The following is a 57,671-nucleotide window of genomic DNA, read 5'->3' on the forward strand; positions in this document are numbered from 1 at the left end:
GATCTGGCCTTCAAGGAAAACCAGGTCGTCGAGGGCGCAGCGGCTCTTGCCTTGGCGGGGTTTCTCAAAGTTGCGGACCGGTGCAGAGGCCAGAGAAATGTTGTCGTGCTCTGCGGAGCGAACTTTGATCGTGACAAGATCTTCTCTGTCCTGAACGGGCAGGAGTAAGAACCATGGCTGATGCTCCGATCACCTTTCTCGATCTGCCGCAGATTGAGCAGCGGCTGAAAGGGCTCGATCTCGTGCGCCTGGTGGAAGAGGCTTTTGCAGCCTTCTCCCGCGGGGAGGCCGTGGTTCCGCCGCCGGGCGAACTCCTGTTCGACGATCCGCCAGGCGAAGTCCACATTAAGTACGGCTACCTCAAGGCGGGCGACAACTATGTGGTCAAGATCGCATCCGGGTTCTGGAACAATCCCGCACGGGGCTTGAGCAGCAGCGATGGCCTTCTGCTCGTCTTCAAGAAAGACACAGGGGAGCTGGCCGCCGTGCTCAATGATCGTGGACGGCTGACGGATCTGCGCACGGCCGCGGCTGGAGCCGTCGCAGCCAAGTACCTTGCGCCCGAGAAGGTTGAGGCAATCGGTGTGCTCGGAACCGGGATCCAGGCAGAGTTGCAGGTTCAACTGCTCCAAGCGGTGCGGCCCTGTCGGAACATTGTGTTCTGGGGGCGCAATCAGGACAGGGCAAATGCCTATGCCCAAAGGATGCACGACAAGGGCTTCCTCGTAACGTCCGCACATTCGCCCGCCGAGATCGCAGCCCGTTGCCGCCTGATCGTCACTGCCACAGCAAGCCCGGAACCGCTTCTACAGTGGAGCGACATTCAGCCCGGCACTCACATAACAGCGATTGGCGCTGACAGCGCCGACAAGCAGGAGCTGGATCCCGCCATCATCCGGCGGGCTGACCTTGTTGTCACAGACAGTAGGCTCCAGGGTCGCTCAAGAGGAGAGCTCTGGCACGCCTATCAGTCCGATGACGCAGCCATGAGCCGCGTTGTCGAGATTGGTGAAATCGTTTCCGGCGCAGCCAAAGGCCGAACGGCAGCCGAACGGGTGACCGTCTCAACGTTCTCGGGGCTTGCCGTTCAGGACATTGCGGTCGCGTCAGCCATTCTCGGCCGTTCGTGATTCCGATGCTCGTTAAGGGACATGCTTTATCCGCTCGATCAGCGTATCAATCTCCACAATCTTTCCGAGGCGGCGCTTGCATTGCCTATCGAGATACCAGGCCCTGCCGATGCTCAACGTCAGGAGAGGCAGCGCCCAAAAGATGCTGACGACGTTCAAAAGCACCAGGGTCAGGAACGCAATCGACAGAACCCATGCCTCGATGCGCCCGAAACCTTCGGTAAACTCGTTCTTCAGGAAAAGCTGCTGCCGTTCAATGAGGAGTTGGCTCTTGGCATAATCGAGTAGGTATTTTTGCCCGTTCACCTGCTGTGAGCTGCGCTGCCGCTCCAGGCTTTCTCTGAGTTCCGCCAGCTCTGAAACCCGGTCGGGAGTATTGTAAGCTTTTCCGACTGGTGTGAAGGCAGCGATAATACGGCGGTGAAGAGCAACGAGCGCAGGAGGCTGGTTGTCCTGTCCTGTTTGCAGCTCAGCCGGTTCGAAGTTGTCCGTGATCCGCTGGCGGATCTGACCGACGGTGGTTCCCTGTCTGTCGTGGTCGAAGATGCTGGCGACATGCCGTGCGATTGCTGTCTCGATCGTCGCTCCTGCCCTGTTCGTCGACATCACCAACTTCCTTCGCTCTTGGCTTGCCGACAGTCAAAAACATCAGGACGATAGCCCCAGTGTTCTGACAATCATGCCCGGCAGCGCCATTGCGGCAGTCTGGGAAGTCTGAAACAACAGGGTTAACAGATGCTTAAATTCAACCTCTCTTCTCGGAAGTTTAGGCCACAATTCGGGACAGAAAGAGAAGCGCACGGAATCAGCGCTGATCTTCTGGGAGCATATCGGCCAAATCCCGGAGGAACTTGATCGACGCGGCCGGACGTCCTTCCTGCTCGGCGACCTTGATGATGTGGTTCAGGATAGTGGCGATCTCACTCAACTTCGCAATGCGCCCTGCGGAGAGAACGTGAAAGAAGGTCGAGAACGCCACCGCAATCGCCTGATCGTGCTCTTCCAGCACGCGACACTGCTCCTTGAGCGCCTTGATGTCCCTCTCCTGAGCCGAGACGATCTCGACGAGGGTCAGCATCTGCTCGGCCAGAGTATCGAGGGAGGTGTTCATGTCGCTGAAGCGTTCCAATTGAGCATGAATGGGCGGTCGAAGGCTGTTCTCGCCGTCGGTTTGCGAAGGTTCGAGAAGCTCGTGCATGGCTGGAGATGAGGATGAGTGCGGATTGTCCTGGGGTGGCTTAGGCTCTGGTCTTAAGGGCAAAGGCTCTCCGAGCACAGGTTCCGCTTGATCTGCAACGATATGAGGAAACCCGGCCATACGGGCGAGCTTTGTCACCGTCTGCTGCATGAAATGACGTAACTTCACCTGGACACCGGCAATCACGGTCCTGCTTTCGCTCGGAACAGCACACCATCGTCACCTTAAGAGAGATGGTGCAATCAACGGTATCACGCCTTTGACATGCTTTCTCCATGAAGGTCATCTGAGAAATCAGGCATCCCACGTTTCAGTACGCCGCCTACCCACGGGCGTAGAGCAGCCGGGCGCGAATGGTGCCCTCGAGAGCGCGGATCTCCTCCAAAGTTTCCCGGCTCTGCTCGGGCTGACCTTCCACTTCGATCACCACATAGCCGAGTTCACCATCGGTCTGCAGATGCTGGGCCGTGATGTTGAGACCGCGCTGAGAGAAGGCATTGTTCAGGCGCCCGAGCATGCCGGGGACATTTCTATGTACGTGGATGTAACGGGTGCCGGTAGTTCCGGAGGGCAGCTGGACCTGGGGAAAATTCACGGCTCCGACTGTCGTGCCCACGTCGGAGTAATCGGTCAGCTTCTTGGCGACCTCGGCGCCGATGCGCTCCTGTGCCTCCTCCGTGGATCCGCCGATGTGCGGTGTCAGAATAACGTTGTCGAGGCCCTGCAGCGGTGAGACGAAGAGTTCCTTGTTCGATGCAGGCTCCACGGGAAACACATCGACGGCAGCGCCCCTCAGATGGCCGCTCCGCAAGCCCTCGGCCAGTGCGTCGAGGTCCACCACCGTGCCGCGGCTGTTGTTGATGAGATAGCCGCCCTTCTTCATCGCGGCGATCTCAGCCTTGCCGATCATTCCGTGCGTCGCCGGCGTCTCCGGCACGTGCAGGCTCACCACGTCACTCTGGCCCAGGAGAGCATGCAGGCTGTCGGCGGGCTCCGTGTTGCCATGGCGGAGCTTGTCGGTCTGATCGAAGAAGATGACGCGCATGCCCATAGCTTCCGCCAGATAGGAGAGCTGCGAGCCGATATTGCCGTAGCCGACAATGCCAAGGGTCTTGCCGCGCACCTCGTGGCTGTCCGTCGCGGACTTGTCCCATTGGCCGCGATGGGCGGCGGTGGATTTGGGGAAGGTGCGCCGCAGGAGCATGACGATCTCACCGATCACCAGCTCGGCCACGCTCCTGGTATTGGAGAACGGGGCGTTGAAGACCGGTATGCCGGCCTGCCGGGCGGCCTCCAGGTCGACCTGGTTCGTCCCGACGCTGAAGCAGCCGACGGCGATCAGCCGGTTGGCGGCTTCCAGAACCCTGCGCGTCAACTGGGTGCGGGAGCGGATGCCCAGGAGGTGGATCCCTTGCAGGGCTTCGATGAGCTCGTCCTCGTCGAGCGCGGTCTTGAGGTGCGTCAGGTTGGTGTATCCTGCCGCCTTGATCAGATCGACTGCACTCTGGTTCACTCCCTCGAGCAAGAGAACGCGGATCTTGTCTTTCTGAAGAGAGAACATCTCGGACATGTCAGCTCCAATGCCATCTTTGGGGCATGCCATAGCGCGCCAGGGCAGGGGCGGGAATCCCTTTTTCTTGCATTCCGGCTCTTCCACGGGCGGCTCTTGCGGCACCCTTTCGGAGACTCCGCCCCCGACAGGGTGAGGCCCCCTACCTCCTATGCTCTGATCCGGCCTCCCACGCTTGGTCTATGATGGCTGAATCCGGTTGCATCTGCGGCCGGTCGAGGAGGCGGGGACCGGTGCCGGATGTACGCACGGTCCCCATCCATTTCCGGACCCCATTCATCAAAAGCCGAGCTTGAATGGATCCAGCCCCCTTCGATGGGAGTTCTGGTTCCAACCGCATAGGAATCAGCCGGTGGGGCAGGACGCTCCCTGGAGGTCTGCCAGAGGGGGCAAAGTGCCACGAATCCTGACCTACAACGTGCACCGATGCCTCGGCACGGACGGACGGCTCTCTCCTGCGCGCATCGCCGATGTGATTGCAGCCTATGAGCCTGATGTCGTCGCACTGCAGGAACTCGACGTGGGGCGGGTCAGAACGGGCGGCATCGATCAGGCTCACGCAATTGCGCAGGCGCTCGGGATGCACGTGCACTTCCATGCCAGCATGCGGGTGCTTGAGGAGGAGTACGGCAACGCCATCCTGACCCACAGACCCTCGAGGCTCGTCAAGGCGGAGGCTCTTCCGGGCTCGCCCGGAAAGCCGCGCCTCGAGCCAAGGGGGGCTCTCTGGGCCTCGGTCAACCTTGGCGGCGCCGAGCTTCAGATCATCAACACTCATCTGGGCTTGCGCCGTCACGAGAGGCTTGCCCAGGTCAATGCCCTGCTTGGTCCGCATTGGCTCGGCCATCATACCTGCCGGGAGCCGGCGATCCTGCTGGGGGACTTCAACGCCACGCCACGTTCGCGCGCCTATCAGCGCCTCACCGTCCATCTCTGGGATGCGCAGGCGCTGGCGAGACTTCCCAAGCCCAGGGCGACTTTCCCGTCGCGCCTACCGATGCTGCGCATCGACCACGTCTTCGTGAGCCGTGGGATTGCTGTCCAGCGGGTGGAAGCCGTCAGGACGCCCTTGGCCCGCGTCGCCTCGGATCATCTCCCGCTTCTGGTCGAATTCCAGGTGATTCGTGGCAAGGCGCACCAGTCGAGCATGGCCCATGCGCACGGATAGGGGCTTCCGAAGGGAGCTGACGGATCGCAGGCCGGGTCTCTGCGTTGAGATTTAGTCAGCTGTGCCGTTTGCCGCTGCAGCCCCGATGAGGAGAGAGGATGCGGAACTGGAAGTATGTGATCGCGGCGGCCGCCATCGGTCTGGCGGCTTTTCTCCTCTACCGCACGCTCAGCCGCTACAGCCTCGACGAACTGATCGCCGCCGTCACAGCCGTTCCCACCGCGAGGCTCCTGGGGGCCGCAGGTTTTGCCGCAGCGAGCTACCTGTGCCTGACCCTCTTCGACTACTTGGCCCTGCGCTATGTCAAACGGCCGCTTCCGTATCCGAAAGCGGCCCTGGCCTCCTTCACGGCCCTGTCTCTCGGCCATAATATCGGATTAGCCGCCTTGAGCAGCGGTGCGGTGCGCTATCGCTTCTACAGCCGATGGGGGCTTAATGCAGGCGAGGTGGCGAAGGTCATCGTCTTCTGCGGGATCACCGTCGGGCTTGGTCTTCTGACGCTGGGCGGAGCGGCCTTGCTCCTGCGTTCCGGCCTGGCCGTGGAGATCACAGGGTTGACCCATCCTGTCGTCATTGCCTTAGGCATGGGCTGTCTTGCAGTGCCGGTGATGTATCTGATCCTGTCCATCGTGGTGCGCAGGCCGTTGCGGATCCGGCGCTGGTCCCTAGAGATCCCGGCTTTCCGCCTCGCCATCGGACAGGTTCTGATCGGATCCATCAACTTCGCGTTCGTGGCCGCATGCCTCCACCAGGCCCTCGCGGCCGTGGCAGACGTGGCGTATCTGGGCGTGGCATCCGTCTATGTGATCGCCAACGCGACGGCGCTGGTCAGCCATGTGCCCGGAGGGCTCGGGGTGATCGAGAGCGTGGTAATGTATCTCATGCCCCAGGACAATCTGATCGGGCCGCTGCTGGTGTTCCGGTTCGTCTACTTTCTCATGCCGCTCGGCTTAGGGAGCATTCTGTTTGCTGTGACCGAACTGGTCCTGCGGCATCGAGGTTCAGGCGCTCAAGGAGATGCTTCGGTCCCCGCAAAGGCTTAAACGTCAGTCCTTGCGGCGGCGGAACAGGGAGAGCGGCTCGAACGGTTCCAGAGGGTCCAGGAGCCCTGTTCCCGGTGCCGGTGCATCCGGCCCCTCGTCGGCCATGGCTCCGAAGGCGCGCAGGCCGCGCTCTCGGGCATTGAGCCGGCCAACGGCCTGGATGACGGACCCGCCTGCTCCCTCCAGAGCCTCGGCAAAGGTCTCCGGCTCGGTCTCGAGATGCTCGGCGAGGAGCCGGTCTCTCAAGCCGGCGATCGTCCGACGCTCGTCCTGGGTCGCTGCCTCGATGGCAAGGTCGCACTCGCTGTCGAGGCCCATGGAGCGATTGTTGAGGTTCGATGAGCCGATGCGCAGGAACACGTCGTCGACGATGATGAGCTTTGAGTGGATGAGCACCTGGCATTCCCCACCCGATCCGTTGGGAATGACCGGGTAGTAGACCCGAAGACGATTGTAGTGGTCGCATTTGCGCAGACGCCGAATCAACCTGTCCCGGTTCGTGCCCATGACGAGTTCTTCGGCCCAACCGTGGGACTCGTGCGTCTGGATCACGACGATCTCCGGCCCATTGGGATCGGCCAATCGCTGTTCGAGAACGTCGCCGATGGCGGGGGCGGTCATGTATTGCGCTTCGATGTAGATGCTCTTCCTGGCGGCGGAGAGCGCATCGAGGGTCAGAGCCGCTGCTTCCTGAGCGGCAGGCTGTTCTCCCCAGGATGGATAGGTGCGGGCGATGGCGACCGGCACGTTGACGAAATCCGCAATTATTTCCTCCGGCCACGGATAGGTGCCATTGGACGAGGTCGGGTTCAGCTCTTCGCCTGTCGCGAGTTTCCAGCGGCCATAGCCGACCTCGGCGATGGATCGTGCGGCCTCGCCATCGACGAGCATCTGAAGATCATGGACCGGCTCGTAGATGCTTCCATCATCCCTCAGCCGGATCGGATCGTCGCAGGCATGGCGATGGGTGTCCCAGCGCTCGACCGTCAGGTCCATGCCACCGACGAAGGCCAAGGCATCGTCGATGCAGACGATCTTCTGGTGGTGGGCCGCATAAAGCGGGTGATGGGTATCGAGCTTGAGCTGGAGGCGCGGATGGTTCTGCCAGTCGGCGCCGAAGATGAGTGGGCCGGGAGCGCCGGGGGCATGCACGACGGCAACGCTCCACACCAGGATCCTGACCTCAAGGTCCGGCTTAGCCTCCACAAGGGAGCGGAGCAGCGGACCGAGTGGCGGTGATTCCTCTGCGCTCACGTCCGGGCGCAGGCGGATACTGCCATCGAAATCCCAGCCGATGATGAGAATAGAGCGCTGGGCACGACGCAAGGCCGCCTCCAGACAGGCGAAGTAAGCGGCGCCGTCGATCAGGACCGAGGCACGTTCAGCCTGGGCGATGCGCCAGCAATTCTGCCCTGGACGCAAGATCGGTCCCTCGGGCAGCCGTTCGGCTGCCTGCGGGAACCCAAGTTCTTGCCGGCTCGTCGTTTCTTCCAGAAGCTGCACGCGACTAAGATCCTAAACGGAGTCCTGTGCCAACTCGTGAACCGAGGCCAAGGTTCCGGGTTGAGACAGAGCGCATCTTAATCATTATTCCGGGGCGGACCGAGTCCGTGTCCCGATTTCCCCTATTTCTCCAGAAGCGGTGAAACAGCGTGTTCGATTGGATAGTCAGCCTCATCGAGAAGACCGGCTATGTCGGAATTGCCCTGCTCATGTTGCTTGAGAATGTCTTTCCGCCCATCCCCTCGGAGGTCATCATGCCTCTGGCCGGCTTCTCCGCCGCCAAGGGGACGCTCAGCTTCATGGGGGTCGTCCTTGCTGGAACGATCGGCTCGCTTGCCGGCGCTTACTTCTGGTTTCTCATCGGCCGCTGGATCGGCCCAAAACGTTTGAAGCGGTTCGCTGCCAGGCATGGGCGATGGCTGACGATGCATCCCGATGAGGTGGATCAGGCCAGGGCCTTTTTCTCCCGACATCAGGCGATTGCCCTTTTCTTCGGACGCCTGATTCCGGCGATCCGCTCCCTGATCTCCGTTCCGGCCGGGGTGAACTGCATCCCTGTCTCCACATTCCTGCTGTGGAGTTCCCTGGGTACGGCTTTATGGACCATTCTCCTCGCCGGAGCCGGTTACCTGCTCGAGAGCCAGTACGAAAAGGTTTCGGAATGGCTGAACCCTGTTTCAAATGTTGTCTTCGCGGGTCTGGCGGTCTGGTACGTGTACAGGGTTGTCCGCTTCAGGGCGCCTGAGGCCTCTGAAGGCGCCTGAAATTTCATCGCTGGTGGTTCGATTTCTAAGCAGGCATTAGCTGCAGATTCACGATCCTGCCGTTGCCAATCCAAAGAAGCGCCTAATAATTTACACAGTTCGCACCCTGAGCGCGTTGACCACGGTATGAAGGCTCGACTGGCCTTCTTCTGCGCTTTATCGGGTTGTGGCATGACATCAGGACTGAAGGGCAATTATGAACAAGGAACTTGAAAACAAAATCCGTGAACGGGCTTACGAGCTCTGGATGCGGCACGGTGCTCTCCCTGATCGGGCGGACGAATATTGGTACCAGGCGGAGCGCGAGATTCTCGGCGAAAGCAGTGAAGGATCAGGAAGCCAACCCCCGTCGCTGATTGATCCGGCTCCCTTAGGAATGACCAGCATGACGGCCGATGAGGCTCCTCCAGTCGCTCCGAAGACACGCAAGAAGCGCAGCCCTGCTCCAGCTCCAGTGGAAGAGAGCAGCGATGCTCCGGCCGCGCCGAAGCGCAGGCGGACAACGCGGGTGACCTGAGCTCGATCAGCACACAAGCCTTCGGCTCTGGTCGAAGGCTCGCGGGTGGTACTCCGTTGAAGTCGCGCGCGCGACAAGTACCAGCATCCATGTCAGCTTCTATATAATCAGGTGATTGCCCTTGATGTGAGGACCCGGCCTTGCCGAATTCCAGCGTTCCCTACGGACCTCTCGCACGTCATGCCATGGCTTATATTCTCGCGGGCGGGCGCGGCAGCCGATTGATGGAACTGACTGACATTCGTGCCAAGCCCGCCGTCTATTTTGGCGGCAATACACGAATTATCGATTTCGCGCTGTCGAACGCTCTGAACTCAGGCATCAGGCGTATCGGAGTGGCAACGCAGTACAAGGCTCACAGCCTGATCCGTCATCTACAGCGGGGCTGGAACTACTTTCGGGCCGAGCGCAACGAAAGCTTTGACATCCTGCCGGCCAGCCAGCGTGTCTCGGAAACCATGTGGTACGAAGGCACGGCCGATGCGGTGTATCAGAACATCGACATCATCGCGAGCATCGATCCCGAGTACATCATCATCCTGGCTGGCGACCACGTGTACAAGATGGACTACGAACTCATGCTGCGGCAGCACGTCGACATGGAGGCCGACGTGACCGTCGGCTGCCTCGAGGTGCCGCGCATGGAAGCGACCGGCTTCGGGGTGATGGCGGTTGACGAGACGGATCGGATCGTCTCCTTCCTTGAGAAGCCTGCAGATCCGCCCGGCATGCCGGACAATCCGGACAAGGCCCTGGCGAGCATGGGCATCTACGTCTTCAACACCCGGTTCCTCTTCGATCAACTGAGGCGCGACGCGGAGACACCTGGCTCGAACCGGGATTTTGGGAAGGACATTATCCCTTATCTGGTTCAGCACGGCAAAGCCGTGGCGCATCGGTTCACGCGCTCATGCGTCCGCTCCGGGGCAGAAGCCGGCGGGAGCGATGCCGAGGCCTATTGGCGGGACGTCGGAACCGTAGATGCCTATTGGGAGGCAAATATCGATCTGACGGCCATCGTTCCCTCTCTCGATCTCTATGATCACGACTGGCCGATCTCCACCTTTACGGAAACATGGCCGCCGGCGAAGTTCGTTCACGATGAGGATGGGCGCCGGGGTCACGCCATCAACTCGCTCGTCTCCAGCGGCTGCATCGTATCGGGAGCGTCCCTGCGTCAGTCGCTCGTCTTCACGGGCGTGCACCTCCATTCTCACGCCTCCGTCGAAGGAGCCGTCATTCTTCCCTATGTGGATGTCGGAAAGGGTGCGCGGCTCAAGAACGTCGTCGTCGATCGAGGCGTGCGCATCCCTGACGGACTCGTGGTGGGCGAGGATCCCGAACTCGACGCCCAACGCTTCCGCCGCACCGAGAAGGGCATCAGCCTGATCACGAAGCCGATGATCGAGAGGCTGGCCTGATGAGGCCCCTGAACGTTCTCTCCGTCACGTCAGAGATCTTTCCCATCATCAAGACCGGCGGATTGGCCGATGTCGCCGGAGCCCTTCCATTCGCCCTTGCTGCAGAGGGTGTGGCAGTGATCACGCTTGTTCCCGGATACCCGGCCGTGCTGAAGGCGCTCGGGGTCTCGGAGGTTGTCCATCGCTATCCTGCCTTTTTTGGCGGAACGGCAAGCCTGCTGTCGGGAAGGGCAGGGAACCTGGATCTCTTCGTCATTGATGCCCCGCATCTGTTCGACCGGCCCGGCTCTCCCTACCTTGCGCCGGATGGCAGGGACTGGGCGGACAACGCACAGCGCTTCGCAGCTCTCTCCCGAGCGGCAGCAGATATCGCGCAGGGAGTCGCAACAGGCTTCGTGCCCGACGTCATTCATGCTCATGATTGGCAGGCAGGCCTCTTGCCGATTTACATCAGGCTCGCGGGAGGCCGAAGCCCGGCAACAGTCGTGACGATCCACAATATCGCCTTCCAGGGCGTTTTTCCGGCATATCTGCTGTCGGAGCTGGACTTGCCAGCCAGCACATTCACCATCGACGGCGTCGAATATTACGGGCAGATCGGCTTTCTGAAGGCCGCCCTGCAGCACGCAGATCGGATCACAACCGTTTCACCGACTTATGCCAAAGAAATTCAGACGCCTGAAGGCGGCATAGGCCTTGATGGATTGCTGCGGGTACGCTCGAACGTCGTGTCCGGGATTCTCAACGGGATCGATGATACGGTCTGGGATCCCGCTACGGACATGCACCTCGCGCAGACCTACAATCGTGACGATATCGATGGTCGTCGAATCAACAAGGCGGCTCTTCAGAAGCGCCTGGGCCTGAGCCAAGACCCTGACGCGATGCTCTTCGGCGTCGTCAGCCGATTATTCGATCAGAAAGGCCTCGACCTCGTGCTCGCTGGTCTCTCAAGGCTCCTTTCGGATCGAGCACAACTGGCGCTGCTGGGTTCAGGAGACAAGATCCTTGAGAGCGGCTTTCAGAGCGCCAGTACCGTCTATCCTGGTCAGGTTGGATGTTTCTTCGGCTACGACGAGGAACTCGCTCACCTGATCCAAGGCGGCAGCGATGCCCTGCTCGTGCCGTCGCGGTTCGAGCCCTGTGGCCTGACGCAGCTCTGTGCCATGCGCTACGGGAGCGTTCCCATCGTGTCTCGGGTGGGCGGACTAGCTGATACGGTGATTGACGCCAATGAGATGGCCATTGCAGCCGGTGTCGCCACGGGTTTCCAGTTCGGGCCGGTCGCACTCTCACCGTTCACGGATGCTCTCGAGCGTGCGAGAGCTCTCTGGCGCGACCGGGAGGCATGGCGGCGTCTCCAGCATAACGGCATGAGCGCGGATGTCAGTTGGCAGCGCCCTGCAAGGCAATATGCCGACCTGTACCGGTCCTGCATCTCGGCATGAGCTCGTCGGAAGAGCGCCGTGTCAGGTGCTCTTTCGTTTCCCTGGCTTCGGCTGTTTTGCAGGCTTCAGCTGGAACAGCAGAAGGGAATGGGCTGTGACCGTATAGATCTTGCCGAAGCCGAATTCCGCCGGTGCGTCCAGGTCCGGTTGGTTGGTATCGATGTGACACATCCATGTCTCGCCGCCGACCACCTCCGGCAAGGTGCACTTCACCACGTCGTTATGGGCATTCAGGATGAGAAGGAGGGTCACGTCCGTGCCGCGCCTGCGGATGCCCGTCGGCTGAGCTCGGCCATCCAGCAGGATGCTGATGCAGCGTGCATTCGGATCCTCCCAGTTTTCGGGCGTCATCTCGTCGCCTGCGGGCGTGAGCCACGTCACGTCCTTGACATCGAGCTCCTCGTTATAGACGCCGGAGAGGAAGCGCCCGCGTCGGAGGATCGGCAGGTTCTGGCGCAACTGGATCAGCTTGCGGGTGAATTCGAGCAGTTCGACGCCATCCTCGTCGATTGACTCCCAATCGATCCAGGATACCTCGTTGTCCTGACAATAGGCATTGTTGTTGCCCTGCTGTGTACGCGCGAATTCATCGCCTGCCAGCAGCATGGGTGTCCCCTGCGAGAAGAGCAGGGTAGCCAGCATGTTGCGGATCTGGCGCGACCGCAGTGAGCGGATCTCGGGATCGTCGGTCGGCCCCTCCACACCGTAGTTGGAGGAGAGGTTGTGGTCGTGACCGTCCTTGTTGTCCTCGCCGTTCGCCTCGTTGTGCTTCTCGTTGTAGGAGACAAGATCGTTCAGCGTAAAGCCGTCATGGGCCGTGACGAAGTTGACTGAGGCCCAGGGCCGGCGTCCGCGCTTGTTGAAGATATCCGCCGATGCGGTGATGCGGGCTGCAAGCTCCGGCAGCTTTCCTTCATCGCCCTTCCAATAGGCGCGCACCGTATCGCGGTAGCGATCGTTCCACTCTGCCCAGCCGGGCGAGAAGCGGCCGACCTGATAGCCACCCGGTCCGCAATCCCACGGCTCGGCGATCAGCTTAACCTGACTAAGCGCGGGATCCTGGCGGCAGGCATCAAGGAAGCGGCCATCTTCCTCGAAACCATGCGGCTCGCGGCCCAGAATCGTCGCGAGGTCGAAACGGAAGCCGTCGATCTGGACCTCCTGCGCCCAGTAGCGCAGGGAGTCCGTAACCATCTGGAGGATACGGGAGTGGCTGAGATTCACCGTATTGCCGGTTCCCGTATCGTTGATGTAGTAGCGCGGATCAGGCGCAAGCCGGTAGTAGGAGGCGTTGTCGATGCCCCTGAAGGACAAGGTCGGCCCTAACTCATTGCCTTCGGCGGTATGATTGTAGACCACGTCGAGGATCACCTCGATCCCGGCATCATGCAGATGGCTGACCATCTCCTTCACCTCGTTGATGAAGGGCGTTGCAAGGTAGCGCGGCTGCGGTGCGAAGAAACCGATTGAGTTGTAGCCCCAGTAATTCTTCAGTCCCTTCTCGACCAAGTAGCTGTCGTCCACGAAAGCGTGGATCGGCAGCAGTTCGACCGCAGTGACACCAAGATTCTTGATGTACTCAATCACCTCGTGCTGCATGAGCCCCGAAAATGTGCCGCGAAACTCCTTCGGCACGGCCGGATGCTGCATGGTGAAGCCACGCAGATGGGTCTCGTAGATGATCGTCCGCTCCCACGGGATCTGTGGCCGGCGCGCCCGCGCCCATGTGAACGCCGACTCGACGACCCGACATTTCGGCATGAATCGTGCGCTGTCGCGCTCATCGAAAGACAAGTCGGCGTCCGGAGAGCCGAGCGTGTATCCGAACAGGGCCGGGTTCCACTTCAGGTCCCCGATGAGCTGCTTGGCATAGGGATCGAGCAGGAGTTTGTTGGGGTTGAAGCGATGGCCGGCCGTTGGCTCGTAAGGGCCATGAACGCGGTAGCCATAGGTCGTGCCCGGTCGCGCATCCGGCAGGTAACCATGCCAGACCTCGTCGGTATATTCCGGAAGCTCGACCCTTTCGATCTCTCGATGGCCATCCTCATCGAACAGGCAAAGCTCAACCTTCGTGGCATTCGCGGAGAAGATGGCAAAATTGACGCCCAGCCCGTCCCATGTGGCTCCAAGGGGATAGGGAAGTCCTTCCCGGACGCGGGAGGTGCGGCGCACGTTCGGGGCCACGATCTGAGCCGGCGACTGCTCACGGATATCGACTTTGTCGTTCATTGGAAATCTCGGAAGCCAAGCGAGGCGAAATGTCTGTGTTCATCAACGCGCAAGCCTGCAGGAAGTCCCCGACAAGCTGAACTATAAGTTAGGCTTATCGTCACGCTCAATTTGCACTCGCCATTGATGGTTTCAGTTTGAGAATGGCGAACGGGACCTCCTTCATCAAGCCGGATACTCTTGTCCGATCCTGATCAATGAGGATCTCGTCTCCTGTTATCACGTTCTTCCAGCGACCTCGAGCCAGTTCGATGCTTGTGTCACCCCAACTTGCGGCGTCGAAGGATAGATCATCCCTCTTCATCAAGCCCGCCCACAGGCGCGGAACGACGACGGCAAGAGCATCGGTGCCAAGCCGCCTGGAATAGGAAAGAAGATGGTCTGCATGCTCACCTTGGACTTTCAGAATCTGATACTCGCCTTCGGCGTAAAGCGCCGGTGATTGCATCCGGTCTCGCAGCACGGCAGAGATGATCCGCTGCTTGACGCGCCCATCCGTCCAGCTGCTCATTAGAGAGGTGAGCGGTTCCCCCTTCTCCAGAGCCCTTGCCCGGGCCGTGTAATCAACCGGACGTCGGTTATCGGGATCAACCAGGGAGAAATCCCAGAACTCCGTGCCCTGGTAGATGTCCGGCACTCCCGGCAGCGTCAGCTTGAGAATCGTGCGGGTCAAGCCATTCAGCATGCCCAATGTGGACAGGCGCCGGAGCAGGCCGCCGAAGCGCTCCAGGAAAGGACTATTGGGGGCGAGGACGGCCCTCAGGAGTCCAATAGCAGCATTCTCATAGGCTTCATTCGGGGCAACCCAGCTCGTGTGTCGCTTGGCTTCACGAAGCGCCTTGGTGAGATATCCCTCCATCCGCTCCTGGAATGAAGCCAGCTTCTTGCGGTCGGCTTTCCCCAGAAGTTCTAAAGGCCACGCGCCGAAAAGAGACTGGAGCAGGATCGCCTGATCGTTGGCATCCGGTGCAGGAACGCCGTCGATCTCCGACAGGTGAGGGGATGCGAGCTCTTTCCAGACGGCAACGGCCTTCGCCCATTCTTCCGGCATCTCTGAGAGAGCAAGGAGCCGGGCGCGTGCATCCTCGCCACGCTTGGTGTCGTGCGTGGCGGTGCCGATCATGGCATGGGGCCAGTTCCGGGCACGATCCACGTTCATCTGATGGAACGTGTCCGGTGCCACGCCAAAATGGCCGGGATCACCGCCCACCTCGTTCAAGGCAATCAGGCGTCCGTAGCGGTAGAAGAGCGTGTCTTCCAGGCTCTTGGCCATGACAGGACCCGTAAGCTGCTGGAAACGGCGGCGGAAGCGGCGCACATCGCCAGGGGCGCCGGACGGAAGCCGCCCTAGAAGGATGGCGGCGATCAAGTCATGCACGGTTCGATCCGGGAGGGTGCTGGATCCTTTGGCCGCGTCGGTCGTCGCCTCGATCAGGCGTATGTCCTCGGTAGCAGGTTCGCCATTCGTCAGATAGCTGCGGTAGACCGGAAATGCCGCAACGATTTCCACCAGCGCTTGGCGCAGGGCGAAGGTCGTGTAATCGCGGGTGCGGCGGCTGGCATCGGCAACAGCCTTGATATCCGATACCAGAACCCCAAGCTCGCTGGCGAAGTTCTTCTCGGTGATCTCGACCTTGGCCTGCCGGAGGAGATCTTCATAAGAGCCCTGTAGGCCCGATGCCTCGCGGTAGATCCGCTCGAATGCACCGCCCGATCGTCCGTCCACCAGTACGCCATCGATCAGGTTGAGCGTATCGTATCCCGACGTCCCGGCGACGGGCCAGGGACGCAGCTCCTCGCCGGGTTCCAGAATCTTCTCGACCACCACATAGAAGCCTGGGCCGACCTTCTCCTGAAGGGTGCGGGCATAGCCCTCCGGATCGGCGAGGCCATCGATGTGGTCGATCCTGAGGCCGTGAACATGACCCTCATTCACGAGGCGGAAGATCAGCTCATGGGTCTTCTCGAAGATCTGCGGGATCTCGACGCGAATGCCGGCCAGGGTGTTGATGTCGAAGAACCGGCGATAGTTGATGTCACTCGATGCCGCCCGCCAGAACGACAGGCGGTAGGCCTGCGCCTCCAGGAGGCGATGCAGGGCATCGAAGCTACCCGGATCATCCGGGCTGCCGTTGATGGCCGCCACGGCCTTGTCGATGGCCTTGCGCAGATCCGAAGAAGCGGCAACGGCCTCAGCCAGCTCTTGCTTCAACGCTTCTGCTTCTTCGACGCGAGAGGCGGCGTCTTCACTCTCCCCCTGCTCCCCCATGGCTCGCAAATGCTCGGTCATTCTTCGCAGCTTCCCGGCCTTGGCGGGATTGCTCAACGATGCCAGAGCGCGATCGAGGATCTCGGGATAAGTGGTGGGACAAACAGGGAAGCGATGCTCCCAATGCCAGACACTGAAGGATCCTTCCGCAGAGTCGAATTTCAGCTGCAGCTCGCCTCTTTCGAGAACCTCGCCGTAAAGCCCACCCAGGGAGGGCACGATCAGCTTGCCGTTAGCTCCGGGTCGCTCCCAATCGATGTCGAAAGCCTCGGCGACAGGTGAGAGACGTCCCCATTCCAGCACGGAGAGCCACCAGCTATTGGACTGGCCGCCGACGCCCATGTGGTTTGGCACGATGTCGAGTACGAGCTTGAGGTCGTGCTCCTTCAGGGCCTCCGAGAAGCGGTGAAACCCCTCTTCTCCGCCGAGTTCCGGATTGATCACCGCGTGGTCGACAATGTCATAGCCGTGGGTGGATCCGGGGGCGGCCGCCTGAATGGGCGAGGAATAGACATGGCTGATGCCGAGTTTCGCCAGATAGGGCACAATCTTCACGGCATCATCAAAGGTGAAATCCTTGTGAAACTGCAGGCGATAAGTGGCGCGGGGCGGTGGCGCGGCGAGGGTGCTCCTGCGGGCGCGCACGTCCCGCCCTTCTTCAGTGAGGGCGACAGCGAGCTTCGCCATCAGACTGCTAGGGGAGGCGATCTCCTCGATCGTGTTCGACAGCCTGCGGCGCCAGTTGGGATGGCCGACATCCATGCCCGGCATGTTGGGCTGGTTCAACTCGCCGGACGCATCCTCGATCTGCACCGCCGTGAGCACTGATGACGTACGTGCAAGATAGCGGATAGTGGCCTCCAGCGGCGGCTCTTCTGGCGCCCGCATCGACGGCAGCAGGCCCTCGTTCGCAAGCGCCTCGGCAAAATGGCTCTTGTCAGCCTTGCGTGCGGAACGCTCCCGATCGGAGGTCTTCGGATCGAAGATGCCAAGAGTTTGGCGCAGGTCTACATCGAGGCCGCGCCACCACCCGGTAAAGGTCGGCAGGTCGTGGGTGGTGATCACCGCGAGGGCCGAGCGGGGATACTGGTCCGGTTTCTTGAAGGCGGATCCATCCCGCTCGAAGGGGAGCACCCGGTAACTGAGGACGCCGGATGCCATGATCGCGTCGGAAAAGCCTTCCGGTGCCGTGCCGAGATCCTCCGCAATCACAAGACAGCGGGCGCGGTGGCTTTCGATGCGCAGCACCGCCAGCATGGCCTCGAACGGATAATTCACATAGGCACCCTGCGAGGCGGGAGCGCCGGAAGGGATGAGGAACAGGCGCTGAAGCTGAAAGGCATGATCGATGCGGATCGCGCCCGCATGGCGCATGTTGGCCGAGACGAGATCGCGGAAGGCGGCAAGGCCCTGCTCCTCAAGGGTGAGTGGGTTGAAGGGCGGCAGGCCCCAATCCTGTCCCTGGGGCCCAAGCGGGTCGGGCGGTGCGCCGATGGACAGCCCCGGAGCATAGCGCTCCGGTGTCGCCCAGATCTCGGAGCCGCCACCATCCGACCCGACAGCGAGGTCGCGATAGAGCCCAATGGGAAGTCCGGCAGCGCGGGCCCGCTCAGAAGCCTGACCCAACTGCCGATCGGCCAGCCATTGCAGCCAGGCATGGAAGGCGACACGCTCGGCTTCCTGCAAGCGAAAGCGCCTGACCTCGTCAGAATGAACGGACCGGAAGGCCTCGGGCCACTCGCCGGCCCAGAGTTTTCCTTGCGACGTAAAATGCTCTGATTGCGCCTCGAAGGTGGCATGCGCCTCCAGAGCCTCGCCACCTTCCAGGCGGAACGACTCGAAGGCAGCCTTGTCGCCAGAGGCTTGGAACCAAGACCAGAGAGCGTCGAGAACGGGGCGCTTGATGTGCCAGACCTCAGTATAATCGATGAGTGAGGCAGCACGCACCTTGGCGAGACGCTGCTGCACGTCTGAAGCTTCGAGAAGCTGCTGCGCACCGCTCTCTGCAAAGCCCTCAACAGTTGTCGGGTCGATATAGAGGGATTCGAGGAACAGGCGTGACGATGGAGAATAGGGTGAGATCTTAGAACGGTCCGCCGCGAACAGCGCATGGACCGGGCTGAGGCCCAGGAACGCGCCGCCGAAACGGCCGACGCTCTCCGCGGCGAGGGCCATGTCCGAGTAATCGCCGATCCCGAGATCGCGCTCCGAGCGCAGGGAATAGATCTGTGCCGTCAGCCCCCATAGCCCTGTGTCACCCTTCAGGGCTTCGGGCTCCCAGCACCTGTCAGGAGCAGCGATGATAGTTGCTTCCTGATCGCCCAGACGGAGCCGGTGATAGCCCATTGGAAGGGTGGGCAGATCGAGCACGCGGCCGTCTTTCGTGAGCCGGCCTTCATGAGTGGTTCCGCCTTCCTCGGTCAGGGTCCAGGCTGATGCTCCGACAGCGCCGCGCAATGTGATCTTCGCAGGCGCATTGGCTTCCATGGTTAGGATCGTGGGCACCGGCCCTGCCTTCAGCCGTTCCAGCCGCTTCAGGCTCTCCTGCGCACCTTTTTCGGATTTAACGTCGAGCCCGAGGGCAGCGAGCAGCGCCTTGCGGGTGTCGGAACTCGTCTCGACCCTCTTTCCGAAGGCATCGCTGTAATCCGAGGAAATGCCGACGAGCGCGGCCATCCGCTCCAGCAGAGCGTCCAGCTTGCTCATGCGTATGTCCTCTTCATAACGATTGCACTCCACGGCGGAAGCTGAAGACCCTCGTCGGCAATCCCGGCACTTTCACTCGACCAGAGCACGCGAATAGTTTCATTAGTGGTCCCACTCACCAGCCGGTCGCCGAAATTAGCCAACAGGCGAAGCGTGCCGGCCGAGAAGGTCCAGGTCACGTCGAGAGATTTTTCGGGGGAAATCGTGTAGTTGGAGCCGCGATACTGGCTTTTCAGAAGGGGCACGATCTCCGTTTGCCGGAGGTCAAGCAGGTGACGGGTCTGTGCGAGAACCTCTTGATGGGGCGATTGCGAAGCCTCGGACCAATCGATCTTGGAGCGCTCGAACGTCGCGCGCTCCGTCGGATCGGGAATGCGCTGTGACATCTCCGGATCCGTGAAGGCCTTGAAGCGCTTGAACTCGCCACGCCGGCCCTCGCGCACGGCCCTGGCCAGATCTGGCTCGCTCTCGAAATCGACGAAGAACTGAAACGGCGTTGAGGCGGCCCATTCCTCACCCATGAAGATCAGCGGGATATGCGGCGACAGGAGGAAGATGCCCTGCGCGAGCGCCAAGCGCTTAGGCGGGATCAGATGCGACAGACGTTCGCCGAAGGCGCGATTGCCCACCTGATCGTGATTCTGGAGGAAGGATACGAAGGCCGCCGGCGCCAGATGACCCGAGGGTTCTCCGCGGACGACGCCATCCTTGTGCGGAGACGGATCCCCCTGATAGGCAAAGCCTTCCGCCAGCGCCCGCCCGAGATGCTCGAGCGGGCGGTTGGCATAATCCTCGTAATAACCCTCGTCCTCGCCGGTGAGAAGGGCATGCCACGAGTTGTGGATGTCATCGGCCCATTGTGCCGTGTGGAGCGTCGGTTGCCCTTTGCTGTCACGACCGAGCCAGCGCGCTTGGTTAGCCTCGTTCTCGAGCACCAGATGGATGTGGCGGTCAGGGATCGCTTCGCGAATTCTGTTTGCCAGCTCTTCGATGAAGTGGGGCCTGCCGTCGTCCACGATGGCGTGAACGGCATCGAAGCGAAGTCCGTCGAAATGGAACTCCTCCAGCCAGTAAAGCGCGTTGTGAAAGAAGAAGTCGCGCACATTGCGGCTGCCTTCTCCATCCACGTTGATGCCTGCTCCCCAAGGCGTCGGATGGCGATCCGTGAAGAAGGTCTTGGCATAAGCGTGGAGATAATTTCCCGAAGGACCGAAGTGATTGTAGACCACGTCGAGAAAGACCATGATGCCGAGCGCGTGCGCGCATTCGACAAGGCGCTTCAGATCGTCAGGGCTGCCATAGGCGGCATCCGGCGCGTAGGACAGGACCCCATCATAGCCCCAGTTCCGCCGCCCCGGGAACTCGCCGATGGGCATGAGTTCAATGGCGGTGATGCCGAGATCGCGCAGGTCTTCAAGTCTGGCCATCAGGCCTGCATAGGTGCCCTCCGGTGTCGCTGTTCCCACATGAACTTCATAGAGGACGGTTTCCTCCCATGGCCGTCCAGTCCAGGAGGTGTCGGACCATTGATATTTGTTGGGGGTGACGACGAGGCTCAGGCCGTGAACGTCATCCGGTTGGAACCGGGAGGCTGGATCTGGCACCACAAGATTGCCGTCAATTTTATAGCCATAGCGGCTGCCCGCATGGGCATCCTGCGAGACGAGGCAGTACCAGCCATCGTCACCCGCCGTCATTGGCAACTCTGCATCATCCAGCAGGAGCCGAACGTCCTGGGCTGTCGGAGCCCACAGGGAGAAGCGAACACCATTGGGAGTTATCTCAGCCCCAAAGGGCATGGAATGGACGCGCCGCATCGGAACTCCGGAGAAGCATGGGGAAGGCACTTGCGAACGAGCATTGCAGGGCAATGTTCCGGAGCAACAGAAAAAAACAGCCAAGCTGTGAGTGTACAGACCTCAACTGCTCGACGATGCCATAGCCAAGCTGGCTAAATGGACTAGTCAGAAATTTTCAGAAATTTCTGCGGAACCATCTTGGGGGTGAGCGAGTTAAAAGCCCGACTGCCTATGGCGCGGGGAGTCGGTGGGGATTGCGCCTCTGAGCGAACATGCTGGATTCATCTCAACTGGACACTGTTTCAGGTGTCTCGACCTTGGCGCATGCCGAACTTCTGAGCGGCTCCCAAGTCTCCGTTTCCATCAAGCGCCGTCAGTCAATTCTCTTCGTCACTTCCGAAATCGCCGACTACATCAAGGCTGGCGGCCTCGGTGAGGTGGCCGCAGCCTTGCCGCGTGCCTTGCGCCATCACTATGATGTGCGGATCCTGATCCCCGGTTACCGTCAGGTTCTGTCGCAGATCAAGGACCTGGAGGAGATCGCCCGTCTGCCGGCTTCCTTCGGCATACCGGCCTGCGGTCTTGGACGCGGAACGACCCAAGATGGATTGACTGTCTACGTGCTCCTGTGTCCGGAACTCTACGACCGAGACGGATCGCCTTATGTCGACAGCTTCGGTGCGGACTGGAGCGACAACGACATCCGCTTCGCGCGCCTCGGATTAGCGGCAGCCGATATCGCCTGTGGCAATGGCGATACTTTGTGGCGCGCCGATCTTCTTCATCTCAACGATTGGCCATCAGGCCTCGCATCCGCGTACCTTGCTTGGCGTGGGCAGCGCATTCCCACGATCCTGACGATTCACAATCTCGCCTATCAGGGGAACTTCGACCGTAATCGTTTGCCCTGCCTGGGTATCCCCGAGGCTGCCTTTCAGATCAATGGCGTTGAATTCTATGGCAAGCTGTCGTTCCTGAAAGCTGGAATCTACTATTCGTCGCATATCACGACCGTGAGCTCCACCTACGCCAATGAAATCACGCGCCCGGAATTCGGCTGTGGTCTCCATGGCCTGCTCAGAACCCGCGCCGAGGAAGGACGTCTCGACGGCATCATCAACGGCATCGATGCAAGCTGGGATCCGAGCACTGATCCTTATCTGGTCAGCCGATTTTCAGCAGAGAACTTCCGAGGCAAGCGCGCCAACGCCAACACTGTGCGTAAGAGTTTCGGTCTCGACCTCTCCTCCGGCCCTCTCTTCGCGGTGGTGTCCCGCCTCGTGCATCAGAAGGGCGTCGACCTCGCCATCTCGGCAACCGAAACCATCGTGTCCCAAGGGGGGCAGATTGCTGTCATCGGCCAGGGCGAGGCTCGCTTTGAAGCTGAACTAAGAAATCTATCGAGCCGGCATCCCGGTTCTGTCGGCGTCAAGATCGGCTACGACGAGGGTGACGCTCGTCGCATGTATGCGGGCAGCGATTTCCTGCTCATGCCGTCCCGTTTCGAACCTTGCGGCCTCAGCCAGATGTATGCGCAGCGCTTCGGCTCTTTGCCGATCGCTCACAAGACCGGGGGGCTGGCCGACACGATCGAGGATGGCGTCACCGGCTTCCTGTTCGGCGAGCCTTCGCTCAACCGGTTCAAAGACGCGATCAGACGAGGACTTGAGACGTTTCGCTCAAGGTCTCGCCTCACGACCATGCGTCGCGCTGCGATGAACAGGCCTCACGGGTGGGACCGTTCAGCTTCTCGCTATCAAGAGGTCTACGAGCGTGCCTGCCAGGCGGCTCTAGCCTGATTATTCCAAGTTCGCTTGAGCGCTCCTCTGTTGTGAGTTGAATCTCGTCTGACTCCTATTTGCAGTTGGATGGGACAGTTTTCAAAAAATCGTCTCTCCATGCTGTTAGAAAGCAAAAGCCCATGGCTGCAGTTGCAGCCACGGGCTTCCGCATAAATTCGGTCAGGCTAGATCAGTCCTTGCCGCCGCGGCCGTTCCCGTTGCCGCCGCCATTGCCGTTGCCGCCCCCGTTTCCGCTACCGGCCGGGCCGTCCGCGTCCGTTCCATCGCCGTTGTTCGAGCCGCCCGGATTGGACGAGTCATTTCCGTCAGGGTCGTTTCCGTGACCATTGTTGCCATGGCCGCCGCCATTGCCACTGCCGTTCCCATTGCCATGGCCGCCGTGGTCGTTGCCATTCCCGTTGCCCGACCCGCCAACGCCGCCTGTTCCGCCGTTGCCACCGGCTCCACCATTGCCGCCGGTTCCACCCGTACCGCCGGGGCCGCCTGTTCCGCCATCACCTCCAATGCCGCCGGTTCCGCCATTGCTGCCGGTTCCGCCTGTGCTGCCGTTGCCACCAATACTGCCCGTACCGCCCGGCGACTGGCCGTCATTGACAGCCCCACCGACGCTACCGGAGCTGCCGGTTCCCGAGTTGCCACGATCCGCAACGGCGCCGCCACGGCTGGGACCACGTCCATCATTGACGCCGCTGGGCGAACCGACCACCGGGCTTCCAGCGCCCGGAACAACTGTCGGATCGCGGCTGATCGAGCCGGTCACGTCATCCCTTTGATTTCGCTCACTGGTACGATCATCCATCCGGCGCAAAGCCTGAGGACGGATGGCGCAACGACAGACCTCCTGGCCCTGCACAATTCGAAGTTGGCAGTTGTGGTACATGGAGGGATTTGTGACAGCCGGAACGCATTGCGGTCCAGGTCTGAGGCTCTGGGCAAAGGCCGGGGAACCGACGGCGAGGAAGAGGGCTGCGCCAGACAAAGCAAGAGCGTGAGAACGCTTCATGTGTTCACCTACATAATTAGCCAATTTCGATGTGTAGCCGTCTTAATGACAGCTTGCTTGGCTAATAGACGCATGTATAGGGATAACGTTCCTGGGGTTTGATAAAAATCTAATCATTATGAAAGGGGAACTTTCCTGAGGTGTACGCTATGTCGCATTTCGATCTGTGGCTTCGATTTGAAAATAGCCAAGATGCTCATGAGCTGCAGATAACCCATCAGGGATATGCTTAGGGATGCGAGATAATCTTCCAAAAAAGTTCATCGAGCCCCATAGGCCTCGGCCATGGTGCGAATATGCCTAAGCTTGTCATTAAAGAGCGACCAGTCATCCTCAGCGGCAATCGGCGCCCAAATTGCCTCTACTTCATCGATCAGCATGGTGCAGGGCATAGGTTGTTGGAAGTAAGGATGCTCGAGGTTGATGTCGGGCGAGGGTGAGAAGTCGCTAAGTGCAGTCCTGAATGCCTGAAACGACCCATGAGCATAGAAGCTTGCCGAACTGCTCTTCGCTGGGCGCTCGCTGCTCAGGACTCCGCCATACCAGTCAAAGAACGTCTGTTCGAATGGAGCGCGGGTCTCGTGGAGGAAGATCCATAGTGCCTTGGCCAAAGCCCCATCATGCGTGTAGCCCCTGGATTGGAGACCGAGACGGTGCAGGATTGCCTGTGCGAACTCCCGATGGAGAGCAGACTCGAAAGAGCCAAGGGCCTGTTCCAGCAGATCCTGCGGAGCCAAGGGAAGCAGGCATTCCGCCAAGCGGTAGAGGTTCCAGAGCAGAGCATCGGGCTGGCGTCCAAAAGCATAGAGGCCGGTTTCATCGAAATAGGCTGCTGTGAAACCTGGATCGTAGTGGGGTAGAAAGCGCCACGGGCCGTAATCGAAGCTTTCTCCCGTAATATTGATGTTGTCGGTGTTGAGAACACCGTGCACGAATCCTGCTGCCATCCACTGCGCGCCCATTCGAGCAACACGCCGGCAGACGTGCTCGAGAAACGCAGCCGCACGGGCAGGCTCCTCATCGCGCCAAGCCTCGGGCATATAGGTGCGAACAGAATAATTGAGCAGCTTGCGAATGTTGTCGGCTTCGTTGAGATACAGAAAGCGCTGAAACGTTCCGATGCGGATGTGGGAGTGACTGAGGCGAACCAGGACGGATGACCGGGTCGGGGACGGCTCGTCGCCTCTCTCAAGTTCATCGCCCGTTTCAATCAGACTGAAGGATTTGGAGGTCTCTACCCCGAGTGCCTCCAGCATCTCGGTCGCAAGAACCTCTCGCACGCCGCCCTTGAGCGTGAGCCTGCCATCTGCGTGGCGTGACCATGGTGTCTGGCCGCTCCCCTTGGTCCCGAGGTCGAGAACCCTTCCATCCTCTGCGTCTTTGAGTTGCGCGAAGAGAAAGCCGCGCCCGTCGCCGAGGTGAGGATTGTAGACCCTGAATTGGTGGCCGTGATAGCGCAGGGCCAGTGGTTGCTCGAAGCTTCCAGGCAAGGGCCTGAAGCGGCCGAAATGGTCGATCCATTCCTGATCGTCCAATGCATCAAGACCTACCCGCGCTGCCCAACGCTGGTTGCGGTAGCGTAGGATGTGCTGCGGAAAGCTTGCCGGTTCAACGATGTCGTAGAAGGAGGTCCCAAGTTCCTCGTGGTGTTTTGAGGCAGAGAAGACAGGTGAGTAAGACATTCAAGCAATCCTGTTCCACCAGTGATCAAATCAAACAAGGCTGAATTGTTCACCCGATGAGCGGAGATGATGATCTGCGGCATGCACAATGTAGGTGAGCAGATTTAACGGGATCACTGAACCTGATACGCCCAGGGGTTACTCAGTACAATATTTCAAAGAGGGCGAACAAGGACATCATTCATATCCGGTCCAAAAATTTTTTTTGCAAAGTTTCTGAGTCCGAAAGCGCTTTGGTTGCCGGCTCTTCCGGCAAATTGCTCAAGCGTTTGGCTCGGGTGTCCGCCAAATCTTATGCTTTGGTCTATTGGCGACTGGAGCAACGTCTCCTAAACTTTTATCCAACGAAGCAAGCGGGAACCGGGTCCATGGCATTGAGAGATGTGCTGAGCCATTATGGCCGGATAGTCTTAATGGTCGCTGCATTCGTGTTTGTTGCCGGGATCGTTGCAGGCCCTATTCTGGAGAAGTTTCAGTTCTCCGAGATCATAGTGACGGAGCGCAGCTCCCAGCCTGCCTTGCCTCCAGTCAGTCCCCCTTCTGAGCGGCAGTCCGGAAAGCCAGGCTAACAACTTTTTAGAGATCGGCGGGGCATAACCCACTTCATCGCCCATGCAGGCAGGAATGCAACTCCATGTCCGGGGAAGCGCGATGAGCAGCGATACGGTATTAAGACAGGAAATCCGATACTCGCTCGGTTATGTCCGCAGCATGATCGATAACTACTCAGGCCTGTATTCAGGAGAGAATCTTGCGCGCGACGTTCTGCGTTTCTGCGACGAGATGACGGACGCCGGAACACCGCATCCGCGCCTGCAGGCGGCGAGGCGTCTCGTAGAGGACCGCTGCAGGCGGCTTGCTCGAGACACGGATCGCTTCGCCTTGCGCGACCCTGCAGTCATTGCAGTCTCGCGCGCCCAAGCCATGGCAGCCATCGACATGCTTCAGGATGTGGTGTTCGAATGGCGTAAGGCCCGCATGACTGTGCCATCATCCGGACGTCTGCTGCGCAGAAAGAGTTTGTGATACATCAATTTCACTGACTTCGACGGAGCTCACAGGCGCTTGGACTTGATGGAAGCGGTCGCCGGCACATCGAGAGCATCCAGTTCGGGAGATGGCTCGCTTCTCGGTATATCGAGGCCATAGACATCGTCTCGGAAGTGGACGGTGCCGTCGGACGTTGCATACCCTGTCAAGTAAACCCATGCGACAGGGACCGGTTTGTCGAGCCGGATATCCTGACGCGCCGTACTGACGATGGCGGCGTCGATGTCTGCTTTCGTCCATGCTCCCGAAGGTCCATTCGCGCCGCGCAGTAACCATTCGGCGAAATCACCTACATCGGCAACACGAACACAGCCCGAGGAATGAAAGCGGATATCCTGCGCGAAGAGCTGCTTCTTGGGCGTGTCGTGCATGTAGACAGCATGCTTGTTCGGCATGTCGATGCGAATCTGACCGAGTGAGTTGATTGCGCCTGGATCCTGCCGGAGTGTATAGTTGACGGCATTCTGCGTCGACCAGTCGATGGCCTTTGGATCAACCTCCTGTCCCTTTGCATCCAGGATGCGGATCTTCATCTTCTGCAGATAGTCTGGATCCTTCCGAACGTGAGGGATGATATCCTTCTTGATCAACGAGACCGGAACCGTCCAGGTCGGATTGAGATTGACGGCCGTAACGCGGGTCTCGACAGTGGGCGAGGGTCTCTCGGCCTTGCCGACGATGGCGACATAACGCCGGACAACTTGGCCTTGCTCGACAGCCTCCACGGCAGCCGAGGGAATGTTGACCACGACATACCGTCCACTAAACGGGAAAGTGGAGCTTGCCAACCGTTGTGCGGATGCGGTGAGTTGACGATGGCGCGTTGCCGCAGAAACGCTGAGCGCTGCCAATGTCCTTGCCCGCACGGCGCCGGATTCCGGAAGTCCATGCCGTGCTTGGAAGCGTTTGACCGCGCTGGTGAGAGCGGGGTCGAAGGTCGTGCCGCTCGCGAATTCGGAAGAGAGATCTCCCTCGGCAATGAGACGTTGCCGGAGAACTGGAACGAGCGGTCCCTTGTCGCCCGCCTTCATGATCGTTCCGTCAGGGAGCGAGGGCCAGCCTCCCGCCTCGGCAATGCGCTTGTAGGTCCAGGCAGCCCGCATGGTATTGATGAAGGTGCTGGCATCCAGGGTCGGGCGGGTATCCTGCGAGATCGTTGCAACCGGAATATTCAGTGTGGATGCCGATGGGACAGGGTTTGGAACAGCCGGTGCTGCAGCTTTCTGTCGCAGTTCAGGTCTCAACGAGGGAGCGGTGGGATTTGCCGGCTGGCCCGCCGGAGCGGATGTGGACACTGGTTCAGAAGCCGCCCACGCGTCGTTCAGGCTGCTCAGGGCCGAGCATGAGAGAAGGATCAGGCTGACGGTGAGGCTGCAGGCATTCCGATAGGTCATGAGGGGACTATGGCCGAGGATGGTTTACAAAGTGCTGCTCCAGGCGAGGGCGGAGCAGTCTGCAACTGGCCTTAGGGCCAATGCGTTGTCTTTCCCTCAGCCCTCTCGCCCTCCGAGTTCCTCCATGCAAATGAAGCCCGCCCCCTCCCGTGACATCCGGCGGATCGATCTTACCTTGCCATCCTCTATAGGCCTTCATGCAGCCCGCCTGATCGATCAGGCTTCAGATGCGGATCAACGGCAGATCATCTACGTGGCGGAGGGCGAGAACCGGGCTGAGCAGATCGCTCGGGCTTTGGAGGGGCTGGCCCCGGAGCTGGAAGTTTGCCTCCTGCCGCCTTGGGATTGTCTTCCCTATGACAACACCTCGCCTTCACGGGAGGCGATGGGGCGACGCATGTCCGTCCTGAGGCGAATGTGCGAGGCGGTGAAGGGCGCGCGGCTGCTGATCACGAGCAGCGCGGCCATCGTTCAACGTGTGCCGCCCCGAAGCATATGGAAGCAGGCTGGCTTCCATCTCGAGACTGGCAAAGCCCTCTCGCAGGATGAGTTAGAACTTTACCTTCTACGCGTAGGATACATCCTGGATGAGAGGGTGGATGAACCAGGCGAGGCTGCCATTCGAGGTCAGGTCATCGATATCTTTCCTGCAAGCAGCTCCTTTCCCTATCGTATTGAGCACGACGGACAGGTTATCTCCAGCATCCGCTCCTACGATCCTGTTTCACAGCGGACCGAAGCAGAGGTTGAAACTCTTCTTCTGGATCCTGCATCAGAGATTCTGCTCGAGAGAGCGGCCGATGGCTCGATCCCAGAGCGCTTCGACGGCATCGAGCATAAGCTGCCGGACCATTATGCATCTCTCGAAACCATCTTCGATTACTGGCCAGATGCTCACGTTGTAATGAGTTCCGGAGCTGAGGAGCGGCGTCAGCTGGTGATGGAGCAGATCGCCGACGCTTATGAAAGCCGCACCTCACTGCGAAGCGAGGGGAGCAGCAGAGGATCTAGCATGGCTCCTGGGCGGCTTTTCGTTGAGGATGAAGAGTGGCAAAGAATCCTAAGTGGGCGCTGCCTGACCCTCATTCACGCAACCTCGGAAGAGGAGGCAAAGCAAACCGCCGTTCCTCGCTTCGCGTCCGCCTCGAAGCCTACTCGTGCCCTCGCAACCTTCGTCGAGGCTCAGCAGCGTAACAATCGGAAAATCCTTCTGGCGGCCGCCACGAAAGATGACTTGAATCGTATCCGGCGCCGGGCTCAGTCCCTGCAGCTCAGCCCAGCCATGATCGAGCGCTGGAGCGAGGCCGTTGCCGGGATGCCGAAGGGAACATTCGCCATTCAGGCTGATATCAGAAGCGGATTCATCGATGACCGTCATGATATTGCTGTGGTGGCGGCTTCCGACATTCTGGGGAGCCGCGCGTCAAGCGGACATGGACAAGAGGTCAGATCGACCGCTCATCAGTTCACCGATATGCAGTTTCAGATCGGCGACGCGGTCATCCACGTTGATCATGGGCTTGGACTTCTGGAGGGGACCGAAACGATCAATGCGAGCGAGGAGGGAACGAGCGATACGGTCCGGCTCATCTACGCGGGCGATACGACCCTCATGATCCCTGCGGCGGACATGGGACGTGTGTGGCGCTATGGCCGCATGTCCGATTCACTTCAACTGGACAAGCTGAAGAGCGATGCCTGGGCGGCCAAACTGGCCGCCATCGAAGCGGAGATACGCGAGACAGCTGAACATTTGAGCAAGCTGGTCAAAGCTCGCGAGGCGGTGAGGCTGGAGCCCCTTGTCCCCCCACGACGCGAGTATGAACGCTTCGTGGCGCGTTTTCCCTTCTCCGAGACACCGGATCAGTTGCGTGCCATCGGAGATGTCTTTGAAGACTTGGCCTCGGGGCATCCTATGGACCGACTGGTTTGTGGGGATGTCGGCTTCGGCAAGACGGAGATTGCCCTGCGCGCCGCAGCGGCCGCAGCGTTGTCAGGCAAGCAGGTCGCCGTGATCGCACCGACGACGGTTCTGACACGTCAGCATGTTCGCAGCTTTCAGAGGCGTTTCGCAGGCTTCGGCATCGAGGTCGCGCATCTGTCGCGTCTGGTGACGGCAGCCGAGGCGCGTGCCGTGAAGAAGGGACTAGCCGACGGATCGGTGAGGATTGTGATCGGCACCCATGCTCTGGCTGCAAAGGGTGTAGCCTTCAAGGACCTTGGTCTTGTTATCGTCGACGAGGAGCAGAGGTTTGGTGCGGCCCACAAATCGAAGCTTCGGGCGATGGCATCAGGCGGGCATGTGCTGACGCTGACTGCGACGCCTATTCCGCGCACGCTGCAATCGGCTCTCGTGGGTTTGCAGGAGCTGAGTATCATCGCAACGCCTCCAGCCCGGCGTCAGCCTATCCGCACTTTCCTGAAGGAGTTCGACGCCACGACCGTTCGGCAAGCCCTTATGCGCGAACACCGCCGTCGTGGGCAGAGCTTCGTGGTCTGCTCCCGCGTGGAGGACATCGATCCGATGCGTAAGCAGCTTGCGAAGATCGTGCCCGAACTGAAGGTTCTCACTGCTCATGGTCAGATGCCTCCAGCCGAGACGGACGACGTGATGGTGCGCTTTGCGGATGGCGAAGGTGACATCCTGCTTGCCACCAACATCATTGAGAGCGGTCTCGACGTTCCCCGCGCCAACACCATGCTGGTATGGCTGGCTGATCGCTTCGGTCTGTCGCAGCTTCACCAACTGCGTGGGCGTGTGGGCAGAGGTCGCATCCGCGGCACCGCCTATCTGTTGACTGAACCAAAGCAGGAATTGCCGCAAGCGACCAAGAAGCGCCTGCGCACGCTGGAAGCCCTCGACCGGCTCGGAGCTGGCTTCGCCATCAGCGCGCAGGATCTCGATCAGCGTGGAGCCGGCGCCCTTCTGGGCGAGGAGCAGGCAGGACATATCAATCTTGTTGGAGCGGATTTGTACCAGCACCTGCTCAAGCGCGTGCTACGCGGAGAGAGCTATGCAGATGACTGGACTCCAGAGCTCAATATTGGCCTTACGGGCTCGATTCCGGCCGAGTACGTGAATGAGCCCGAGGTGCGGATTAATATCTACGCTCGGATCGCGCGCATGGACGTCTCCGAATCGATTGACGACCTTGAGGAGGAAATCGAGGATCGCTTCGGGCCGCTCCCGGACGCTCTGGGAGGGCTTCTTCGCCTCACGAAAATGCGGCAGATCTCTCGACGTCTAGGTATTGCCCGCATCGATGCGGGACCTCAAGCGATTGCTCTGAGCTTCAGGCCTGGGGCTGCCGAGAAACTGCCCGTGCAGGACGTGATTGCGGCATCCCAAGGAACGGTTCGCTGGAGCGGTGAGCGGCTCATCCTCGATGTGGGAGAGGATCAGGTCGATGAAAGGGAGAGGCATGTCCTTGCCCTTCTGGCCCGTTTGGAACGGTAAGGCAGGCGCGATCCGCTCATCAGCGAACGGATCGTTCCTCTAAGACTTATCATTGAAATGACATCCAGCGTGAGGAGCCTATGACCTCGGAAGAGATTAAAGAATTGAATGCCGCACGGGAGAGCCTCGTAAAACGTCGCAGGGAAATGTCCAGACAAATATCTGAGGCACCGCTCCCGTCCGTCGAAATGGCCGAGGAACTCACCAAGATCCTCGTTGCTATTGAAGCTTTGGATAGGGCGCTGAACGAAGCGGGTCACCCCTATATGAGCCAGGGCGTGGTCGATCAGCTCAGGGCCGAAGACTAGGCCCTAGAGTCCTATTCGTCCGATAACCTCAAATCCTGAATCCGCCTTCGGCCTAAGTACAAGCATTTCGCCTTCGCTTGGGAAGATGCCTGTCAGGGCGGTGACATTGACCTGATGGGTCACGAGCACCAGAACGCCGGTCGAGCGCCATCCTCCTATGATCCGGCGCACGGCCCGCGTCTGGGCAGGCTCCTGATCGCGTCCCGAGAAGAACGAATCCAACGGAGGAGATGGCTCGGCCATGCCGCCGAAGGCGAGGCGGGCCGTATCGAGAGCGCGGCACCAGCGGCTTGACAGCACGCGCTCGACAGACACCTGCCGGGTTCTCAACTGATCCCCGATCCGCTGCGCCTGCCGCCGGCCTTCCTCGGAGAGATTGCGCTGGGTCGAGCAATCGTCCAGTCGAAAATCGGGTGGGTCTCCCGTTCCCGGTGCACGAGCGTGACGAAACAGGGCCACCACGCCTCCCTCCCGAAGGGCCTGCCAAGCTTCGTCTGTTGCATGGACGGGCTTCATCCATCCCATCACCACAAGGACGGCGATAGCCAGCGCTAAAGGCATGGAGCGCTCCTCGATCAAACGGCCAAGCTGCCTCAATGTGGTCTCATGAGCTGGGTCTACCTGTCTAAGAGGAAACAGAATCGGAGCGGATCTACAGCTCCGGCACAAGCCGACAAGTGGCACAGGGGCATGTTCAATGAGTATCACCGCACGAAGGATTGCGCGCGGCTTGGCTGCGGGCATTGTAATTTTTTCCGCCGTTGCCGCGCAGGCGAAACCCGGTCGCTCATTTGTTCTGACTGCCGAGCGGATGTCCCAGCTGCAACAGATCAACAGTTACGTGAACAACACAGTCCGTGAAGTCTCGGATCTGGAGCAATATGGCCGAGAGGACGTGTGGGCGCTTCCGACCAGCGGCAAGGGCGATTGCGAGGACTTCGCACTGCTCAAACGAAAGATGCTGATCGATCGCGGCTGGCCCTCGTCGGCACTTTCGATCGCGGTCGGCGCCACCGCGCAGGGCGAAGCTCATGCCGTACTTCTGGTGTCGACAGCCCAGGGGCAGTATGTGCTCGACAATCTTACTGCGTCGGTTCTCTCTCCTGAGAAGACAGGCCACGTGTTTCATGCGCGGCAATCAGGCCGCGGGTGGATCTCGGCTTCAGGAGAGAAGACCAACGAGCCTGTTGCGGACCTGCCGGTTGCGCAGGTCATCCGTTACGGAAGACGCGGCTGATCCTGCCTCGTAATAACGTCAGGCCTCTCCCGCGAGCTCGACCAGGGTATTCACGAGCGGGTCTGCCGGATCCGCAAGGCCAGCGATCACATCGAAGTGGTGGGCGCCCGGTACCTCGTGATAGCGGGTCGTCACTCCGGCCTTGCCCCACGTGTCGACGATGGCACGGGATTGGCGCAGGAATTCGCTGCTTTCCGCTCCGCCGACAACGGCGACAAGCTTGCCGGATTTTGGGGGCGCCCACGCGAGCGGACTCAGATGCTGCGCATCGTCAGTCGTAAGCCCAAGGGCTCTGTTGATCGAGGTCCCTACGAGGGGTGGGAGATCGAACAAACCGGAGATCGGCATGGCGGCCTGGATTGGGCGCTGCTGCGGCATGGGGCGCGCCATGAGGCAGGCTGTCAGATGTCCACCGGCCGAATGACCAGTGGCAACGATGGGGCGGCCTGTCCGCTGCGTGATGAAGTTGGCGGCCATTTCGATTTCGGCGATGATGTCAGCGAGGGTGGCTGCAGGCGCGAGCGTATAGCTTGGCACCGCCACCATCAGGCCGCGTCTATTGGCGCCCCGGGCGAGATGACTGGAAGACGATTTGTCGAAGGCCTGCCAATAGCCACCATGGATGAACAGAACGGTGGGTCCGCTGCTGTCGTCATTCTCAGGATGAAACAGATCGAGCCGATGTCGCTCGCCGGGACCATAGGCCAGATCGAGGTCGCAGCGTGCTGTCCCACGATAGGCGGCAGCATCCCGCTGCCAGCCGGCGATATGGGCAGGGTGGTCCGGTACCCGTGCCCGGTTGTTGTATTCGGCCTCGAAGTCGAGCTCGTCCGGTGCCATGGTGCGTTTCCCTAGACGTGGAGATACCGGTCCTTGAGGCTGGCATCGGCCATAAGTTCTTCACTGGTTCCCGTCCAGACGGAGCGGCCCTTCTCGATGATCACGTGACGGTCGGCGAAGGTTGCCAATACGCCCACATTCTTGTCGATCACCAAGATCGACTGACGTTCGCCTTTGAGACGCTTGAGGCAGGTCCAGATCTCGGCACGGATGAGCGGTGCCAGTCCTTCCGTTGCCTCGTCCAGAATGAGCAGCTTCGGATTCGTCATCAGCGCCCGGCCGATTGCGAGCATCTGCTGTTCGCCGCCGGAAAGCTGAGTGCCGAGATTGCTCCTGCGCTCCTTCAGGCGCGGGAACAGGTCGTATACGGCACCGAGGGTCCAGCGACCGTGGCCGGTTCGGTTCGAAGCCGTCGCGATGAGGTTCTCCTCGACCGTCAGGGTCGGGAAGATCTGGCGCCCCTCCGGCACGAGGCCAATTCCGGTCTTGGCGATACGATAGGGTGCAAGCCCGGTCACCACAGCGCCATCGAAGCGGACCTCGCCGGCGCGCGGGCGCAGGAGACCCATGATGGAACGTACGGTGGTGGTCTTGCCCATGCCGTTGCGGCCGAGAAGCGTCACCACCTCGCCGGCGCCTACGTCGAGCGAGATGTCGAAGAGGACTTGGGCGGCGCCGTAGGAGGCCTGGAGCTGACGGACGGAAAGCATCAGACCATCTCCTCTTCGCCGAGATAGGCCGCCCGGACGTCAGGATTGGCTCTGATCCGCTCCGGTGTGTCGGTGGCGATCACGCGCCCATAGACGAGAACCGAGACGCAGTCCGCAAGGGAGAAGACCGCCTCCATGTCGTGCTCGATGAGAACGATGGTCAAACGGTTCTTCAGGCGACGCAGGGTCTCGACTACCCGCTGGGATTCGTCATGTCCGGTTCCGGCCAGCGGCTCATCGAGCAGGAGAAGCTTGGGGGCCGTCGCAAGGCCAATGGCGAGTTCCAGCTGGCGCTTCTCGCCATGAGACAGAAGCCCGGCGGGGACGTGGGCGCGTGCGCCTAGCCCGACTTCGCCGAGGCATTCCATCGCCGGGGCGTTCAAGTCCTTCTCCTGCGACGCATTCCCGAACAACTGAAAGCTTGAACCGGAGCGGGCCTGAACCGCGAGCGCCACGTTCTCGAGGGCGGAGAAGCCAGGCAGGATCGAGGTGATCTGGAAAGAGCGCGCCAGCCCGCGGTCGACCCGCTGTGGCATGGAGAGGTAGGTAACGTCCTCGCCAGCAAACAGGATTTGACCCGAATTGGATGGCAGCATGCCCGAGATCTGGTGAATGAGGGTTGTCTTGCCGGCGCCATTGGGACCAATGATAGCATGCAGCTCACCCTGCTGGACCGAGAGGCTGACATCGTCGGTGACGACGAGCGCGCCGTAGTTCTTGCGCAGGTTGCGGAGTTCGAGCAGCGGTTCAGTCATGATGCGGCCTCCGCAGCAATCCCATAATCCCGCCTCTAACAAACAGCACAATCAGAATGAGCAGGGGGCCGAATACCATCTTCCAGTTCTCGGCAAGGTGCGCCCGCGTCTCCTCGCTGAGGAAGAAGCTCACCGCATGCAGGATCTCGGGCAGGAACTCTTCCAGCAACAGGAATGCTGCGGCTCCGATGATCGCGCCATGAAGAGAGCCGAGACCGCCGAGAACCACCATGAAGATCAACTCGCCCGACCGCTGCCACGTCATGAAGGCTGGGCTGACGAACTCAGCCTGATTGGCCAGGAGGCATCCGGCAAGGCCTGCCATCATGCCGCTGATCACATAAGCCGCAAGCTGAAAGCGGAAGGGACGGAAACCGATCGCTTCCATGCGAACAGCGTTCTCCCGCGTGCCACGCAGGACACGGCCGAACCGGGAGGCGACGATAGAGCGGGAGAGGGCGTAGGTTCCAAAGAGGCAGAGCAGGCAGCCCCAGTAGAAAATAAAATCATTCTCCAGCAGGTCGGATCCCGCAACGAGGCTGCGGGAGGCCAAGGTCATCCCGTCGTCGCCGCCATAAGCCGCCAGCGACGTGGCGAGGAAGTACAGCATCTGCCCGAAGGCAAGCGTGATCATGATGAAGTAGACGCCCTTCGTCCTTAAGGAAATGGCGCCTGTGACGAACGCAAAGGCAGCTGAGGCAAGGAGCGCGACCGGAACTTGAATGAGAACATCCTCGAAGCCGTGGCTCGCCAGGATTCCAACCGCATAGCCGCCGAGACCGAGAAAGGCTGCATGGCCGAAGCTCACGAGGGCGCCATAGCCGAGGATGAGATCCAGCGCCATGGCGGCGATGCCAAAGATCATCACTCGCGTGAGCAGAGAGAGGACATAACCTTCCGCACCGGAGAACGAGGCGAGGAGCGGTGCCGCGGCAAAGGCGGCAAAAAGCACCACGGGAATGATTTCCAGCCGCGTGCTGAGCGAAGGAGTAGGAGCAGACTGGGTTTCGGCGATTTGGGTCATGGCTCCGCCCTCAACGCTTGACAGGAAACAGCCCGGACGGACGGAAGAACAATACAGCGGCCATGAAGATGTAGATCAGCATCGGTGCGATGGCGCGACCGGTCTGGCTGGCGGCTGCAGGATCAAGAACAAGGCGCAGCAGGTTGGGCGCGAAGGAGCGGCCAACCGTGTCCACAAGACCGATCAGGAGTGCGGCCAGGAATGCGCCGCGGATTGACCCGATGCCTCCAATGACGATCACCACGAAAGCCAGGATGAGGATATTGTCCCCCATGCCGGGCTCCACCGAGAGGATCGGCGCGACCATAGCGCCTGCGAAGCCTGCGAGCATGGCGCCGAAACCGAACACCACCATGAACAGGCGCTGGATGTTGACGCCAAGCGCCGAAACCATGGAGGCGTTGCTGGCACCTGCGCGCACCAGCATGCCGACGCGTGTGTGATTGACCAGCACGTAGAGCAGGGCGGCGATGACGAGACCGGCGGCAATAATGGCAAGACGGTAGACGGGATAGAGCAGTCCGTTCGCGATCTCTACTGAGCCCGAGAGCAACTCGGGCACGGGAACGCTCAATGGGGCCGCTCCCCAGACGAACTTCACGCCCTGGTTCAGGAAAAGGATCACCCCGAATGTAGCGAGCACCTGGTCGAGATGATCGCGATCATAGAGGTGGCGGAACACAAGCGCTTCCAGGAGCAGGCCGAATGCCAAAGCCGTCGGAAGGGCAAGGAGAAGCGCCCAGCCGAAGCTTCCGGTCCAGGCGCTGAATGCTGCGACCAGATAGGCGCCCACCATATACTGCACGCCGTGCGCCAGGTTGATGAAGTCCATTACACCGAAGACCAGGGTCAGGCCGGCAGCGATGAGGAAGAGAATGAGCCCGAACTGAAGGCCGTTCAGAGCCTGGACGAAAAAGAGGGTTGCTGTCATCGGCGCATCACTGGCTCCAGGCCTGCATCAACCGGGCCTCCGCTCGCATGCCCTTATACAAGGGCAACATGAAAGGTTCATTTTAAAGAGACAGCCTGTCCCAGAGATCTCCGAGACAGGCCGCGTCAGGCAAAAGCGCCTAGTTCGTTGGCGTGCATTCCTTGGCATAGGCATCTGTGTAGTCGTCGAACACCTTCTCGACGACCTCTGTCTGCAGCTTGCCGTCAGGGCGCTTGGCAGCTTTTACCAGATAGAAGTCCTGAATGGGGAAGCCGTTGGCGCCGAACTTGAAGTCGCCGCGCAGGGACTTGAACTCGGCCTTCTGAATGGCGGCACGCACCGCGTCCTTATTGTCGGTCTTGCCGCCCGTTGCCTTGAGAGCGGCATCGATCAGGAGAGCCGCATCATAGGAATGCATCGCATAGGAGGCAGGCACCGTATTGTAGGCGGCTTCGAAGGCTGCGACGAACTTCTTGTTCTCCGGCGTATTCATGTTCGGAGCCCAGTTCGAGCCGCTGAGCATGCCGATGGCAGCATCCTGCTGCGCGGGCAGGTTCGTCTCGTCAACCGTGAAGGCGGAGAGGAACGGGATACGGTCGGCAAGACCCGCAGCGCGATATTGCTTAACCAGGTTCACACCCATGCCACCCGGCATGAAGGTGAAGATGGCATCAGGCTGCATTGAGGCGATCTTCGCAAGCTCGGACTGGAAGTCGAGGGTGTTGAGCGGGGTGTAGGATTCCTCGATGATCTCACCCTTGTAGTGGCGCTTGAAGCCCGCCAGCGCATCCTTGCCGGCCTGATAGTTCGGCGCCAGCAGATAGACCTTCTTGTAGCCTCGATCCTGGGCCACCTTGCCGAGAACCTCGTGGTTCTGGTCATTCTGGTAGGAGGTCGCGAAGAAGTACGGGTTGCAACTCTTGCCGGCGAGGTTCGAGGGACCGGCATTCACGCTGATGTAGAAGGTCTTGGAATCGACGATCGGCTTGTGCGTCGCGACCGCCACGTTGGAGAAGATCGGGCCGACCACGAAGTCCACCTTGTCGCGCTCGATCAGACCTTTGACTTTCGTCACGGCAACATCGGGCTTCAACTCGTCGTCGACGACGATCACTTCGACGTCGCGCCCACCGAGCTTCCCGCCGAGATCCTTCATGGCGAGCTGGAAGCCGTCGCGTGCATGCTGGCCGAGCACTGCCGAGGGGCCGGAGAGGGTGAGGAGAAGGCCGACCTTCAGCTTCTCCTGCGCCATGGCCGGTGCTGCGGCCAGGGTTACGGCCGCTGCCAAGCCTAGTGTTTTGATCTTCACGTTCATCATGATCTCCCGAGTGGCTGTTCCCTGCGCACGTTTGCCGTGCTTTGAGTGATTGTTCCCGGCGGGACGTGAGGCGCCTCGACGGAAGGGGCGGCGCTACTCTGCCGCAAAACATATCTGGCGAACACTCCCTTTGTTGGAGCCCTCGCGCTGGCATCCCCAAAATTGGGATTGCCAAGGATTGTTTTAAGTTTAAAATAATTTCTGCCTTCTTCAAGTGGATTGTTTCGCAGGGGAAGGCTGGTGGGATGACAGCTGCGTGAGGAGCGGGACGAGGAAGCCTGGGGAGCGCGTTCAAAGCCTCCGTGAGGCTAGTTCTTCGTCTCTTAACGGCCCGCGCGGCATTGCTCTCCTGCTCCACACTGGAACGAAGGAGCGGACGATGGCGGACACGGCGCATGTGGATACCTTCGCGAGAGACAACCTTCCGCCCCAGGACCAATGGCCGACATTCACGTTCGACCGGCCCGAGCTGCAGTACCCCGAGCGACTGAACTGCGCCGTGGCGTTCCTGGACCGGTGGGTCGAGGAGGGCAGGGGTGACGAGCCGTGCATCATCAGTCCGTCCGAGACGCTCAGTTATCGCCAGCTTCAGGAGCGGGTGAATCGAATCTGCAATGTGCTCGTCCATAGGCTCGGCTTCGTGCCTGGCAATCGGGTTCTCCTGCGGTCGGCCAACAACCCGATGATGGTGGCGGCTTATCTGGCCGTGCTGAAGGCTGGCGGCGTCGTCGTCGCCACCATGCCGCTCCTGCGCGCCCGGGAGATCGCCTATCCGCTGAACAAGGCCAAGATTACCATTGCACTCTGCGATCACCGCCTCGCGGAGGAGATGGAGCGGGCAAAATCCATGGCACCGGATCTGCAGCACGTCGTGTATTGGGGATCGGGCAAACACGACAGCCTGGAGGCGATGATCGCCTCGGCTTCGCAGGACTTTGCCGCAGTCGATACAACTGCTGACGATGTGTGCCTGATCGGCTTTACATCCGGAACGACGGGCGAGCCGAAGGGCACCATGCACTTCCATCGCGATATGCTGGCGATCTGTGACGCATATTCGCGCAACGTCTTGCGGCCCGAGCCGTGCGACCGCTTCATCGGCTCGCCGCCGCTCGCCTTCACGTTCGGGCTTGGCGGCATCGTGTTGTTCCCTATGAGCGTGGGAGCCTCGACCGTGCTGCTGGAGAAGGCCGGTCCTGACGATCTCCTGCCGGCCATCATGCAGTACAGGGCGACGATCTGCTTCACGGCGCCGACGGCCTACCGCGCCATGCTGTCGAAGCTGGAAGGCTACGACATCTCATCCCTGCGCAAATGCGTCTCGGCCGGTGAACCTTTGCCGAAAGGAACTTTTGAGGCCTGGAGAGATGCGACGAATATCCGGCTGATGGACGGCATTGGTGCCACTGAGATGCTGCACATCTTCATCGCCGCGAGGGAGGATGAGATCCACCCTGGTGCGACCGGCAAACCCGTTCCCGGATACGAGGCGAAGGTCATCGATGAAGAGGGCCGCGACCTGCCGCCCGGCAGCGTTGGCCGTCTCGCTGTTCGTGGGCCGACCGGATGCCGCTACCTCGCCGATGAGCGGCAGCGCAAATACGTGCAGGACGGCTGGAATATCACCGGCGACACCTACCTCATGGATGAGGATGGTTACTTCTGGTATCAGGCGCGTTCCGACGACATGATCATTTCCGCCGGCTACAACATTGCAGGGCCGGAAGTCGAGGCGGCGCTCCTCACGCACCCGGCGGTGGCTGAATGCGGAGTGGTTGGCGCGCCGGATGATGGTCGCGGCACGGTAGTTAAGGCCTATGTGGTCCTTCGTCCCGGTCATCTCCCAGGCGCCGAGCTGACAAAGGCGCTGCAGGATCACGTGAAGCAGGAGATTGCTCCGTACAAGTATCCGCGCCTCATCGAGTTCGTGGATGCGTTGCCCCGAACGCAAACCGGCAAGCTCCAACGGTTTGAGCTACGCCGCATCGCCCAAGACATGGGTAAGCCCCAGGAGGCGATGAGTGCCTGACGACGAGGTCGGGTGCCCTAGCACCCGTCTTTCAGGTTGATCGACAATTATTTTAAGCTTAAAATAAATTTGCAACTCGGGTAGGATCCCATGAAGACGGCGATCATCGGCGGCGGCCCTGCAGGGCTCTATTTCGCAATTCTGCTGAAGAAGCTCAGGCCGGACTCCAGCATCACGGTCTATGAGCGCAACCGGGCCGACGAGACCTTCGGCTTCGGGGTCGTCTTTTCCGATGCAACCCTCGATAATTTCGAGAAGTACGACCTGCCCAGCTATCAGCGGATCGTCCGCGAGTTCGCCTACTGGGATGACATCGCTATCCATTTCAGGGGAACAGAGCACCGGATCGGTGGCAATGGCTTCTGCGGCTGCTCGCGGCGCACGCTGCTCCTCATCCTGCAGGATCGTGCGGGGGAACTCGGCGTCACGTTGCGCTACGAAGCGGATGTTGATGACGAGAGCCTGTTCGCGGATGCGGATCTTGTCGTGGTGGCCGACGGCATCAACAGCCGCTTCCGGGAGCGCTATGCGGATCACTTCCAGCCCGAAGTCGATCTGAGGCCCAACAAGTTCACCTGGATGGGCTCGACCAAGCCGCTCGACGCCTTCACGTTCATCTTCCAGGAGACGGAGTGGGGTCCCTTCATCGCCCATGCCTATCAATACGAGACTAACCGCTCGACCTGGGTGTTTGAGACTGACCCGGCGACTTTCGAACGGGCCGGGCTGAAGGACAAGAGCGAGGCGGAATCCGCCGCCCTTATGGAGCAGATCTTCGGCTGGTTCCTGGGTGGGCACCGCATTCTGACCAACCGCTCGATCTGGCGCAACTTCCCGATGATCCGTAACAAGCGCTGGGTCATGGGCAACAAGGTACTGCTCGGCGACGCCAAGGCCTCGGCGCATTTTTCCATTGGCTCCGGTACGAAACTCGCCATGGAGGATGCCATCGCTCTCTATGAGTCCTTCCGCCGCAATTCGAGCGTGGAAGGAGCTCTCGCGCTCTACGAGACGGGACGCCGTGAAGAGGTCGAGAAGACTCAGCACGCGGCTGACGTATCGCTGGTCTGGTTCGAGCACGTGGCCCGCTTCTGGGATTTCGACCCGGTGCAGTTCGCCTTCGGTGTGATGACCCGCGCCAAGGCGATCACCTACGACAACCTTCGCCTGCGGGCACCCGAGTTCGTTGCTGCTGTCGATCAGACTTTCGCGAAGCAGGTGCGCCGGCAGGGTTTTGACGTATCGGTCGAAAGCCCTACTGTCCCCATGTTCCAGCCCTTCCGCCTGCGCGATATGACGGTCGCCAATCGGGTGGTGGTGTCACCCATGGACATGTATTCGGCCAAGGACGGTGTGCCGAACGACTTCCATCTCGTTCATTACGGTTCCCGTGCCACAGGCGGCGCAGGGCTCGTGTTTACGGAAATGACCTGCGTGTCGCCGGAGGCTCGCATCACGCTCGGGTGCACGGGGCTATGGAACGACGAGCAGGAGGCTGCCTGGAAGCGGATCGTCGACTTCGTTCATGCGAACTCGGCGACGAAGATCTGTCTGCAGCTCGGGCATGCAGGCCGAAAGGGCGCAACAAAGCTCATGTGGGAGGGCATCGACCGGCCTCTAGAGGAGGGCGCCTGGGACATCTGCTCCGCATCACCCATTCCCTATTTCCCAGACAGCCAAGTGCCGCGTGAGGTGACGCGGGCGGAGCTCGACACCATCAAGACGCAGTTCGTCGAGGCTGCCATCCGTGGCGAGCGCGCCGGCTTCGACATGCTCGAACTCCACTGCGCTCACGGATACCTGCTGGCGAGCTTCATCTCGCCGCTCACCAACCGGCGCACGGATGAGTATGGCGGTTCCCTCGAGAACCGACTGCGCTATCCGTTGGAAGTGTTCGATTCCATGCGCGAGGTCTGGCCGGCACACAAGCCCATGTCGGTGCGCATCTCCGCGACCGATTGGGCCGAGGGCGGCGTAACCGGCGATGAGGCGGTCGAGATAGCCCGCGCTTTCGCCGAGCACGGGGTCGATCTCGTCGATGTCTCGACGGGACAGACCGTGCGTGAGGCACGGCCGATTTACGGACGCATGTTCCAGACGCCATTCTCGGATCAGGTGCGTAACGAGGCGCAGGTCGCGACTATGTGCGTCGGCAATATCACGACGGCCGATCAAGTGAACACGATCCTGGCCGCAGGGCGGGCGGATTTCGTTGCGCTCGGGCGTCCGCATCTCGTCGATCCATTCTTCACCATGAAGGCTGCGGCCTGGTATGGCGCTGCTAGCATCCACTGTACGCCGCAGTATCATGCCGGTCGGGATCAGATTTTCCGCAACTCCGTCCGTGATCGACAGGATCTGGAGGAGCTGAAAATCAAGGCCAAGCCGAAGACTCGTGCCGAGTTGAAGATGGAGGCCGGTGAGAAGCCTCTTGCGGCGGAGTGAGACGATCATGACAGCTCTCAAGGGTCGGCATGCACTGGTCACGGGCGGTGGCCGCGGAATTGGCCGGGCCATCGCGGCATCGCTCGTCAAAGCCGGGGCAACGGTAACCATCGTGGGACGCAACTCCGCGACACTTGAGCAGGCGATCATGCAGGGTGACGCTCACGGAGCTGCGGTCGCGGATGTCGCGGATTACCAAAGGGTTCAGGCCGCCGTGCAGGAAGCTGTCTCACGTTATGGGCCGATCGATCTGATAGTCGCCAATGCCGGAGGGGCGGCGTCCGCGCCTTTCATGAAATCCGGCCCTGAAGTTTTCCGGCAGATGCTGGACGTGAACCTGCTGGGCGTCACGAATGTGGCTCACGCTGTGCTGGGGGCCATGACGGAGCAGGGTTTTGGGCGTATCGTTGCTGTTGCGTCCACGGCGGGGTTGAAGGGTTATCCCTATGTGAGTGCCTATTGCGCCGCCAAGCACGCGGTGATCGGCTTCGTGCGTGCCCTGGCGCTTGAGACCGCCCGAACTGGTGTGACTATAAACGCCGTCTGTCCGGGTTTTACCGACACCGACCTCGTGGCGGAGAGCCTCGGGACGATCATGGCAAAGACGGGCCGCACACGAGAAGAAGCACTGGGAGAGCTCGTGAAGCATAACCCGCAGGGCCGATTGATTGACCCGTCAGAAGTGGCCGGTGCCGTGCTCTGGCTTTGCAGCGAGGAAGCCCGGTCCGTGACGGGGCAGGCCATCGTGGTGGCCGGGGGAGAAATCTGACATGGACGATCAGGCCATACCGCTCGATGCCGAAACCAAGGCCGTCGAGATGCCGGAGGATCACCGGGAAGAGCTACGCCTCTGGCTGCGCCTTCTCACCTGCACCACCCTGATCGAAGGAGAAGTGCGCCGCCGCCTGCGAGAGCAGTTCGACGTCACGCTGCCGCGCTTCGACCTGATGGCGCAGCTCGACAAGGCATCGGACGGCATGACCCTGTCCGACCTCTCAAGGCGCATGATGGTCTCGAACGGCAATCTCACCGGTCTCGTCGATCGCCTCGTTGCGTCCGGCCACATCGCCAGGACCGTCTCTCCCACGGATCGGAGGGCGACGGTGATCAGCCTCACGGAGAGCGGTCGCGCCGAGTTTCGCACCATGGCGGCCGAACATGAGCACTGGATTGCCGATCTGTTCGGTGATCTGACGGAGAAAGATCGGGGCGAGCTTATGCGGCTTCTTGGAAAAACCAAGCTGTCGGCACGGCGCGCCATCCAAGGAGAAGGCCAGTGATGCAGGTTGCCAATTCCGTCACGCTGCCGCTCAACACCTATGAGCCACGTCACTTCCTCCTGGCTGTCGATGGCCCCGTCGCGACGGTGACCCTCAACCGTCCGGAGAAGAAGAACCCGCTCACCTTCGAGAGCTACCGCGAGCTGACGGATTTCTTCCATGCCTGCGCGAAAGACGATGAGATCAAAGTCATTGTCGTGACGGGGGCCGGCGGGAATTTCTCGTCCGGCGGCGATGTCTTCGAGATCATCGGTCCGCTGGTCGAGATGGATACCAAAGGCCTCACAGCCTTCACGCGCATGACCGGGGAACTGGTGAAGGCCATGCGGGCTGCACCTCAGCCGATTATTGCGGCTGTCGAGGGCATCTGTGCCGGCGCGGGCGCCATCGTGGCGATGGCCTCCGACATCCGTCTTGCCGCGCCTGGGTCAAAGGTGGCGTTCCTGTTCAACAAAGTGGGGCTCGCGGGCTGCGATATGGGCGCTTGCGCCATCCTTCCTCGCATCATCGGCCAGGGACGGGCCTCGGAGCTCCTTTACACAGGCCGCTTCATGAGTGCCGAGGAAGGCGAGCGCTGGGGCTTCTTCAGCCGCGTGGTCGAATCAGGTGAACTCCTCGTCGAGGCGCACAATCTGGCTCGGATGGTCGGGACCGGGCCGACCTATGCCAATACGATGACGAAGCGCATGCTCGCGATGGAATGGGCCATGTCGGTCGAGGAGGCCATCGAGGCCGAGGCAGTAGCGCAGGCCCTGTGCATGACCACAGAGGACTTCGCCCGCGCCTACCGCGCCTTCGCGGCCAAGGAAAAGCCGGTCTTCAAGGGAGATTGACGTGATTGACGCGAGCTTTCTCTCCTGGCCCTTCTTCGAGGCCCGTCACCGGCAATTTGCCGAGGGCTTGCGCGACTGGTCTGCACGAGAAGTCCACTCCCTCGTCGAGCACCATGACGTAGATGCCTCCTGCCGCCGCCTCGTGCGTCGTCTTGGTGAGGGCGGCTGGCTCAAGGCCGTGGTGCCGCAGGCCTATGGCGGTCTCACTTCCGCCTTTGATGTTCGCACCTTATGTCTTGCCCGTGAAACCCTGGCCTATCAGGATGGTCTGGCGGATTTTGCCTTTGCCATGCAGGGGCTCGGCACGGGGCCGATTACGCTCTTCGGATCCGAGGCGTTGAAGGACAAGTACTTGCCGCCTGTCGCGCGGGGGGAAGCTATTGCGGCCTTTGCGCTGTCTGAACCGGAAGCCGGCTCGGACGTCGCCGCTATGAGCACGACGGCGACCCCGGACGGGCCGGATCATGTGCGCCTAGACGGTGTAAAGACCTGGATCTCGAATGGCGGCATCGCGGACCATTATGTGGTGTTCGCCCGGTCTGGCGAGGCTCCCGGAGCAAAGGGGCTCTCGGCTTATGTGGTCGATGCGCAGATGCCTGGGCTCACAGTCGAGAGCCGGATCGATGTCATTGCACCGCATCCCCTCGCGACCCTCCGGTTCGAGGGCTGCCGCGTGCCGCTTTCGCAGAGGGTCGGCGGTCCAGGCGAGGGCTTCAAAGTCGCAATGGCGACCCTCGATGTTTTTCGCTCGACGGTAGGAGCCGCAGCTTTGGGCTTGGCCCGCCGCGCCCTCGATGAGGCGCTGCAGCACGCATCGTTCCGCAAGCTCTTCGGGGCTCCTTTGGGTGATCTCCAACTGACGCAGGCCTCGCTCGCCGAGATGGCGACCGGCGTCGATACGGCAGCGCTCCTCGTCTACCGCGCGGCATGGACCAAGGATCAGGGGGCTGAGCGCGTCACCCGTGAGGCCGCCATGGCGAAGATGCATGCCACGGAAGAGGCACAGCGCGTGATCGACCGGGCCGTCCAGATCTTCGGCGGCCTTGGCGTGACCAAGGGCGTGAAGGTCGAGGAGCTTTATCGGGAGATCAGGGCTCTGAGAATCTACGAGGGAGCGACAGAAGTGCAGAAGATCGTGATTGCACGGGAGCTCCTGAAGATGCACGCACAGCAATTCAAGAATTGAAGGGGAGGATGCCGATGACAGCCGCTGTTGGGAACACTCCCTTGCCTGACGCTGACGATGGTCCGGAAGTTCTAAACCCAAAGCACTGGCCGACGCCGAAAGGCTATGCCAACGGCATGATGGCCGAGGGTAGGATCGTGGTGACCGGCGGCATTGTCGGTTGGAACGACAATGGTGTTTTCGCCAACAGCTTTGTCGCACAGGCGCGCCAGATCTTCGAGAATATCCGCGCGATCCTGGCGGAGGGAGGGGCCGAACCCCGGCATCTGGTGCGGCTGACCTGGTATGTCGTTGATATCGAGGAATATCTCACGAATCTGCGCGAGCTCGGCCGCGCATATCGGGATGTGTTCGGCACTCATTATCCTGCCATGGCGCTCGTCCAAGTGGTGAGGCTGGTGGAGAAGGCCGCCCGGATCGAAATCGAGGCAACCGCTGTCGTTCCTAAACGGACAGCAACCTGACTTCTGTCCCTTAGGAGTAAGAGCCCTCCCGGAAAGTTGGAGGGGCCTGTCTGTTGGACTAGGATGGCCGGCCCTGGATCCCAAAGCGGGAAAGCGCCTTGAAAATCTCCCTGCGACACGCCCTGCGCGACATGGCAGTTCCCTTGGTCGGTGCGCTTCTCTCGGCCCTGTTCATCGTCCTGCAGGTTCTCGGGACGCCTCAGGCACTTGGCGGGCTCGGCTTCCTCTCTCCGGCGCAGACATCGAGCCCCAGGGCGACCCTGGAGGGCTTCCGTAACGACACCGCGCGGGCGACGCACCTGCTCATGGAAGCCTATCGGGAGAGCAGGTCCGAACCCGGCCTGTCCTGGAGCGAGAGCGTCGCCAGGAAGGTTACGGAGGCCGATGCCTTGCTGGCGAGAGCCTCTCAAGCCCTTGATTTGCAGGATATCCCGCCGGTCGAGTTGGAGCACCGGCGGCTTGAATCCGTGATTCTCCTCAAGGAAATCCTCGACCGGATCCCGTTGCCGCACCCGGGCACGATCCCGGGTGAGGACGAGGTCGCGGCGAAGCCGCCAGCAAGCTGGAATGTGCCCGGCACCGATCTTCGGATCGTGCGCACCGCGGACGGGCCGAGGCCGGGAGAGTACCTGTTCGCGAGTGCGACGGTCCTGCGGCTTGAGGGTTTATATCAGCTCATCCGCAACGAGCCGAAGCTGAGTGGCCCACCGGTCGATTTCTATGACTTCTTCAGCCAGTCGCCAGGCCATCTGCTGCCGCCGAAATGGTTCAGGGTGATCGAAGCCCTTCCGGCGTCCTTCAAGATCGAAATCGACGGGCAGGCGGTCTGGCAATGGATCGCTTTCATGCTCGTGGTGATCCTAGCCTTCGGAGCCGTCTTCGGAGTGCGTTTGGTGGCGCGCGATGCCACTTTCTCCCAAAGCGGAGCGGTGCAGGTTCTAGCGGGTGTGATCGTGCCCGGCGCCGTCGCCGTGGCGGCCTTGTTCGTGCGCTATGTCAGCGACAACCAGATCAACCTGACCGGCCGGGTCAATAACCTCGTCGAGGAGATTGCCGAGGGGATCGCCTATCTTGCCATGATCTGGGCCGTGCTTGTGTTCTCGAATACGCTGGCCGGAAGGCTCTACCTGTCAGCCACGAAGAGCATCGACGCCCATCTGGCGCGGGCTGCCGTTCGAATCGCTGGCCTTGCCGTTGCGATCGCTCTCCTCATCTACGGAGCCTCTTATCTCGGCATCCCGCTGGCGGGTCTCCTAGCGGGGCTCGGTGTTGGTGGCTTGGCGGTTGCGCTTGCGGCCAAGCCAACGCTTGAAAACTTCATCGGCGGCCTGATTCTCTATGCGGACAGGCCGGTCCGGGTGGGCGATCTCTGCCGGTTCGGCACGCTCGAAGGACGTGTCGAGGAAATCGGGATCCGCTCGACCCGGATCAGGGGGCTTGACCGGACCTTGATCACGATCCCGAACGCCACCTTCGTGAACATGAACATCATCAACCTGACCAACCGGGATCGGATGCCCTATGACCGGGTCATCGGGCTGGCGGCCACGGAGACGGCGGCGATCCGCCATGAAATCGAGGCCATTGCCGCCCTTGTGGCGGAGCACCCGCGGATCGAGCGCGGCTCCGTCCAGGCGAGGCTGCGGGAAGGACATGAGGAGAAGCCGAAGGTTGAGATCTGTGCCTTGATCACGACCTCCAGATGGAGCGAATTCCTCGAGATCCAGCAGGAACTCGACCTCATGCTGCGAGACAAGATGCTGGCCTCGGAACTCGCTGACGAGTCATTCTTGGGTGCAACGGATAATGTCGTGCCGCTCAAGGATCCTGCATGAGCTGAGGCCTCAGGATCTCAGATATCGATCGAGACGATCTCTGCCTGGCCTTGCCCGACGACGACGGTGTCCCCGATCTCCTTGCCCATAAGAGCCTGAGCCAGGGGCGAGACGTAGGAGAGGCTGCCCTTGGCAGGATCCGCCTCATCCTCACCGACGATGCGGTAGGTCTGACGGCGTCCATCCTCGCGCTCGAAGGTGACCTCGGCTCCGAAGCGGACATGGGATGTGTCGGTAGGCGGAGGCACCACCTCGGCCGAGACCCTACGGGCGGACCAATAGCGCAGATCGCGGGAGAGACGGGCGACCTCTGCCTTATCATCCCTGACCTGCGCATCTGTCAGGCGCTCCTCGAGAGACGCGATTTCCGCGTCCATCCGGGCCAGCCCCGCCGGTGTGACGAGATGGTGAGGGCTGATCGACCGGTCAGGCAGGTCCTCGAAGGCTTCTCCACCTTCAGATTCACGAACAAAGGCACGACTCATGGCGCTTCCTCCGCCTCAAGAGGAAACGTTCGAACCCGGCTAAGTTTCCCGTCTAACCCTTCGGGTTGGCTTGTCTCAGGCGACCGACGATGCCGCCTGGGAAGGCGTAGACGCTAATGATGAAGAGGGCGCCGAGCCACAGCAGCCAACGGTCCGGATGGATCAGGTTGGGCAGGAGCGGGATGCCGGCGAGAGCAGCGCTCCCGGCCCCCATCAGCACCTGTAGATAGCTTTGGGCCAGCACGAACAAGGCCGCGCCGATGACGGCGCCGTACATGGTGCCCATGCCGCCGATCACGACCATGAGCAGGATGTCGATCATGATCGAGAAGGACAGGGTGGTGTCCGGTCCGTTGTAGCGCAGCCACAGCGCCATGAGTGCGCCCGCAACCGTCGCCGCCAGAGCCGAGATGACGGAGGCGGCCGTGCGGTAGGCAACGACCCGGTAGCCCAAGGCTTCCGCCCGGAACTCGTTCTCCCGGATCGCCTGCAGCACGCGGCCGAAGGGCGAGTTCACGATGCGCAGGAGCAGGAGGAAGACAATAAGCGAGACGACGAAGACCAAATAATAGGCGAGCAGGCGCCCGTTGATCATGGTGCCGAAGACCGGCTCCGAGAAGAGCCGGAAGGCCGGGCGGAGCGCCGGTGGCAGCTGGAACGACAGGCCATCCTCGCCGCCGGTGATATCGGACAGCTGTGAGGCCAGAACGGCTGCCGCGGAGGCAACCGCCAGGGTGATCATCGAGAAGAAGATGGCGCGCACCCGAAGTGACAGCAGACCGATGGCAATTGCCAATACGGCTGACAGCGCGAGGGCCGATGCCAGCCCGATGGCGACCGAACTCCAGGTGGGGCTGATGCGCTCCAGCGCGATGGCGATGCCGTAGCCGCCGATGCCGAAGAACATGGTGTGGGCGAAAGAGACGATGCCGGAATAGCCGAGCAGTAGGTCGTAGCTCGCCACCAGCACGATGAACACGCAGATCTTTGCCGCCGTGCCCACGGGCTGGCTGCCCGAAAACAGGAACGGAGTTGCGGCCAGAAGCACGACGATGGCGAGCAGGATGAAGCTGAGTGCCCGCGAGCGGGGCAGGTCGGACGACAGCAGCCCGGTCAGGAGCCCGCCGCTCCGGCGGGTCTCGTCGAAAGCAAGGGGGAGGGCGGGAGACGTGCTCATCGGCGTGCCACCGGAAACAGGCCCTGGGGACGCCAGATCAGGACGAGGGCCATGACGAGGATGTTGGAGATCAGCGCCAGCTTCGGCTCGATGAAGCCGACGTAATTGGCCACGAGCGCTACGAGGATGGAGCCCACGAAGCAGCCGCCTACGGAGCCGAGGCCGCCGATGATGATGACGATGAACACCAGCACCATCACCTCCATGCCCATGCCGGCGGTGAGCGTCTGGCGGTAGAACGCCCACATGACGCCCCCGAGGCCGGCGAGTGCCGACCCGGCGATGAAGACGCTGACGAAGAGGCGGCGGATGCGGTAGCCGAGCGCCTCGACCATCTCGGGGTTCTCGACGCCGGCGCGGATGAGCAGGCCGATCCGGGTGCGGTTGAGCAGCAGCTGCATGCCGATGAAGACGATAAGTCCAATGGCTACCGCGACGACCCGGTAGCGCTCCATCACGATGTCGCCGAGCACGAAGGCGCCGCGAAGCGACTGCGGCAGCGGGATCGGGATCGGGGAGGCGCCCCAGAGGGCGTGGATGAGCTGTTCGGTGACGATCAGGCCGCCCATGGTCACCAGGATCTGCTTCAGGTGGCTGCCATAGACCGGGCGCACAATCACACGCTCGAAGACGGCCCCGGCAAGAGCCGTGACTCCCATGGCGACCAGAATGCACAGCCCCAGGAGCGCCAGGTTCAGCCCGATGGAATCCGCCGTCGCCCAGCCGGCCAGGGGACCCAGAACCAGGAGGGTCGCATAGGCGCCGAGCGAGATGAAGACGCCGTGGCCGAAATTAATGATGTCCATGAGGCCGAACACCAGGGTGAGCCCCGAGGCCATCAGGAAGATCATCATGCCCATGGCGAGCCCTGCGACCGTGAGGGTCACCCAGGTCGAAGGACTGCCGACGAAGGGCAGCGCCAGGACGGCCAGAGCCGGAACGAGCAGGAGCGGCAGCCAGTCGGTCTTGGCGCGGGGGAGTTCGGCCGGGGCCGAGGATTGGGCAGCCATGTCACTCATTGGTGAGCATCCAGAGAGAGGCCGAGCAGGCGCTGCTGCAGGTCTTTGTCCGCCACGAGATCGCTCATGGCGCCGGAATGCACGATGCGCCCGTCATCCATCACGACCACGTTGTCGCCGAGCGCCGAGGCGGCATAGAAGTTCTGCTCCACCAGCAGGATCGTCTCGCCCGAAGCCTTCAAGGCCTTGAAGGCTTCGATCATGCTGCGCACCATGACGGGCGCCAGCCCCTTGGTTGGCTCGTCGATGAGCAGCAGGCGGCGGGGTTCCGCAATGGCGCGGGCGATGGCGAGCATCTGCTTCTGTCCGCCCGAGAGATTGCCGGCAGGCAGGTTCCAGAAGCGCTTGAGGGCGGGAAACAGGCCGAGAATCCAATCGAGGCGGTTCTTGTCCACGGGGCCGCTGCGAGCCGCGAGCACGATGTTCTCGCGCACCGTCAGATCCGTGAAGATGCCCATGGCTTCCGGCACATAGGCGATTCCCGCGCGGGCGATGTCAGGCGTCGCCCGGGTGGTGATGTCGCTGCCGTCGAAGCGGATCCGGCCGGACGAGGCCTGCCACAGGCCCATGATGGTCCGGAGCGTCGTGGTCTTGCCGGCGCCATTGCGGCCGAGCAGCATGGTCAGCTCACCGGCCGGCACGGCGAAATCCACGCCGTGAAGAATGTGATAGGGGCCGATATGCGTGTGTACGCCTGACAAATGGAGGAGAGGCTCAGTCACGGGCGACCTCCACGCCGAGATAGGCTTCCTGCACCACCGGCGAGGCGATGACCTCGGCGGGATCGCCGTCGGCCACGAGGGCACCGTTGTGCAGGACGATGATGCGGTCGGAGAGCGAGCGCACCACGTCCATCTTGTGCTCGACGAGGAGCACGGTCGCGTCCCCGCGCTGCCTGATGTCGTTGATGAGTTCGAGCACGGTGGGCACTTCGTCGACGCTCATGCCGGCGGTCGGCTCGTCGAACATGAAGACCTTGGGCTCCATGGCAATGAGAAGGGCAACCTCGAGCTTGCGCTGGTCGCCATGCGACAGCGCTTTCGGCGCGATGTGGCGCTTGTCGGCCAGTCGCACACGCTCCAGCACGGCCTCTGCCTGCTCGATCAGGTCGCGGCGGGTGTTCCACACCTTGAGGAGCGACCAGCCTGCGTCCGCGCGGCTCTGCACCGCCAAGCGCACGTTCTCCAGGGCGGTGAGCTGCGGAAAGAGATTGGTCAGCTGGAAGGCGCGTCCGAGCCCGCGTTTGGTGCGGGCCGACGGAGCAAGGCCCGTGATGTCCTCGCCGCCGACGATCACCTGACCCGATGTGGCGCGCAGCTGGCCGGAGATCAGGTTGAAATATGTGGTCTTGCCGGCGCCATTCGGGCCGACGATGGCTGTGAGCGTGCCGGGGGTGAAGCGGCAGGACACGTCATTGACGGCCACATGGCCGCCGAAACGAATGGTAAGCCCGCGCGTTTCAAGCGCGGGCGTCGTTGTCGTTGATGCGGTCACTGGTCTGATTAGCGTTTATTGCGAACCGGGATCGGCATCTTGTCGGCCGGGATGGTGGCGACGAGATCCAGCAGGTCGTTCGCGTCCTTGCCGTTTGCCTTGACCTTGAAGTGATACATCTCCTGCAGGGCCTGGTGATCTTCCTTACGGAAGGTCATGGTGCCCTTCGGCGTCTCGAAGGACATGCCTTCCATGGCTGCGATGAGCTTCTCGGTGTCGGTGCCGCCGGCCTTTTGGATGGCCGTAACGGCCGCAGAGGCCGCGGCGAAGCCACCAGCGGTAAAGAAGTCAGGCGGCGCGTTGAAGCGCTTCTGGTGCTCGGCGACGAGCCAGTCGTTCATCGCGTTCTTGGGGAACGCATAGTAGTAGTACACGGCGCCTTCCATGCCGGGGTAATTCTTGTAGATCTGCATGGCCGGCAGGATGTTGCCGCCGGGCGCGATCTCGATGCCGAAGCGCTCAGGCTTCAGGTCGGCGATCTTGGGCAGCGGATGCTGGCCCGCCCAGATGATGTTGATGATCTTCTTGCCCGGCTTGTCCTTCAACGCGTCGAAGATGCGCTGGGCGGAGGCGGTGAAGTCGGTGGCGTTCTGCGGCGCATATTCCTCGAACACGACCTTTGCGTTCGGACGGATCTCGGCGAGCGCGTTCTTCAGGGCTGCAACGCCGTCCTTGCCGAAGGCATAATCCTGCGCGAGGGTTGCAATCGACACCTCGCCGCTGGCCGGTACGGCCGCCGCCGCGCCATAGGCATCCTGGGTCGAGTTACGGGCGGTGCGGAAGATGAAGCGGTTCCACTTCTCGCCGGTGATCGCGTCGGCCACGGCCGGCTCCACGATCAGGACCTTGCCGTTCTCCTCGGCGACGGGAAGCATGGCGAGCGCCGCGGCAGACGAGGTGGTGCCTACGGCCAGATCGACATTGTCGTCGTTGTAGGCCTGTTCCAGCAGCGTCTTGGCGAGGTCGGCCTTGAGCTGGTCGTCCTTCACGATCACGTTGATCTTGCGGCCGTTGATGGCCATCGTGCCCTTGGTCAGGTACTCGAGGCCCATCATGAAGCCGGCTTCGGTCTGCTTGGCATAAGCCTCGAGCGGACCGGTCTTGCCGGCGATCAGCGCGATCTTGATATCTTGAGCGAAAGCTGAAGATGCAAAGAGAATTCCTGCCGTGGCGGCAGCGATTTTAAGTCCCAGGCGCATCGGTCTCCCCGTTCTGTTATTGCGCCATTGATGACTTTGCAGTGCAGCATGTCAAGGACGAGTCTCGGATCATCCTTAGTCAGAAAGGATGATCCGACAGACCGAAACTCAAGCCTCCGGCAGTACCGGCGTCTCGATGTCCTTCGCCTCGCGCCCGCGCCGGGCAGCCTCGCGCTCGAGCAGCAGAAGGGCCAGGCCGGCACCGCAGATCACGGCAGCTCCCACGAGCGTCCAGAAGCCCACGACGTCGCCGAAGAACAGGTAGCCCAGAACGATCGCCCAGACGATGAGGGTGTACTGGTAGGGGGCAACTACGGATGCCGGAGCGATCTTCAGGGACCTGTTCACACAGACATGCGCCGCCATGGACACGATGCCGAGGAGGAAGAGGCCGGCGAGATCGAGCGGGTCGGGGGTGACCCATGCGAACGGCGCTGCCACGAGCCCGAAGATCAGGGCGCCGAGAATCTGCCCGAGCACGAGGGTGGCGTCGTGGGTTTCCCGCAGCTTGCGGGTCGTGATCATGAGAAGCGAGTAGAACAGGCTTCCTGCTAGCGCGATGAGAGCCGGAAGGGACAGGGTGGCGCTCGACGGGCGCAGGGCAATCAGAACGCCGACGAAGCCGCAGGCGATGGCGAGCATGCGCGGCTTGTCGATCTTCTCCCCGAGCCAGAACGCCGCGAACGCCGCCACATAGATCGGCCCAGCCAGGTAATAGGTCATCACGTCCGCAAGCGGGAGGTAGGTGACGGCCCAGTAGAAGCAGGCGACCTCCAGGGTCGAAAGGGTGATGCGCACCGCATGCAGCCCCGGCTGCGGGGGGATCTCGAACGGAACCTTCTGCCTACGCATGAGGGGCAGGAGAACCATGAGCGCCGCGATGCTGCGCAGGAGCAGGACCTGACCGACGGAATAGGTGGCGACGAGCCATTTTCCCATGACGTCGTTCATGGCGAACATGAAGACGCCGAGCAGCATCAGGCCGATGCCGACGAGGACGCCTGACCGAACCTTGTGAGCCGGGGAGGAAGCGAAATGAGACATAGGGAGGATCAATGCGAGAAAACCGGCTTGATTCCTAGCCCAATGAGGGTTGATTGAGGTTGGACCCCTGGAGATATCCCATGAACGATCCGGCACCAAAGGATCCCGACTTCGATGCGCGTGTACGGGAGAGCTTTGCGCGCCAGGGATTGATGGAGACTTTGGGCGCATCCCTGGTCCGCGTGGCCCCCGGTAGGGTGGAGATTGCGCTGGCCACTTCGTCGGCCGTCTCGCAGCAGCATGGCTTCGTCCATGCGGGAGCGCTGGCGAGCATCGCCGATTCCGCCGCCGGCTATGCCGCCTTGACTCTAATGCCGCCCGGTGCCGGTGTTCTCACCGCAGAGTTCAAGATCAACCTGATGGCGCCGGGCGTTGGCGAGCGCATGGTCGCACGGGGCAGGGTGATCAAGGCCGGGAGGACGCTGACCCTCGCGCAAGCCGACGTGTTCGCCATTCACGAAGGTCGCGAGAAACAGATCGCTCTTTTGACCGCCACCCTGATGGCCGTGGAAGGACGTGAGGGCGTGAGCAGCTAGAACGTCTTGGTCCCGTTCACCGGGAGCATGATCGCATAAAGCGACGTCGTGGCGCAGATGTAGAGGCGGTTGCGCTTCGGGCCGCCGAAGACAACGTTGGCGACGGCTTCCGGAACCAGGATCTTGCCGATCAAGGTGCCGTCGCTGTCGTAGCAGTGAACCCCGTCGCCGGCGCTCGTCCAGATCCGCCCGTCCTCGTCCAGCCTGAAGCCGTCGAACAGACCCTCGGTGCAGGTGGCGAAGACATTGCCGCCCGAGAGGCTTCCTCGGTCGTCCACATCGAAGACCCGGATATGGCGCGGGCCGTCCTTCACATGCGTGGCGCCGGTGTCAGCCACATAGAGCCGCCGCTCGTCGGGCGAGAAGGCGATCCCGTTCGGGCGCACGAAATCATCGGCAACGATGCGGGTATCGCCCGTGTGCGGATCGACACGATAGACATGGCAGGCGCCGATCTCGCTTTCCGCTTTGTGCCCCTCGTAATCGGAATCGATCCCGTAGGCCGGATCCGTGAACCACATCGACCCGTCGGACTTCACCGCCACATCGTTGGGGCTGTTGAAGCGCTTGCCCTGATAATGGCTCGCCAGCACCGTGATCGAGCCGTCATGCTCGGTGCGGGTCACACGCCGGTTTCCGTGCTCGCAGGTCACGAGGCGGCCCTGCCGGTCGACGGTGTTTCCGTTGGAATAGCCCGATGAATGGCGAAAGACGCTCACAGTGCCCGACGTCTCGTCGAAGCGCATCATCCGGTCGTTGGGCACGTCGCTCCAGATCAGGTAGCGGCCGGCCGCAAAATAGGCCGGCCCCTCCGCCCATCGGCATCCCTCCGCCAGCTTTTCCAGGCGGGCCGATCCGATGTGCAGGCGTTGGAAGCGATCGTCGAGAACGACGGCGACATCCCGGAACATGCTGAGTGACATTTCCGGTCAGTGGGCCATCAGGACGGGCATGGACGTGTTGCCCAGGATGTGGCTGGTGGCGCCGCCGAAGAACATCTGCCGCAAGCGGCTCTGGGTGTAGGCCCCCTTCACCAGCAGGTCGCAGCCAAGAGCGGCGGCCTCCTTCAGGATCGTTTCTCCGGGCCGGTTGGACGGATCGGCCGCCGTGATCGCTTCCGCCGGAAGGTCGTGCATCCGGAGATGGCGGGCGAGTTCCGAGCCGGAGGGGCCGGGAACGCCCCAATCGTCGAGTTCAAGAACGACGATCCGCTTGGCCTTCCGGAGCAACGGTATCGAGCCCAGCACGGCGCGGGCGGTCTCGGTGCTTCGGTTCCACGCGATGACGGCGGTCTCGCCGAGGCTTCGGGCCGGGGTGGGCGGCGCGATCAGGACCGGGCGTCCGGTTTCGAACAGGGCAGCTTCGACCGTGGACAGCCGGGTCTGTCCGTTCGATCCGTCGGGTCGCCCGACGACGATCAGATCGAAAACCCGCCCATAGGCTCCCAGGAAGGCATCCTCCATCAACCCATCCTGCCTCCAGCCGGAGCTCAGGCCCGCCGTCCCGGCAGCGGCGCGAGAGATCTGCTTGGTGGTCATGAAGGCCTCGAAGCGCTCGCGGCAGGCGCGGGCCATCTCGATGCGGTTCTCAGGCGTGATGGGGGAGGGAACGCCGATGGCGATGTCCACCGGCAGGACCACCGGGTAATCCGGCGTGATGGCAATCCCCTCGATATAGCTGTCGAACAGCTGGGCGAGCTGCAGCGCAGCTTCCAGCTGGGGCTCGATGACGCCGTGGTCTTCGATCGGGACAAGGATGCTTTTCATAAGAATTATTGTCGCGCTTAAACCCTCTCTCGGCAAGACCATCCGAAAGTTCACCCTCTTCCTGTGGACGGGATCGGGTTTGACATCCGGTTGTCGTCGGCTCCAGCTTGAATGTCCCGGCAAATCAAGGAGCCTCCATCATGCGTAAGATCGCAGTACTTGGCGCAGTCACGTTCCTCAGCCTGTCCGCATCCTTTGCAGCGAGCGCCTTCGAGCCCGGCAATACGAGCCGGATCAAGACCCTGGTGGATACGGGGATGCAGTATTACTGGTCCGGCGGCGACGTGAAGAAGGCGGAGGCCGAGGTTTTCAAGGGCATCACCCTGCACGGCCGCTACGATGTGGTGGAGAAGGCGTTCGCCGAGGCTTCCTCCCTCGCGCCCGAGCGGCTTGACTTCCGCTTTGCAGTCGCCTCGTCCCAGATCCTGCAGAAGAACCTTGCGGGCGCCCGCGCCACCTACGAGGACATCCTCGGCAAAAGTCCTGCATCCTTCGACGCTCAGGCCTGGCTCGCCGCCCTGGCTCGAATCGAGAGCAACACCGACGAAGTGTCCTTGAGGGAGCAGGCCCTCGCCGGTCTCGACCAGGCGCGGGCGGAGGCCT

General features: G+C 61.3%; 49 protein-coding genes (2 of these 49 only partly in view). 23 read left to right on the forward strand and 26 right to left on the reverse strand.

The window, feature by feature from the left end:
* Positions 1–168: the 3' end of a pyridoxal-phosphate dependent enzyme gene (locus FHR70_RS06355; RefSeq protein ID WP_183448159.1), read on the forward strand. The gene continues 801 nt to the left of window position 1, outside the view; only the last 168 of its 969 coding nucleotides appear in the window; its start codon lies off the left edge, out of view; it ends in the stop codon at positions 166–168.
* Positions 169–173: 5 nt separating this feature from the next.
* Entirely contained in the window at positions 174–1,130 is a 957-nt protein-coding gene (locus tag FHR70_RS06360; RefSeq protein ID WP_183448161.1) for a Rossmann-fold NAD(P)-binding domain-containing protein, read from the forward strand.
* Between the two features lie 12 nt (positions 1,131–1,142).
* Here FHR70_RS06360 and FHR70_RS06365 read toward each other — a convergent pair whose 3' ends face one another.
* The 3 genes from FHR70_RS06365 to serA form a co-directional block, all read right to left on the reverse strand.
* Positions 1,143–1,736 carry a hypothetical protein gene (locus FHR70_RS06365; RefSeq protein ID WP_183448163.1) on the reverse strand — a complete coding sequence of 198 codons (594 nt, stop codon included), beginning with the start codon at positions 1,734–1,736 and terminating at the stop codon, positions 1,143–1,145.
* A 199-nt stretch (positions 1,737–1,935) separates the two neighbouring features.
* Entirely contained in the window at positions 1,936–2,241 is a 306-nt protein-coding gene (locus FHR70_RS06370) for a hypothetical protein (RefSeq protein ID WP_183448165.1), read from the reverse strand.
* Positions 2,242–2,650: 409 nt separating this feature from the next.
* Positions 2,651–3,898 carry a phosphoglycerate dehydrogenase gene (gene serA / locus FHR70_RS06375; protein ID WP_183448167.1) on the reverse strand — a complete coding sequence of 416 codons (1,248 nt, stop codon included), beginning with the start codon at positions 3,896–3,898 and terminating at the stop codon, positions 2,651–2,653.
* Positions 3,899–4,292: 394 nt separating this feature from the next.
* On the opposite strand from serA, the gene FHR70_RS06380 reads away from it, so the two are divergent.
* On the forward strand, positions 4,293–5,066 hold the full coding sequence (locus FHR70_RS06380; RefSeq protein ID WP_183448169.1) for an endonuclease/exonuclease/phosphatase family protein: 774 nt from the start codon (positions 4,293–4,295) through the stop codon (positions 5,064–5,066).
* Positions 5,067–5,164: 98 nt separating this feature from the next.
* Positions 5,165–6,109 (forward strand): lysylphosphatidylglycerol synthase domain-containing protein, encoded by a 945-nt coding sequence (locus FHR70_RS06385; RefSeq protein WP_183448171.1) that lies wholly within the window; start codon positions 5,165–5,167, stop codon positions 6,107–6,109.
* Between the two features lie 3 nt (positions 6,110–6,112).
* On the opposite strand, the gene FHR70_RS06390 is transcribed toward FHR70_RS06385, so the two are convergent.
* On the reverse strand, positions 6,113–7,612 hold the full coding sequence (locus tag FHR70_RS06390) for a phospholipase D-like domain-containing protein (protein ID WP_343058738.1): 1,500 nt from the start codon (positions 7,610–7,612) through the stop codon (positions 6,113–6,115).
* A 149-nt stretch (positions 7,613–7,761) separates the two neighbouring features.
* Between FHR70_RS06390 and FHR70_RS06395 the strand changes: the two genes are divergently transcribed.
* The 4 genes from FHR70_RS06395 (at position 7,762) to glgA (FHR70_RS06410) (ending at position 11,762) form a co-directional block, all read left to right on the forward strand.
* Positions 7,762–8,376, forward strand: coding sequence for a VTT domain-containing protein (locus FHR70_RS06395; RefSeq protein ID WP_183448173.1), 615 nt, complete (start codon positions 7,762–7,764; stop codon positions 8,374–8,376).
* Positions 8,377–8,572: 196 nt separating this feature from the next.
* Entirely contained in the window at positions 8,573–8,893 is a 321-nt protein-coding gene (locus tag FHR70_RS06400) for a DUF2934 domain-containing protein (RefSeq protein WP_183448175.1), read from the forward strand.
* A 140-nt stretch (positions 8,894–9,033) separates the two neighbouring features.
* Positions 9,034–10,314 carry a glucose-1-phosphate adenylyltransferase gene (gene glgC, locus FHR70_RS06405; RefSeq protein WP_183448177.1) on the forward strand — a complete coding sequence of 427 codons (1,281 nt, stop codon included), beginning with the start codon at positions 9,034–9,036 and terminating at the stop codon, positions 10,312–10,314.
* On the forward strand, positions 10,314–11,762 hold the full coding sequence (gene glgA, locus FHR70_RS06410) for a glycogen synthase GlgA (protein ID WP_183448179.1): 1,449 nt from the start codon (positions 10,314–10,316) through the stop codon (positions 11,760–11,762). Before glgC ends, glgA (FHR70_RS06410) begins: the two co-directional genes overlap by 1 nt.
* A 21-nt stretch (positions 11,763–11,783) precedes the next feature.
* Here glgA (FHR70_RS06410) and glgX read toward each other — a convergent pair whose 3' ends face one another.
* The 3 genes from glgX to treZ form a co-directional block, all read right to left on the reverse strand.
* Positions 11,784–13,991 carry a glycogen debranching protein GlgX gene (gene glgX / locus FHR70_RS06415; protein ID WP_183448181.1) on the reverse strand — a complete coding sequence of 736 codons (2,208 nt, stop codon included), beginning with the start codon at positions 13,989–13,991 and terminating at the stop codon, positions 11,784–11,786.
* Between the two features lie 106 nt (positions 13,992–14,097).
* Positions 14,098–18,966: a malto-oligosyltrehalose synthase gene (locus FHR70_RS06420; RefSeq protein ID WP_183448183.1), complete on the reverse strand. Its 4,869-nt coding sequence runs from the start codon at positions 18,964–18,966 to the stop codon at positions 14,098–14,100.
* Positions 18,963–20,783, reverse strand: coding sequence for a malto-oligosyltrehalose trehalohydrolase (treZ, locus tag FHR70_RS06425; protein ID WP_183448185.1), 1,821 nt, complete (start codon positions 20,781–20,783; stop codon positions 18,963–18,965). Before treZ ends, FHR70_RS06420 begins: the two co-directional genes overlap by 4 nt.
* 254 nt (positions 20,784–21,037) lie before the next feature.
* Between treZ and glgA (FHR70_RS06430) the strand changes: the two genes are divergently transcribed.
* On the forward strand, positions 21,038–22,564 hold the full coding sequence (gene glgA, locus FHR70_RS06430; RefSeq protein ID WP_183448187.1) for a glycogen synthase GlgA: 1,527 nt from the start codon (positions 21,038–21,040) through the stop codon (positions 22,562–22,564).
* A gap of 172 nt (positions 22,565–22,736) precedes the next feature.
* On the opposite strand, the gene FHR70_RS24290 is transcribed toward glgA (FHR70_RS06430), so the two are convergent.
* Together FHR70_RS24290 and FHR70_RS06440 are read right to left on the reverse strand one after the other, a co-directional pair.
* Positions 22,737–23,327 (reverse strand): PE family protein, encoded by a 591-nt coding sequence (locus tag FHR70_RS24290; RefSeq protein WP_281381272.1) that lies wholly within the window; start codon positions 23,325–23,327, stop codon positions 22,737–22,739.
* Positions 23,328–23,830: 503 nt separating this feature from the next.
* Positions 23,831–25,252 (reverse strand): protein adenylyltransferase SelO, encoded by a 1,422-nt coding sequence (locus FHR70_RS06440; protein WP_183448191.1) that lies wholly within the window; start codon positions 25,250–25,252, stop codon positions 23,831–23,833.
* Positions 25,253–25,903: 651 nt separating this feature from the next.
* Here FHR70_RS06440 and FHR70_RS06445 point away from each other — a divergent pair.
* Positions 25,904–26,278 carry a hypothetical protein gene (locus FHR70_RS06445; RefSeq protein ID WP_183448192.1) on the forward strand — a complete coding sequence of 125 codons (375 nt, stop codon included), beginning with the start codon at positions 25,904–25,906 and terminating at the stop codon, positions 26,276–26,278.
* Between the two features lie 29 nt (positions 26,279–26,307).
* Here the strand turns inward: FHR70_RS06445 and FHR70_RS06450 are convergent, their stop codons facing one another.
* The gene (locus tag FHR70_RS06450) at positions 26,308–27,696 is read right to left on the reverse strand and encodes a L,D-transpeptidase family protein (protein ID WP_183448194.1); all 1,389 of its coding nucleotides are present in this window, start codon (positions 27,694–27,696) and stop codon (positions 26,308–26,310) included.
* Between the two features lie 124 nt (positions 27,697–27,820).
* Here FHR70_RS06450 and mfd point away from each other — a divergent pair, with 124 nt between their 5' ends.
* Both mfd and FHR70_RS06460 read left to right on the forward strand, forming a co-directional pair.
* Complete coding sequence (gene mfd, locus FHR70_RS06455) at positions 27,821–31,153, forward strand: transcription-repair coupling factor (protein ID WP_183448196.1); 3,333 nt, start codon at positions 27,821–27,823, stop codon at positions 31,151–31,153.
* An 80-nt stretch (positions 31,154–31,233) separates the two neighbouring features.
* Entirely contained in the window at positions 31,234–31,461 is a 228-nt protein-coding gene (locus FHR70_RS06460) for a hypothetical protein (RefSeq protein WP_183448198.1), read from the forward strand.
* 3 nt (positions 31,462–31,464) lie between these two features.
* On the opposite strand, the gene FHR70_RS06465 is transcribed toward FHR70_RS06460, so the two are convergent.
* A complete protein-coding gene (locus FHR70_RS06465) occupies positions 31,465–32,022 on the reverse strand; it encodes a histidine phosphatase family protein (RefSeq protein ID WP_183448200.1) in 558 nt (185 codons plus the stop codon).
* 136 nt (positions 32,023–32,158) lie between these two features.
* On the opposite strand from FHR70_RS06465, the gene FHR70_RS06470 reads away from it, so the two are divergent.
* Positions 32,159–32,698, forward strand: a complete 540-nt coding sequence (locus FHR70_RS06470) for a transglutaminase-like cysteine peptidase (protein WP_183448202.1) — start codon at positions 32,159–32,161, stop codon at positions 32,696–32,698.
* A gap of 18 nt (positions 32,699–32,716) precedes the next feature.
* Here FHR70_RS06470 and FHR70_RS06475 read toward each other — a convergent pair whose 3' ends face one another.
* The 6 genes from FHR70_RS06475 to FHR70_RS06500 form a co-directional block, all read right to left on the reverse strand.
* Positions 32,717–33,538, reverse strand: a complete 822-nt coding sequence (locus FHR70_RS06475; RefSeq protein ID WP_183448204.1) for an alpha/beta hydrolase — start codon at positions 33,536–33,538, stop codon at positions 32,717–32,719.
* 11 nt (positions 33,539–33,549) lie between these two features.
* Positions 33,550–34,248 (reverse strand): ABC transporter ATP-binding protein, encoded by a 699-nt coding sequence (locus FHR70_RS06480; RefSeq protein ID WP_183448206.1) that lies wholly within the window; start codon positions 34,246–34,248, stop codon positions 33,550–33,552.
* Positions 34,248–35,003: an ABC transporter ATP-binding protein gene (locus FHR70_RS06485; RefSeq protein WP_183448208.1), complete on the reverse strand. Its 756-nt coding sequence runs from the start codon at positions 35,001–35,003 to the stop codon at positions 34,248–34,250. The genes FHR70_RS06480 and FHR70_RS06485 overlap by 1 nt, the downstream gene beginning before the upstream one ends.
* Positions 34,996–36,027 carry a branched-chain amino acid ABC transporter permease gene (locus tag FHR70_RS06490; protein WP_183448210.1) on the reverse strand — a complete coding sequence of 344 codons (1,032 nt, stop codon included), beginning with the start codon at positions 36,025–36,027 and terminating at the stop codon, positions 34,996–34,998. Before FHR70_RS06490 ends, FHR70_RS06485 begins: the two co-directional genes overlap by 8 nt.
* A gap of 10 nt (positions 36,028–36,037) precedes the next feature.
* On the reverse strand, positions 36,038–36,958 hold the full coding sequence (locus FHR70_RS06495; RefSeq protein WP_183448212.1) for a branched-chain amino acid ABC transporter permease: 921 nt from the start codon (positions 36,956–36,958) through the stop codon (positions 36,038–36,040).
* Between the two features lie 139 nt (positions 36,959–37,097).
* Positions 37,098–38,273, reverse strand: a complete 1,176-nt coding sequence (locus tag FHR70_RS06500; protein ID WP_183448561.1) for an ABC transporter substrate-binding protein — start codon at positions 38,271–38,273, stop codon at positions 37,098–37,100.
* A 382-nt stretch (positions 38,274–38,655) separates the two neighbouring features.
* Between FHR70_RS06500 and FHR70_RS06505 the strand changes: the two genes are divergently transcribed.
* The 8 genes from FHR70_RS06505 (at position 38,656) to FHR70_RS06540 (ending at position 48,348) form a co-directional block, all read left to right on the forward strand.
* Positions 38,656–40,305, forward strand: a complete 1,650-nt coding sequence (locus tag FHR70_RS06505) for a benzoate-CoA ligase family protein (protein WP_183448214.1) — start codon at positions 38,656–38,658, stop codon at positions 40,303–40,305.
* Positions 40,306–40,395: 90 nt separating this feature from the next.
* On the forward strand, positions 40,396–42,750 hold the full coding sequence (locus tag FHR70_RS06510) for a bifunctional salicylyl-CoA 5-hydroxylase/oxidoreductase (RefSeq protein ID WP_183448216.1): 2,355 nt from the start codon (positions 40,396–40,398) through the stop codon (positions 42,748–42,750).
* A gap of 7 nt (positions 42,751–42,757) precedes the next feature.
* On the forward strand, positions 42,758–43,519 hold the full coding sequence (locus tag FHR70_RS06515; protein ID WP_183448218.1) for an SDR family NAD(P)-dependent oxidoreductase: 762 nt from the start codon (positions 42,758–42,760) through the stop codon (positions 43,517–43,519).
* Between the two features lies 1 nt (position 43,520).
* Positions 43,521–44,030 carry a MarR family winged helix-turn-helix transcriptional regulator gene (locus tag FHR70_RS06520; protein ID WP_183448220.1) on the forward strand — a complete coding sequence of 170 codons (510 nt, stop codon included), beginning with the start codon at positions 43,521–43,523 and terminating at the stop codon, positions 44,028–44,030.
* Positions 44,030–44,863, forward strand: a complete 834-nt coding sequence (locus tag FHR70_RS06525) for an enoyl-CoA hydratase family protein (RefSeq protein ID WP_210277529.1) — start codon at positions 44,030–44,032, stop codon at positions 44,861–44,863. The genes FHR70_RS06520 and FHR70_RS06525 overlap by 1 nt, the downstream gene beginning before the upstream one ends.
* 1 nt (position 44,864) lies before the next feature.
* Positions 44,865–46,049 carry an acyl-CoA dehydrogenase family protein gene (locus tag FHR70_RS06530; RefSeq protein WP_183448224.1) on the forward strand — a complete coding sequence of 395 codons (1,185 nt, stop codon included), beginning with the start codon at positions 44,865–44,867 and terminating at the stop codon, positions 46,047–46,049.
* A gap of 14 nt (positions 46,050–46,063) precedes the next feature.
* Positions 46,064–46,513: a RidA family protein gene (locus FHR70_RS06535; RefSeq protein ID WP_183448226.1), complete on the forward strand. Its 450-nt coding sequence runs from the start codon at positions 46,064–46,066 to the stop codon at positions 46,511–46,513.
* A 98-nt stretch (positions 46,514–46,611) separates the two neighbouring features.
* Entirely contained in the window at positions 46,612–48,348 is a 1,737-nt protein-coding gene (locus FHR70_RS06540) for a mechanosensitive ion channel family protein (RefSeq protein ID WP_183448228.1), read from the forward strand.
* A gap of 17 nt (positions 48,349–48,365) precedes the next feature.
* Here FHR70_RS06540 and greA read toward each other — a convergent pair whose 3' ends face one another.
* The 7 genes from greA to FHR70_RS06575 all read right to left on the reverse strand — a co-directional run bounded on the left by greA (position 48,366) and on the right by FHR70_RS06575 (position 54,766).
* A complete protein-coding gene (greA, locus tag FHR70_RS06545; RefSeq protein ID WP_183448230.1) occupies positions 48,366–48,833 on the reverse strand; it encodes a transcription elongation factor GreA in 468 nt (155 codons plus the stop codon).
* A 52-nt stretch (positions 48,834–48,885) separates the two neighbouring features.
* Entirely contained in the window at positions 48,886–50,010 is a 1,125-nt protein-coding gene (locus FHR70_RS06550; RefSeq protein WP_246407807.1) for a branched-chain amino acid ABC transporter permease, read from the reverse strand.
* Complete coding sequence (locus tag FHR70_RS06555; protein WP_183448232.1) at positions 50,007–51,029, reverse strand: branched-chain amino acid ABC transporter permease; 1,023 nt, start codon at positions 51,027–51,029, stop codon at positions 50,007–50,009. The genes FHR70_RS06550 and FHR70_RS06555 overlap by 4 nt, the downstream gene beginning before the upstream one ends.
* The gene (locus tag FHR70_RS06560; protein ID WP_183448234.1) at positions 51,026–51,751 is read right to left on the reverse strand and encodes an ATP-binding cassette domain-containing protein; all 726 of its coding nucleotides are present in this window, start codon (positions 51,749–51,751) and stop codon (positions 51,026–51,028) included. The genes FHR70_RS06555 and FHR70_RS06560 overlap by 4 nt, the downstream gene beginning before the upstream one ends.
* The gene (locus FHR70_RS06565) at positions 51,744–52,523 is read right to left on the reverse strand and encodes an ATP-binding cassette domain-containing protein (protein WP_183448236.1); all 780 of its coding nucleotides are present in this window, start codon (positions 52,521–52,523) and stop codon (positions 51,744–51,746) included. Before FHR70_RS06565 ends, FHR70_RS06560 begins: the two co-directional genes overlap by 8 nt.
* 8 nt (positions 52,524–52,531) lie before the next feature.
* The gene (locus FHR70_RS06570) at positions 52,532–53,722 is read right to left on the reverse strand and encodes a substrate-binding domain-containing protein (protein WP_183448238.1); all 1,191 of its coding nucleotides are present in this window, start codon (positions 53,720–53,722) and stop codon (positions 52,532–52,534) included.
* Positions 53,723–53,830: 108 nt separating this feature from the next.
* Positions 53,831–54,766: a DMT family transporter gene (locus tag FHR70_RS06575; RefSeq protein ID WP_183448239.1), complete on the reverse strand. Its 936-nt coding sequence runs from the start codon at positions 54,764–54,766 to the stop codon at positions 53,831–53,833.
* 80 nt (positions 54,767–54,846) lie between these two features.
* Here FHR70_RS06575 and FHR70_RS06580 point away from each other — a divergent pair, with 80 nt between their 5' ends.
* Complete coding sequence (locus FHR70_RS06580) at positions 54,847–55,302, forward strand: PaaI family thioesterase (protein WP_183448241.1); 456 nt, start codon at positions 54,847–54,849, stop codon at positions 55,300–55,302.
* On the opposite strand, the gene FHR70_RS06585 is transcribed toward FHR70_RS06580, so the two are convergent.
* Together FHR70_RS06585 and FHR70_RS06590 are read right to left on the reverse strand one after the other, a co-directional pair.
* Positions 55,299–56,213 carry an SMP-30/gluconolactonase/LRE family protein gene (locus tag FHR70_RS06585; RefSeq protein WP_183448243.1) on the reverse strand — a complete coding sequence of 305 codons (915 nt, stop codon included), beginning with the start codon at positions 56,211–56,213 and terminating at the stop codon, positions 55,299–55,301. The genes FHR70_RS06580 and FHR70_RS06585 overlap by 4 nt on opposite strands.
* Before the next feature lie 18 nt (positions 56,214–56,231).
* Entirely contained in the window at positions 56,232–57,068 is an 837-nt protein-coding gene (locus FHR70_RS06590) for a universal stress protein (protein WP_183448245.1), read from the reverse strand.
* Between the two features lie 140 nt (positions 57,069–57,208).
* Here FHR70_RS06590 and FHR70_RS06595 point away from each other — a divergent pair, with 140 nt between their 5' ends.
* On the forward strand, positions 57,209–57,671 hold the 5' end (the start) of the coding sequence (locus tag FHR70_RS06595) for a YdcF family protein (RefSeq protein ID WP_183448247.1). The gene runs 590 nt beyond the window's last position; only the first 463 of its 1,053 coding nucleotides appear in the window; it begins with the start codon at positions 57,209–57,211; its stop codon lies beyond the right edge, outside the window.

Source organism: Microvirga lupini (genome assembly GCF_014191055.1).
GTDB classification, from domain to species: domain Bacteria; phylum Pseudomonadota; class Alphaproteobacteria; order Rhizobiales; family Beijerinckiaceae; genus Microvirga; species Microvirga lupini_A.

Excerpts from the sequence above, each read along its gene's own strand:
- FHR70_RS06360 (WP_183448161.1), top strand. The coding sequence starts at position 174 with ATGGCTGATGCTCCGATCACCTTTCTCGATCTGCCGCAGATTGAGCAG.
- FHR70_RS06365 (WP_183448163.1), bottom strand. The coding sequence starts at position 1,736 with ATGTCGACGAACAGGGCAGGAGCGACGATCGAGACAGCAATCGCACGG.
- FHR70_RS06370 (WP_183448165.1), bottom strand. The coding sequence starts at position 2,241 with ATGAACACCTCCCTCGATACTCTGGCCGAGCAGATGCTGACCCTCGTC.
- serA (WP_183448167.1), bottom strand. The coding sequence starts at position 3,898 with ATGTCCGAGATGTTCTCTCTTCAGAAAGACAAGATCCGCGTTCTCTTG.
- FHR70_RS06385 (WP_183448171.1), top strand. The coding sequence starts at position 5,165 with ATGCGGAACTGGAAGTATGTGATCGCGGCGGCCGCCATCGGTCTGGCG.
- FHR70_RS06400 (WP_183448175.1), top strand. The coding sequence starts at position 8,573 with ATGAACAAGGAACTTGAAAACAAAATCCGTGAACGGGCTTACGAGCTC.
- glgA (WP_183448179.1), top strand. The coding sequence starts at position 10,314 with ATGAGGCCCCTGAACGTTCTCTCCGTCACGTCAGAGATCTTTCCCATC.
- glgX (WP_183448181.1), bottom strand. The coding sequence starts at position 13,991 with ATGAACGACAAAGTCGATATCCGTGAGCAGTCGCCGGCTCAGATCGTG.
- FHR70_RS06420 (WP_183448183.1), bottom strand. The coding sequence starts at position 18,966 with ATGAGCAAGCTGGACGCTCTGCTGGAGCGGATGGCCGCGCTCGTCGGC.
- treZ (WP_183448185.1), bottom strand. The coding sequence starts at position 20,783 with ATGCGGCGCGTCCATTCCATGCCCTTTGGGGCTGAGATAACTCCCAAT.
- glgA (WP_183448187.1), top strand. The coding sequence starts at position 21,038 with ATGCTGGATTCATCTCAACTGGACACTGTTTCAGGTGTCTCGACCTTG.
- FHR70_RS06440 (WP_183448191.1), bottom strand. The coding sequence starts at position 25,252 with ATGTCTTACTCACCTGTCTTCTCTGCCTCAAAACACCACGAGGAACTT.
- FHR70_RS06445 (WP_183448192.1), top strand. The coding sequence starts at position 25,904 with ATGAGCAGCGATACGGTATTAAGACAGGAAATCCGATACTCGCTCGGT.
- FHR70_RS06450 (WP_183448194.1), bottom strand. The coding sequence starts at position 27,696 with ATGACCTATCGGAATGCCTGCAGCCTCACCGTCAGCCTGATCCTTCTC.
- mfd (WP_183448196.1), top strand. The coding sequence starts at position 27,821 with ATGCAAATGAAGCCCGCCCCCTCCCGTGACATCCGGCGGATCGATCTT.
- FHR70_RS06460 (WP_183448198.1), top strand. The coding sequence starts at position 31,234 with ATGACCTCGGAAGAGATTAAAGAATTGAATGCCGCACGGGAGAGCCTC.
- FHR70_RS06465 (WP_183448200.1), bottom strand. The coding sequence starts at position 32,022 with ATGCCTTTAGCGCTGGCTATCGCCGTCCTTGTGGTGATGGGATGGATG.
- FHR70_RS06470 (WP_183448202.1), top strand. The coding sequence starts at position 32,159 with ATGAGTATCACCGCACGAAGGATTGCGCGCGGCTTGGCTGCGGGCATT.
- FHR70_RS06475 (WP_183448204.1), bottom strand. The coding sequence starts at position 33,538 with ATGGCACCGGACGAGCTCGACTTCGAGGCCGAATACAACAACCGGGCA.
- FHR70_RS06480 (WP_183448206.1), bottom strand. The coding sequence starts at position 34,248 with ATGCTTTCCGTCCGTCAGCTCCAGGCCTCCTACGGCGCCGCCCAAGTC.
- FHR70_RS06485 (WP_183448208.1), bottom strand. The coding sequence starts at position 35,003 with ATGACTGAACCGCTGCTCGAACTCCGCAACCTGCGCAAGAACTACGGC.
- FHR70_RS06490 (WP_183448210.1), bottom strand. The coding sequence starts at position 36,027 with ATGACCCAAATCGCCGAAACCCAGTCTGCTCCTACTCCTTCGCTCAGC.
- FHR70_RS06495 (WP_183448212.1), bottom strand. The coding sequence starts at position 36,958 with ATGACAGCAACCCTCTTTTTCGTCCAGGCTCTGAACGGCCTTCAGTTC.
- FHR70_RS06500 (WP_183448561.1), bottom strand. The coding sequence starts at position 38,273 with ATGAACGTGAAGATCAAAACACTAGGCTTGGCAGCGGCCGTAACCCTG.
- FHR70_RS06505 (WP_183448214.1), top strand. The coding sequence starts at position 38,656 with ATGGCGGACACGGCGCATGTGGATACCTTCGCGAGAGACAACCTTCCG.
- FHR70_RS06510 (WP_183448216.1), top strand. The coding sequence starts at position 40,396 with ATGAAGACGGCGATCATCGGCGGCGGCCCTGCAGGGCTCTATTTCGCA.
- FHR70_RS06515 (WP_183448218.1), top strand. The coding sequence starts at position 42,758 with ATGACAGCTCTCAAGGGTCGGCATGCACTGGTCACGGGCGGTGGCCGC.
- FHR70_RS06520 (WP_183448220.1), top strand. The coding sequence starts at position 43,521 with ATGGACGATCAGGCCATACCGCTCGATGCCGAAACCAAGGCCGTCGAG.
- FHR70_RS06525 (WP_210277529.1), top strand. The coding sequence starts at position 44,030 with ATGCAGGTTGCCAATTCCGTCACGCTGCCGCTCAACACCTATGAGCCA.
- FHR70_RS06535 (WP_183448226.1), top strand. The coding sequence starts at position 46,064 with ATGACAGCCGCTGTTGGGAACACTCCCTTGCCTGACGCTGACGATGGT.
- greA (WP_183448230.1), bottom strand. The coding sequence starts at position 48,833 with ATGAGTCGTGCCTTTGTTCGTGAATCTGAAGGTGGAGAAGCCTTCGAG.
- FHR70_RS06550 (WP_246407807.1), bottom strand. The coding sequence starts at position 50,010 with ATGAGCACGTCTCCCGCCCTCCCCCTTGCTTTCGACGAGACCCGCCGG.
- FHR70_RS06555 (WP_183448232.1), bottom strand. The coding sequence starts at position 51,029 with ATGAGTGACATGGCTGCCCAATCCTCGGCCCCGGCCGAACTCCCCCGC.
- FHR70_RS06570 (WP_183448238.1), bottom strand. The coding sequence starts at position 53,722 with ATGCGCCTGGGACTTAAAATCGCTGCCGCCACGGCAGGAATTCTCTTT.
- FHR70_RS06575 (WP_183448239.1), bottom strand. The coding sequence starts at position 54,766 with ATGTCTCATTTCGCTTCCTCCCCGGCTCACAAGGTTCGGTCAGGCGTC.
- FHR70_RS06580 (WP_183448241.1), top strand. The coding sequence starts at position 54,847 with ATGAACGATCCGGCACCAAAGGATCCCGACTTCGATGCGCGTGTACGG.
- FHR70_RS06585 (WP_183448243.1), bottom strand. The coding sequence starts at position 56,213 with ATGTTCCGGGATGTCGCCGTCGTTCTCGACGATCGCTTCCAACGCCTG.
- FHR70_RS06590 (WP_183448245.1), bottom strand. The coding sequence starts at position 57,068 with ATGAAAAGCATCCTTGTCCCGATCGAAGACCACGGCGTCATCGAGCCC.